This window comes from Microbacterium sp. TWP3-1-2b2, from assembly GCF_049896145.1.
GTDB lineage: Bacteria > Actinomycetota > Actinomycetes > Actinomycetales > Microbacteriaceae > Microbacterium.
The window spans coordinates 2,789,498-2,843,977 of sequence record NZ_JAFCTS010000001.1; the positions used below are offsets into that span (position 1 = coordinate 2,789,498).

The following is a 54,480-nucleotide window of genomic DNA, read 5'->3' on the forward strand; positions in this document are numbered from 1 at the left end:
CTCCTCTGGGTGATGAGCCCGCTCAAGCTCCAGCACGTCGCCGCGGTCGGGGCATGATCCGGCGGCAGTACCCGACGTGGGCACGCCGGAGGCGGCGTGGTGCACCTGACGAGGCCACGATGGAGGAGCTGGCGATCACCTTGGTCTCGGCCGACCAGGAGGTCGTGCGCGCCGTGCTCAGCCCGGACGTGGTTCTGACCATCGACAGCGGGGGCATGGTCCCTACCGCGTCCGCCCCGCTGGAAGGGCGTTCCGCCGCCGCATCCGCGTTGCTCGCCTTGATGACGTCAGAGACGTCGGTCACGATGGCATCGATCAACAGTGCGCCCGGGCTACTGCTCACGCGTGGCGCAACGGTCGTCGGAGCGGTCACGGCTGAGATGCGATCAGGGCTGCTGTCGAGCGTGTGGGTCGTCTGCAACCCGGAGAAGCTGCGCCACTGGAACCGGGAGTGAGCGCGGGTCGGGACGAGGTGCGAAGGTGGACGGATGACGGAAGCGAGCACGACGCGGTGGAACAACAACATCCACTATCACCGCCGCATCCTCGACGTGGTGCCGGCGGGAGCGCGCACGGCGCTTGATTTCGGCACCGGGAACGGACTGCTGGCCGCCGACCTTCATGCGCGTGTGCCTGACGTGACCGGAATCGACATCGATCTCGCGGTGCTGGAATCCGCACGTGCAGAAGATCCGGGCGTGCGCTGGATCCAGGGGGACGTGATGAGCCACCCGTTTCTGCCGGAGTCGTTCGACGTGGTGGCCTCAGTGGCCACTCTTCATCATCTGCCCGACCTGGACAGCACCCTCACCCGGTTGGCCGGGCTCACCTCGCCAGGCGGCGTGCTCGCCGTGGTGGGTCTGGCGAAGTCATCGGGAGCGATCGACTTCCTCTACGACGTCGCCGGGCTGGTGCAACAGGCCCGGTACGAACGCCGCCACGGCATCTGGGAGCACTCGGCCCCGATCGTGTGGCCGCCTCCTCACACGTACGGCGATGTCAAGCGCAGTGCCGCTCGGGTACTCCCCGGCAGCACCTGGTCCCGACTGCCGATGTGGCGCTACCTGGTGGTCTGGCACAAGCCGGCGCCGTGATCGCTGTCCGCGATCACGGCCGAACGCGAACCGTCCGTCCCTCGAACGTGACGAGGTCGCCGTCGTGCAGCTGTCGACCACGGCGACGCTCCGTCTCGTCGTTGACGCTCACATAGCCGTCGATGATGACCTCCTTGGCGTTGCCGCCGGAGTCGAGCAGGCCGGAGAATTTGAGGAACTGCCCGAGGCGGATGACCTCGCCCCCGATGGGCACGTCATCGATCTGATCAGCGTTCGTCATTCCTGAATGCTAACCGTCCTTGCGAGGGACCGGATGCTGACCATGCGCTCGAGATGTCGGCGTTCCTTGCTATCGTGGCGCCGTGCGATGGCTTGCGGACGAGGCGAGTGGTTCACGATGTGTTCCGCTCTCTCCGGGGTCACCCCGGGGTACGCAGTTTGATCTGGAAGAAGCGCCGCAGGCGCCTCCCTGCGCTTCGCGCAGTACAGCGCCCGCACTGATGGACGGGTCGTACGCGAGCCATCGCACGCTGCATATCGATCCTCCCTCCGCGCCCTCGTCGGCTGTCTCCTGATGGCGGACGCCGCGACGACGATCGCATCACGCGTTCTCGCACGGAAGCCGCGCGCGCTGCCGTCGGCCGTCGCCGCGGCACTGGCCGACGCGTTCCTCTCAGCAGACGTCTGGACGGCGAGCGAGTTGATCGACGCCGGCGCATTCGTCATGGGAGCGCGCCGACGATGGCTCGCACCGCTCGTCAGCGACATCATGAGCGCGTTCGTCCGTCCGCCCCTCGACGCCCCGCGGCTGCTCACCGCACTGATTCTTCAGTCGCCGGCTTTCGGCGAAGCGGTGCGCAAGGCCGATGAACGCCGGTCACCGCTGCGGATCCATCACCACGTCGTCGGCCCGTCGACATCACGCCCGACCCCAGGCGCTCTTGCCCGCATCGACAGCATCCCGGATCTCGCCGACCTCCTCGATCTGGACATCGGGCGACTCCAGTGGCTCGCCGACACGAAGCAGTGGAATCGCCGCGCACGGCCGGGGCCCCTGCATCACTACCGGTACGAGTGGCGCCCACGACCAGGGCGGATCCCGAGACTGCTGGAAATCCCGGAGGAACGGATGCGCCGCGCACAGCGGAAGCTCCTGAACAGTGTGCTCGGCATCGTCCCTGCGGGCCACGCCGCCCACGGTTTCGTCCCCGGTCGCAGCGCGCGCACCGGAGCCGCACGCCACGTCGGATCCGAGATCGTCATATCCCTCGACCTGACGACGTTCTTCGCTCGGGTGACGGCCGGTCGCATATACGGCACGCTCCGCCAGTCGGGTCATTCGGAATCCGTCGCTCACGTCATCACCGGTCTGTGCACGAACGCCGTCCCGCGGCGGACGCTCGCCGCGATGCCTCCCGGCGGCTCGCCGGAGGAGCGCTTCGCGCTGCGCCGCGCTCTGGCCACGAGCCATCTTCCGCAGGGCGCTCCCTCATCGCCGATGCTCGCGAACCTCGCCGTCCGGCGTCTTGATTCCCGACTTTCGGGATGGGCGGATGCCGCGGACGCGACGTACACGCGCTACGCGGACGACCTCGCGTTCAGCGGCGGACTCGCTCTCGCGAGGCGGCCGGATGCCTTCATCCGCGGCGTGCAGCGGATCATCGGAGACGAGGGGCACTCGGTCAACGCGAGGAAGACGAGAGTCAGGCGCCAGGGTGTGCGGCAGACCGTCACCGGAATCGTCGTCAACCAGCACATCAACGTCTCGCGGGCGGACTACGACCGGCTGAAGGCGACGATCCACAACTGCGTCGTGCACGGCCCGCACACGCAGAACCACCGCCGGCTCGACGACTTTCGCGCTCACCTCCTCGGGCGCGTCTCCTGGGTCGAGAGCCTGAATGCCGAACGGGGCGAGAAGCTTCGCCAGGAGTTCCTGCGCATCCGGTGGTGACGGACGACTAGCCGCGCTTCGGCCGGTACGTCCGTCCGAAGCTACGCTCCGCGCCCTCGTACATCTCGACCAGCTCCCAGTCGTAGCGACGTCCGCCGGGAACATCGAAGATGCGGGTGCCGTCGCCGAGGAACACCGGGGCGACGAAGACCTGAAGCTCGTCGATGAGGTCGTGTTCGAGCGCCTGACGGGCGATGTCCGCGCTGATGATCTGCACGTCCTTGCCGCCGGCGATCTCCTTCGCCCGGCGGATGGCCTCGACGATGTCGACGTTGAGCGGAACGATCGCCGGATCGTCCGCGACCTCCTCCGGTCGATGCGTGAGGATGAACTCGGTTCCCGACCACGCGCCACCGTACGCCTCGGAGGTCATCTCGTCGCGCTCGGCCTGCTGGGCCTTCGCGGCGTCGTAACCGGATCTGCCCGAGATGATCACTCCTACCTCGCCCGCCATACCCGCTGTCATCGCCTCAGGCATCGGCTCCGAGGCTGACAGCCAGCTCATGTCGTGACCGGGGCCCGCGATGAAGCCGTCGATCGAGCAGGTGAATCCCCACGCGACTTTGCTCATGATCTTCTCCATCCATTCTTCAGAACATCCACGTCAATCGTCACCGTCGAACAGGCCGCCGTCGAGTATCCAGTTGTAGCGCATGCGCAGAGCCCGCTCGGTGCTCGCCACGAGTCCCGCGACGACCAGTGAGATGTTCGTCCACGCCGGAAGATGGAACGGGCTGACGAACGTGCCGACAGCATCGGCGACGGGAGGAATCCGTGTGATGTCTTCGGCTATCTGCGGCACACCGAGCACGAGCGCGATCAGGAGCACCACGACAGACACGACACCGATGGCGCGACTCAAGGTCGGACGGGTCTGACCGAGGCGAGCGCGTCGCCCCTCGGCAGAGGCGGGGTCAGGTACGAGCATCCGGGTCGTCCCGTCCTCAGCGACATAGTGACAGCGCTTGAGGCCGTAGCTGCTCGTGGCCACTTCGATAGTGCCGCCCGGGATGCGGAACGCCGCGGGAAGCCTGGAGCGCGCCTGATTGCGTCCGTCGAGGTACAGCAGGGCCCAGACCTCTCCGTTCGAGTCACCACCATGGCGGACGTCGACCGACCAGACTTCCGGAACGTCGGCGAAGCCGTCGAGGCGCAGATGGAACAGCGAGCGTGAGAACAGCTGCCACCAGCGGTAGCGCTGCAGCGGGTGATCGTCTCCCGGCTTGGCTCTGTGCACCATTCGTCATCCCCGTTCTGCGTCCGTTCGATCGACGCTACAAGCGGCCTGGAGCGCGAAGAAGTGCAGAACAGTCCTGACTTGGCATGACATTGGTCACGGTTGTCCCCGATGCACTCATTCGGCAGCAGGGCACCGATGACCGCGCGTCGTGTGGACTTCAGTGCGTCGGGTGGTCTCCACCGGAGATCTGGTCGAGCAGATGATCGAGAACGTCGCCGAGCACGGCGAGACCGTCGCGCACGCCCCCGGTGGAACCTGGCAGATTCATCACGAGCGTGCGACCGGCGATGCCGGCGACCGCTCGGCTGAGGATCGCTGTCGGCGTGACCTCCGCCCCGCGCCGGCGCACTTCCTCGACGATTCCCGGCAGCTCCTTGTCCAGCAGCGCGCTGGTCGCCTCCGGCGTGCGATCATCGGGTGAGACGCCGGTGCCGCCGGTGGTGAGGAGCAGGTCCGGATGCTGGGCGAGCAGTTCTGCGAGTGACGCGGCGATCGCGGCATCCGGAACGATGACCGGCCCGACCACCTCGAAACCGCGAGCGCGCAGCCAATCCGCGATCACCGGGCCGGTGCGATCCTCATACGTCCCTGCAGCGGCGCGGGTCGACGCGACGAGGACCGCGGCGCGCCTGGTCATTCGCGAGACCAGTCGCCGCTCTTGCCGCCCGACTTCGCGAGCACCAGCACGTCGGTGATCACGGCACGGTTGTCGACGGCCTTGATCATGTCATAGAGCGTCAGGGCGGCGACGCTCGCCGCGGTCAGCGCCTCCATCTCGACGCCGGTGACCCCGTTCGTCACGGCGGTCGCGACGATGCGCACGCGATCGCCCTGCGGCTCGAGGTCGACCGACAACTTCGTGAGGGGCAGCGGATGGCACAGCGGAATCAGGTTCGACGTCTGCTTGGCGCCCATGATGCCCGCCAGCCGCGCCGTTCCGAGCGCTTCGCCCTTGGGCAGCGAACCATCGGCGATCATCGCCACGACGTCTTCGGTCGTGACGAGCACGGCCTGCGCCTGCGCCTCGCGGCGCGTGACCGCCTTGTCGGTGACGTCGACCATGTGGGCCGATCCGTCAGAACGCAGATGCGTCAGGTCACTCATCGATTCTCCATACCTCGACCTCGGCGCCGGCGGGGAGCGTATCGACGCCGACCGGAATGTGCACCAGGATCGTGGCCCGCGCGTAGTCGTGCAGCAGGTGCGATCCGGGAGCTCCCACCTCGACGCTACCGTCTGCGCGGAATCTCCCTCGACGGATCTGATGCTTGCCACGGGGCGAGTCGAGCGCCTCCGCCAACGGCGCACGCTGCACCTGACGAGTGGGCGAGAGTCCGGCGGCCCTGCGCAGAATCGGGCGGAGGAACATCTCGAAAGACAGCAGTGCGGAGACGGGATTGCCAGGGAACGCTATGACAGGCACCGAGCGATCGCCTGCGCCGACCGTTCGCAGCCGTGCGTCACCAAGGCCCTGCGGGCCGCCGGGCTGCATCGCGACTTTGCCGAAGCGCACACCGGCAGGCTCCAGAGCATGGCGCACCACCTCGAAAGCACCGGCGCTGACACCGCCGGTGGTGACGATCACGTCGATGTGCGGATGCTGCGCTATCGCGTCGAGCACGGCAGCAGCATCGTCGGGTGCGAACGCGAAGTGCACGATCGCGCCGGCATCCTGCATGGCGGCGGTCAGCGAAGCCGTGTTCGCATCGTAGATCTGTCCCGGGGCCAGTGCGTCGCCCGGCGCGCGCAGTTCGTGGCCGGTGGAGAGCAGCAGCACCACAGGACGCGCACGTACTCGCACCTCGGTGATCCCCGCCGAAGCAAGCGAGCCCAACTGCGCGGGTCCGAGCCGCGTACCGGCAGGCAGGATCGTCGAGCCCTCTGCAAGATCGGCGCCTGCCTCGCGCACGAACGCACCTGTCTCAACGCGCGCGTGGAAGCGGACCGTGGTGTCTGCAGGGCTCTCGTCGGCACCGCTGCCGATCCCGATGAAGCGGGGCGGGTCAGCGAGCTCGATCGGCACGACCGCATCGGCGCCTGCGGGGATGGGCGCCCCGGTCATCACGGGAGCCGCCGTACCGGGAACATGCTCGTGCACGGCGTCACCGGCGGCGCTGGTCGCACCGATGCGCAGCTGAGCCGGTGAATCGGCGCTCGCGGATGCCAGATCTGCAGCCCGAACGGCGTATCCGTCCATCTGCGAATTCGTGAACGGCGGCACGGTGATCGGACTCTTCACGTCCGTCGACAGCACGCGGCCGTACGCTGCGCCAGGAGTCAACGAGACCAGCTCTGCGCGTGAATCATCAGCGAGAGTGTCGAAGACGGGGGCGAGCAGCGCGGCGACGGCCTCGGCGTGCTCGGACGGTGTGGCTGCGGGCTCGGTCATCGAGCCGTCACCCTCCGGCGAACGGCGGAAGGATGTCGACCTGCGCACCGGTGGGATGGGCGGGATCCCTGCGCACCACGCCATCGAGGAGGAATGAGCCGGAACGGAGCACGCGCGCCATCGGCTCACCGTAGTTGCGCACCAGAACCTCGCGCAGCCCGCCGAGCGTCGAGTCTGAGCCGAGATCGAGCTCTTCCTGCTCGCGACCCGCTGCTTCGGAGGCGGCAGCGAAGTATCGCACCGTCACGATTGCCATGCTGTCCATTCTAATCCAAGGGGTGGAAGTCGAACTTCGTATCGTGGAATTGCTTTGTCGTGCTGCGGAGTTCGACGCGTACTATGGCACCATGATCCCGCTCGTCGAGCCGGGCCCCTCGCTGGAGCCCGAGCGAATCACCCGCTACAGCCGTCAGCTCATGTTGCCCGGCTTCGGCGAGAGTGCGCAACGGCGACTCGCCGCAGCTCGTGTTCTCGTCATCGGAGCCGGTGGCCTGGGCAGCACCATCGTCCCCGTGCTCGCCGGCTCCGGGGTCGGCACGATCGGTGTCGCCGACGACGATGTCGTCGAGCTGTCGAACCTTCACCGTCAGCTCAGCCACGGTGTCGAAGACATCGGCCGATCCAAGGTCGACTCGCTCGCCGACACTGTGCGGGCGATCGACCCGCAGCGCGAACTCATCATCCACCGCGAGCGCCTGACGTCCGAGAACCTGCCGGTGATCCTCGAGCAGTACGACCTCATCGTCGACGGAAGCGACAACTTCCCGACGCGCTATCTCGCGAACGACGCTGCAGAACTCGCGGGCACGCCCCTCGTCTGGGGCTCCATCCTGCGCTTCCACGGGCAAGTGGGAGTGGCGTGGCGCGATCACGGACCGACGTTCCGCGACCTGTTCCCCTCGCCGCCACCGGCTGACGAGACGCTGTCATGCGAGTTGGGCGGGGTGCTGCCGAGCCTCTGCACCGCGATCGGATCGCTCATGGCGACGGAGGTCGTGAAGCTCGTCACCGGGATAGGTGAACCACTGATGGGTCGGGTGCTGTTCTACGACGCCCTCACCGCCCGCACACGCGAGATCGCCTACGCGACGGATGACGCGCGAGCGCCCGTGTCCGAGCTCATCGACTATGAGGAGTTCTGCGGGATCCAGAGCGATCCAGCCTCCGTTGATGTCGACGCCACCTCGGCGGCGGAGCTGCTTCAGTGGATGAGAGAGCGCAGATCGGTGCGGCTGATCGACGTGCGTGAACCCCACGAGGCGCGCGCGCGTCGCATTCCAGGGGGACGGCTGCTGCCGATGGGCCGGCTGGATGCGGGGGAGAGCCCTGAGGGGCCGGCCGATGGTGCGGCGGGCGAGAAGATCGTCGTGTACTGCGAGCGCGATCCCCGCTCCCGCCGCGCCGCGCGAACGCTCACCGACCGCGGATTCCGCGTGACGTATCTGGCCGGCGGCATCCAGGCGTTCGTCGCCGTCGGCGGCAGTGTTGTGGAGGGGGACGCGGTGCAGGATGCTGCGAGCCCGGGCCCCGAGCAGATCGAGATGGTGACCTCATGACGACGACGTTCGCACTGATCTCGGAGGACCCCATCGATGAGGGGGCCGTTCGGGCCGCCGTCGGCTCGGATGAGCACGGCGCGATCGTCACTTTCTGCGGAGTGGTGCGCGATCATGACGGCGGACGGTCTGTGCGCTCGCTCGATTATCGTGCTCACCCGGATGCCGCGCGGTTCCTCGCCGAGATCGTCGAGCGCGTGCGGGTGGAGACCGGCCTGCTGGTCGCAGCCGCCCATCGTGTCGGAGATCTGCGCATCGGTGACATCGCGCTGTATGCCGCGGCATCGGGCGGCCATCGAGCAGAGTCATTCCGCGCGTGCGAGCTCGTGGTCGAGGAGATCAAACGCGGTGTGCCGATCTGGAAACGGCAGCACTATGAGGACGGCGTCTCGGAGTGGGTGGGGCTCTGAGCTCCCTGAGCCCCGCCGCGCGATGCACGTCGACCCTCAGCCGCCGATGTAACTCATCTCGACGCGCTGGCGCGATGCGCGCAGCTCGGGAGTGAGGCTCGATCGGATCTCGGAGTACCGATCGTCCCGAGCGCCCCAGATCGACGCCATCGCCGCGGCGAGCTGCTCGTCGTCAGCACCACCGCGCAGCAGTGCGCGAAGATCGTGCCCCTCTGACGCGAAGAGGCAGGTGAAGAGCTTGCCCTCCGTGGAGATGCGTGCCCGGTTGCAGGTGCCGCAGAAGGTGTTGGTCACCGACGAGATCACTCCGATCTCGCCGGATCCATCCGCGTAACGCCAGCGCTGGGCGGTCTCGCCCTGGGTCACGGCATCCATCGGCTCGAGCGGATGCTGGGCGCTTATGCGCTCGATGATCTCTGCCGACGGCACCACCTCGTCGAGCGACCACCCGTTCGACGTGCCGACATCCATGTACTCGATGAATCGCAACGTGTACGGGGTGCTCTTGAAATGAGCCGCCATCGCTTCGATCTCGCCGTCGTTGAGTCCGCGCTTGACGACCATGTTCAACTTGATCGGGCCGAGCCCGACCGCGTGCGCGGCGTCGAGCCCGTCCAGCACGCGGGAGACGGGGAAGCGCACGTCGTTCATCCGCTGGAAGAGGTCATCGTCCAGCGAGTCGATCGACACGGTGAGTCGGCCGAGCCCGGCATCCTTCAGCGACTGTGCCTTCAATGTCAGCGCGGAGCCGTTCGTGGTGAGAGCGATCTCGAGCTTCTCGCCCTCCGGCGTGCGAAGCGCCGCCAGGCGCGCGATGAGATCCTCGATGCCGCGGCGCAGCAGTGGCTCGCCCCCGGTCAAACGCAGTTTGCGCACGCCGTGAGCGGCCGCGACACGGGCGATCCGCTCGATCTCCTCGAAGCTGAGCAGTTCATCACGATCAAGGAATGCATAGTCGCGGCCGAATACCGTTCGCGGCATGCAGTAGACGCAGCGGAAGTTGCACCTGTCTGTGACCGAGATCCGCAGGTCGCGCATGGGGCGTGCGAATCGGTCGGTCAGGCCACCCGTGGCGGGCAGGCGCGACGCCCCTGTCGCCCGCCCTGGTGCGGGAATCGGAATGATCGACATCGCCCGTCCCTTTCGTGTGGCAACGGTAGCACCGCTCAGGGCGATCGGCGCACCGATACGTCGTGCTCGAGGATCGAGAACACCAGCACTGCATCCGGGCGTACGCCTGCTTCGACGGCCGTCATGGAAGAGCACTCGACGGCGATCTCCGGATGCTCGGCGGTGAACAGGCGCACTCCACCAGGGGTCGCCTCCAGGTGCGCCACCGTGCCGGTCCAGGTGTTGGGCACAGCGTCGCTGCCCGGCGCCTCGGAAGCAGCGTGGATCCGAACGGCACTGGGAGAGAACACCGCTGTGCCCGTCTGACCGGCTCCGAGCCGATCTCCACGACCGACCCAGCGGGTGAGCGGCCCGACCGTGGACGCGCCGTTGCCGGTCGCCTGCAGCGCGCCGTCGGGACCAGCGTGTCCGGACACGAGATTCACTCCGGCGATGGCCGCGACGAACGGCGAGTTCGGGTGGCCGAGCACCTCCCGTGTAGATCCCTGCTGCACGATGCGTCCCTCATGCAGCACCACGGTCCGCGACGCGAGCATGACTGCATCCATCGGATCATGGGTCACCAGCACCATCGGGACACTGATCCGGTCGCGCAGTTCGGACACCAGGCGCCGTGCCTGCGCCGAGGTCTGCACGTCGAGAGCGGCGAACGGCTCATCCAGCAGCAATGCATCCGGGGCCGCGGCCAATGCGCGAGCCAGCGCGACGCGCTGACGCTGCCCTCCGGACAACTGCGCAGGCCGTCTGTCGGCGAGATCGCTGAGGCCGACATCCGAGAGGTGTCTGCGGGCGATCTCGGCCGCCTGGTCGCGGTTCACGCGCTGCGCGCGTGGGCCGAACGCCACGTTGTCCAACGCGCTGAGATGCGGGAACAGCGTGGTGTGCTGGCCGAGCAGCCCGATCCGCCTGCGTTCGGGTGGCACTGACTGATCAAGCACACGCTCGCCGAGCGTGATCCGGCCCGTCACCTCGCTGTGGCGGCCGGCGTGATCGAGGTGACCGGCGATCGCGCCGAGCAGGGTGGACTTGCCTGAGCCGTTGGGGCCGAGGACGGCGAGCACCTCGCCCTGAGCGGCGGTGATCGCCGCCTCGAGAGTGAAGCTTCCGACGCGCGCGCGGATGTCGACGTCGAGCATCATCGGACCGCGTCCGCACGCCAGCCCCGCATCAGCAGGAGTACTCCGACTGCGACGATGATGAGCAGCAGCGACAGCGCGATCGCGGTGTCTTCCTGCACTCCTGCGCCGTTGAATGCCGTGTAGATCGCGAGCGGCATCGTCCGGGTGACACCGGGTGCGTTGCCGGCGAACAGAGCCGTCGCGCCGAACTCGCCCAGCGCACGGGCGAAGCACAGCACGGTACCGGCCACGAGTCCCGGCGCCACCAGAGGGAGGGTCACCCGTCGGAACACGGTGAATCTGCTCGCACCGAGAGACGCCGCCACGAGCTCGTGGCCGGTTCCCGCAGTGCGCAGAGCGCCCTCGGCGGAGATCACGAGGAACGGCAGCGCGACGAAGACCTGCGCGATGACGACGGCGGCCGTCGTGAACGGGATCTGGATCCCCGCGACGGCGAGTGCGTCGCCGAGGACACCGCTGCGTCCGAGCAGGGAGAGGAGCGCGATACCCCCGACGAGTGGGGGCAGCACGAGCGGAAGCGTCGTCAGGGTGCGCAGTATCGCGGCGAGCCACTGCGGGCTCCGCGCGATCACGAGTGCCAGCGGCACCCCGAGGATCACGCACAAGACTGTCGCGATCGACGCCGTCGAAAGCGACAGCGTGAGCGCCTGCATCGCGGCCGGAGACGTGATCGCGGCCGGTACTCCTGCCCAGTCGAGGCGCGCCAGCAGGGCGATGAACGGGAGGACGAGCACGAGGGCTCCGAGCCCCGCAGGCACCGCCAGCCAGGGCGGGATGCGCCTCAGAACCGATCCCGGCACCCTGACCAGGGGAGTCGTCGCCGATGTCACGCTCATGGGGCACCGAAGCCGAAGTCGCTCAGGACCGACTGCCCCTCATCCGAGAGCACGAAGTCGACGAACGCCTCCGCAGCCTCAGGATTGGCGGCATCGGCCAACGCCGAAAGTGGATACACGTTAGTCGCCTGATCAGCACCCTCGATGTCGACGGCCTCCACCGCCCCTCCGGCCGCGGCGATGTCGGTGCGGTAGACCAGGCCGGCGTCGGCCTCGCCGGACTTCACCTTCGCCAGCACCGCCGTCACGTTCTGCTCTTCGCTGGCCGCGGTCACCTCGGCGCCGGCGGCGTCGAGCAGTGCGTGCGCTGCTGCACCGCACGGCACCGCGGCTGCGCACATCACGACGATCAGGTCTTCGTCGACAAGAGACGCCAGTGAATCGACGTCTTCCGGGTTGTCCGGTGCGACGGCGATCTGCATGGTGTTCGTCGCGAATGCCTCAGCACCTGCGGCCAGACCGGCATCGGCCACCTTCGTCATGTTCCTCTCGTCCGCTGAGGCGAACACGTCGGCCGCGGCGCCTTCGAGCAGCTGGGTCGCCAGGACCGACGAGCCGTCGTAGCTGATCGGGAGGATGTCGACGTCGGGATGCTGCGCTTCGAACTGCGCCGAGAGTTCCTCGAATGCTCCGGACAGCGAAGCGGCGGCGAAGATCGTGAGCTCGCCGCTCGGGCCGTCTCCAGTCCGGCTCTCGTCTCCGCCATCGGGCGCGCCTGCGCACCCCACGAGGACGAGAACACCGACGAGTGCCGCGACCGCGGCCGGGCGTCGGTGCACGAGGCCGACCGTCATCGTGCGTCCCCGTCCGTTTCGAGAATGACCATGGTGGCCTTGACGACCGCGACGGCCTTGGAGCCGACGTCGAGCTTCAGCTCTCGTGCCGCCTCGGATGACATCAGTGACACGACACGGTTGGGGCCGCACTGCAGTTCGACCTGGGCCATCAGCCCGTCGATCTCGACCTTCGTCACCAGTCCCGTGAATCGGTTGCGTGCGCTGCGCTTGACGTCGCCGACGTCGGCGACCTCAGACGCCAGCACCTTGGCATGTGCGGCGAGCTGTGGGCCATCGACGACCTGTCGGCCCGAATCATCGAGAGAGACCGAGAGGATACCGTCGGCGCCCCATCTGCGGACAGTGTCGTCACTGACACCCAAGAGTGTGGCGGCTTCGCTGATCCGAAAATGAGTCATATTCACGAGGTTACTCCCGCATCTGCGGAGGCGCAATTCTCAATCTCGTATGGTGGAAAAGAGATTCCGAAAAAGATGGACGATCGCCCGTTTCGCTGTTAGTGTCATAACGCCCTGCGTGCCCGCAAAGACGGGCACGCAGGAAACCAGAAGCCAGCGGATCGACGAGGACCGCGCATCACACCCGTCGCACCCTCGTCGCATCAGCGTCCAACGCAAGGAAGCTCTCCCACATGGACACGATCGGTATCAACTCGTCCACTGCTCCGTCATCGGCAGGCAGCGTCCCCACTCCGGCCGAGTACCTGGCCCGCGCCGTGGACCTCGCGACAGAGAACGTCCGCAATGAGGGCGGGCCGTTCGGCGCCATCATCGTCTCGTCCGACGGGCGTGTGTTCGAAGGTGTCAACCGCGTCACCGCGAACCTCGACCCTTCGGCGCACGCCGAAGTCACCGCCATCCGCAACGCCTGTCAGGCTCTGGGCACCTTCGACCTGAGCGGCGCCGTGCTCTACACGAGCTGCGAGCCGTGCCCGATGTGTCTCGCCACCTCGCTGTGGGCACGGGTCGAGAAGGTCTACTTCGCAGCCGACCGCAACGACGCAGCCGACGCAGGCTTCGACGACGCCGTCTTCTACCGCTACTTCGAGGGAGGAGCGGAAGACAGAGCGATCATGCCGGTCGCACAGGAGCCTCTTCCGCCGGCACAGCGTGTCGCTGCCTTCACCGAATGGACCCAGACGGCCACTCGTACCGAATACTGACACCGTCTGCCGACCCGATCCACCGACTGGAGCCAACGATGTCTTCAACAACTTCCACACGCGACGACGAAGCGGAGTCGCTTCCCCCGGAACATCCGCCGCTCGCCACCGGCGCGACGACCACCGTCGACGCGAAGCCAAAGAACGCGCTCGATCGATTCTTCGAGATCACTCAACGCGGTTCGACGGTCGCTCGTGAGATCCGCGGCGGCGTCGTCACATTCGTGACGATGGCGTACATCGTCATCCTCAATCCGCTCATCCTCGGCGGTGTGGATGATGTCGCGGGCAACGCGCTGCAGAGCGCACAGATCGGCGCAGCGACCGGACTCACCGCCGGCGTCATGACGATCCTGTTCGGCGTCATCGCCCGTCTTCCGTTCGCGCTCGCCGCGGGGCTCGGCATCAACTCGTTCCTCGCGGTCGCCGTCGTCGGTCAGGTCACGTGGCCCGAGGCCATGGGGCTCGTCGTGATCAACGGCATCCTCATCGTGCTGTTCGGGGCCACCGGCATCCGCACCGCGATCTTCAACGCCGTTCCCCACGCGCTCAAGGCGGCGATCACGGTCGGAATCGGACTGTTCATCGCGTTCATCGGCTTCGTCGACTCGGGCTTCGTGAACCGCACTCCCGGCGGTCCTCCCGTGCAGCTCGGCGACGGCGGCTCGATCACCTCGGTACCGACGTTCATCTTCCTGATCGGGCTGATCCTCATCGGCGTGCTCGTCGCCCGCAAGGTGCCCGGCGGCATCCTGATCGGGATCGTGGCGTCGACGATCATCGCGATCGTGGCGCAGTCGTTCCTCAAGCTCGGCACGAGCGCAGAAGCTCCGGGCGGATGGCACATGACCATCCCCGAGCTGCCGACGTCGTTCGTGACGATCCCCGACTTCGGTCTGGTCGGGCAGTTCGACCTGTTCGGCTCGTTCGGGCGCATCGGCGCCCTCGCTGCGACGATGCTGGTCTTCACCCTCGTTTTCTCGAACTTCTTCGACGCCATGGGCACCATGACCGGCCTGGCCAAGAACTCGGGCCTGGCCTACAAAGACGGCACCTTCCCTCGTCTGCGCTCCGCCTTCGTCGTCGAGGGTCTGGGTGCTGTGGCCGGTGGTGCGACGTCGACATCGTCGAACACGGTGTTCGTCGACAGCGCGTCCGGCATCGGCGAGGGGGCGCGAACCGGTCTCTCGTCCGTCGTCGTGGGAGTGCTCTTCCTGCTGTCGATGTTCTTCACCCCGCTCACCCTCGTGGTGCCGATCGAGGTCGGCTCGGCGGCGTTGGTCGTCGTCGGCGCGATGATGATGGCCCAGGTCAAGGAGATCAAGTTCACGAAGTTCGCCGTCGCGCTGCCGGTGTTCTTGACGATCGTGACCATGCCGCTGACCTACTCGATCGCCAACGGGATCGGCGTCGGCTTCATCTCATGGACTCTCGTGAACGCGCTCTCCGGACGCGCCAGGAAGGTGCACTGGCTGATGTGGATCGTGGCAGCCGGGTTCACGCTCTACTTCGTACGCGGGCCGATCGAGACGCTTCTCGGCGGCTGAGACGCGTGGGCGATTCTCACGCTGGGAAGAAGAGTTTCGGGGCTCCGATGGCGCCGGAACCCCCGAAAGTCTTCTCCCGTCCCGCGAAGACGGTCGGACGAGGGGCGTTCCGGGGCAGCCTGGGCGGGGTGCCGGGTCAGCAGGCAGAGGCGGATGCCGGAGCAGCCGGCGGCGCGATGAACGCTTCAGCCGCGGCCGATGAACGGCATGCCCGCCGCAGTGACGGTGAGCTGCGGGACGCTGACTTCGAGCGGCGTGCGGGCGAGCTGAACCACGAGGTCGGCGACGTGTGCGGCATCCATCGTCGGCTCCGGTCGACGTGAACCGTCTGCCTGCAGCGCGCCGTCTGTGACGAGCCGGTCGATCAGCTCGGTGCGGGCGTTGCCGATGTCGAGCTGGGTCGCGGTGATCCGATGCGGACGCCCGTCGAGCTCGATGGATTTCGTCAGACCCGCGATCGCGTGCTTGGTGGTCGTGTATGCCACAGAGCGGGGGCGCGGGGTCTGCGCGGAGATCGACCCGTTGTTGATGATGCGTCCGCCCATCGGGGACTGAGCGCTCATCTGACGGAAGGCTGCACCGGCGCAGAGCACCGCACCGGTGAGGTTCACGGCGAGCGTCGACTCCCACTCGGCGGGGGCGAGGTCGCCGACGTCGGAGTTCGGACCGAAGACGCCGGCATTGTTCACCAGCACGTCCAGGCGACCGAAGCGCTCCACGTGACGGGTGAAGAGCCGCTCCACCTGCGCGCGGTCGGTGATGTCTGTCTCGACGACGAGGGCGGCGGTGTGCGGGACGCCGTCGATCACGGTCGTTTCCCGCAACGGCGCGCTGCGCCGCCCGGCATGGGTCACGCCGAAACCGGCAGCGAGCAGGGCGCGGGCGATGGCGCGACCGATACCGCTGCCGGCGCCGGTGACGATCGCAGAGGCGCCGGGGGAGTCGTTCATGAGGCGGCCTCGTTCACGGCATCCGGATCGTCCTGAACTGCGACCGGCGCAGCCTCATCGATGAGCTGCAGGATCCGAGCGGCGACGCTGACGGCGATGACCGCCGGATGCTTGCCGGTCACCTCCGGCACGCCGATCGGCGTGGTGACGCGGGCGAGATCCGCGTCGCTGTGCCCGAGCTCGGTGAGCTTCTTGCGGAAACGCGCCCACTTCGACGACGAGCCGATCAGGCCGATCGAGCGGATGCCGTCGGCACGAAGCGATTGGTCGACGACGGCGAGGTCCTCGACGTGGTCGTGCGTCATCACCAGCACGTGGGCGTCGGCCGGCAACGTCATGAGCGCGGCCTCTGGGACCGGTGAGTGGGTGATGTGGATTCTGGCGACGGCATCCGCGAAGACGCCATCGTGGCCAGGTGCACCGACGCGCTCGGGTGCGAGCATCTCGGGTCGCGAGTCGATCAGGTGCAGATCGACCTCGTGCCGCGAGAGGATGCGCGCGAGCTCCAACCCGACATGGCCCACACCGAAGATCGCGACGACGGGGACGACCCGCATCGGCTCGAGCATCATGGTGACCTCTCCTCCGCAGCATTGCACGCCGTACTCCGTCGTCGCCTTGTCGCTCAGCGTGAGCGTGAGCAGCTCGGGCTCAGCCGAACCGGACGCGAGCATCGCGCGGGCGCGATCGATCGCGGTCGCCTCGAGATTGCCGCCACCGATCGTGCCGAACACGTCGTCAGCGGAGACCACCATCTTCGCGCCGCCGTTGCGGGGCGCATGACCGCGCACGAGGGCCATGGTCACGACGACGGCAGGGACGCGCCGGGTGCGCAGATTCTGCAGAGCGTCGAGCCAGTCCACCGCGTGCCCCGATCAGCGGACGGCGGCGAGCTCGTGGGCTCCCGCGCGATTCGGCGTGGCGTGCGCGTCGGTGGCGGCCTGCTGCACCGCGCGCACCGCCCAGAACACGGCCTCCGGGGTCGCGGGCGACCCGAGCTGTACCATGTGGCCCTCGGGTCCGAACGCGCCGACGGCCTCGCGGATCGCCTCGCGCGCGCTGAACGCGAGCATGAACGGCGGCTCACCGACTGCCTTGGATCCGTAGACCGCACCGTCCTCGCGCGCATCCTCGAACAGCCGAACGTTGAACTCCGAGGGCATCTCAGAGAAGCTGGGCAGCTTGTACGTCGACGCCGACTGCGTCTGCAGGCGCCCGCGGTGCGGTCCGTCGCTGGTGTCCCAGCGCAGTTCCTCGAGCGTCAGCCAGCCGACGCCCTGCACATACGCGCCCTCGACCTGGCCGATGTCGAGCATCGGCGAGAGCGAGTCGCCCACGTCGTGCACGATGTCGACGCGGCGCACCGTGTACGCACCGGTGAACTCGTCCACCTCGACCTCGGTCGCCGCACACCCGTAGGCGAAGTACTTGAACGGCGAGCCCTGCATGATCTCGGGGTTCCAGTGCAGCCCTTCGGTGCGGTAGTACCCGGCGGCGAACAGCTGCACGCGCTGGAGGTAGGCGGCCTCGGCGACCTCGGCGAACGTGAGCCGCTGCTCGAGGTTGCCGAGTCCTGTCACGTAGCCGGCCTCGAAGCGCACATCGCGCTCGTCGACGTTCAGTATGCGCCCGGCGACCGCGGCCATCCGCTCCCTGATCTGCTCGCACGCGTTCTTCACCGCGCCACCGTTGAGGTCGGCGCCGGAGGACGCTGCAGTGGCCGAGGTATTGGGAACCTTGTCGGTGCGGGTCGGAGCCAGGCGCACCTGGTGCATCTCGAGGCCCAGCGCGGTCGCAGCGACCTGCAGCATCTTGGTGTGCAAGCCCTGGCCCATCTCGGTGCCGCCGTGATTGATCAGCACCGAGCCGTCCTTGTAGACGTGCACGAGCGCTCCGGCCTGGTTGAAGGCGGCGAAGTTGAACGAGATGCCGAACTTGATCGGCGTCATCGTGAGGGCGCGCTTGGCGTGGGCGCTGTCGGCATTGAACTTCAAGATCTCGTCGCGGCGTCCGTCGATGTCGGCCTCATCGCGCAGCTGATTCCAGATGGTGCCGAGGCGATCAGCATCCCTCACGAGCTGGCCGTACGGGGTCCTCTGACCAGTGCGGTAGAAGTTCTTCTCGCGCAGCGTGAGTGCGTCGATGCCGAGCGCGGGAGCGACCCGACCGAGGATGTCCTCGATGAGGAACACGCCCTGGGGCCCACCGAATCCGCGGAACGCCGTGTTCGACGTCTTGTTCGTCTTCACGATCCGCCCGAGGGCGTGCACGTTGGGGATCCAGTACCCGTTGTCGATGTGGCACAGCGCCCGGCCGAGCACGGGCTCGGAGAGGTCGAGGCTCCAGCCGCCGTCACAGGTGAGCACGGCATCCAGTCCCTGCAGAAGACCGTCGCTGTCGAAGCCGACTTTCCATGAGATGTGGAACGGATGCCGTTTGCCGGTCATCGTGATGTCCTGCGTGCGGTTCAGGCGCAACCGTACGGGCCTGCCGGTGAGCTTCGCGCCGAGAGCGGCGATCGCCGCGAACCCGTGCGACTGCATCTCCTTGCCGCCGAAGCCACCGCCCATGCGCAGCGACTGCACGGTGACCTGATTCGATGGCAGATCGAGTACGTGCGCGACGATCTCCTGCGTCTCGGACGGATGCTGCGTCGAGCACTGCACGAAGTACTGGCCCTCCGAGTCGATCGTCACGAACGACGCCTGCGTCTCGAGGTAGAAGTGCTCCTGGCCGCCGAACTCGCTCACTCCTTCGAAGACGTGCGCGGAGGATGCGAGGGCGGATGCCGCATCGCCGCGCTGCACCGTGCGAGCGATGCCCTGGAACGAGTCGGCGTCGACGGCATCCTGAATCGTGATCAGAGACGGAAGGGACTCGTACTCGACCTTGACGGCCGCGGCACCGAGACGGGCAGCCTCCTGCGTCTCGCCGAGCACCCACACAAGGGCGTGGCCGTAGAACATCGCCTCGTCGGGGAACAGGGGTTCGTCGTGCTTGATGCCCGCATCATTGACGCCGGGGACGTCGTCAGCGGTGAGCACACGGACGACGCCCGGTACCTCGTACGCACCGGAGACGTCGATGGTGACCTTGGCGTGCGCGTTCGTGGACTGCACCGGCCACGCCGTGAGCACGCCGGCGGTGTGCGCGGCGAGGTCGTCGGTATACATGGCGGCGCCCGTCACATGCAGGGCCGCGCTCTCATGCGGGGCGCGGATGCCGACGACGGGGTTCGCCGGACGGTCGGCGAGAGCACTCATGCCGACACCTCCTTCGACTCGAGGACGGTCGTGCTGTAGAGCTTGAGCAGCGCGGTGTTGAGCATGAGCGCGCGGTACTCCGAACTCGCTCGGTGATCGGACATCGGCGTGCCCTCACTGCCGAGGACTTCGGATGCTGCGCGGACAGTGGCGACATTCCACGGCTGCCCGATGAGGGCCTCCTCTGTCGCGCGAGCGCGCAACGGAGTGGCAGCGACGCCGCCGAGTCCGATTTTCGCCGCCGTGACGGAGCCGCCTTCGATGTCGAGGGCGAACGCGACGGCGACGCTGGAGATGTCGTCGAAACGCCGCTTCGCGATCTTCTGGAACGAGGTCACCTCCGCGAGTGGCCGGGGGATGCGCACGGCACGGATCAGCTCGTCCGCCCGCCTGACGGACTGGCGGTAGGCCGTGAAGTACTCGGCAAGATCGACCTCGCGCTCGCCGTCTGCGGATGCCAGCACCACGCGGGCGCCGAGGGCCAGCAGCGCGGGGGGAGTGTCGCCGATCGGCGAGCCCGTGCCGAGGTTGCCGCCGATGGTCCCGCGGTTGCGGATCAGACGGGAGGCGAACTGAGGGAACAGCTGTGCGAGCAGCGGCACTGTGCCGCCCAGGCGTGACTCGATCTCTGACAGCGGCAACGCGGCGCCGATCTCGATCTCGTCGTCGGTGACGACGAGCGCGCGCAGTTCCTCATGATGCTCGATCGCGACGACCAGCGGCGCGTGTGAGCCGCGGATGTTCACCTCGACGCCCCAGTCCGTTGACCCTGCGACGAGGAGAGCATCCGGTTCGTCGCGCAGCAGGCGAAGGGTCTCATCCAAGGATGCGGGGCGGACGAAGCGCGAGCCGTCGACCGTTGCGGCCGTGGCGACGGGGGCAGGTGCCGGGTCGGCGAGGCGCTGCTGCAGAGGGTCATCGCTCTCCGGTGAACCCAGCGCGTATGCGGCGTCGCGGATCGGGCGATAGCCCGTGCATCGGCAGAGATTCCCGCTGAGCGCGTGCAGGTCGAACCCGTTCGGGCCGTGCTCCGCGTCGTGCACAGGGCATTCCTCAGCGGCTGCGGTCTCGGTCACCGCTTCGCGACCATCGCGGTAGTACTCGCCGGCCATGCTGCAGACGAATCCGGGGGTGCAGTAGCCGCACTGCGAGCCGCCGGCTTCGGCGAGCTTCTCCTGCACCGGATGCAGCGCATCGGGGCGGCCGAGCCCTTCAGACGTGACGATCTCCTGGCCGTTGAGCGCATAGACCGGCACGAGGCAGGAGTTCACCGGCGTCCATGCCGTGCTGCCTTCGGGCGTCGGGGTGGCGAGCATGACGGCACAGGCGCCGCACTCTCCTTCGGCGCAGCCTTCTTTCGCGCCGGAGAGGCCGGCACCGCGCAGCCAATCCAGGGCGGTGGTGTGTGCAGGAGCTCCTGCGAGGGGGCGCCTGTTCCCGTTGACGTTGACGGCGATGTCATCCATAGGTAGATCTCCTCAGATCCGGCGGTGCTGCGGGAGCGGGCGCCGATCCGGATCCGATGATGCGAGTCTAAGCGCCCGACGATGCCGGGTGGGGGCCAAACAGATTGTCCTGTTTCCAGTATTCGGAAACACTATTCTGTTCCATGGAAAGAGTACGTCGAGCGGTGGGCGCGGTCAAGTGCGGTCCGAGCGTGTCCTGGAGAAGGCCCGGCTGCAAGGCAGAGGGGCTGTCGCGTTGATTCGGACAATGCTTGACTGTTCACCACCCCATAGAGGAGATGTCGTGAACGTCGAAGTTGTGGTCGATTCCAACCTGGTCGCGTTCTACGAGGACCTTCACGAGCACCCGGAGTTGGGCTTCCAGGAGAAGCGGACCTCCTCGGCTGTCGCCGAGAGATTGACGGCGCTCGGCTTCGAGGTCACGACGGGGGTCGGAAAGACCGGGGTGGTCGCGATACTCCGCAACGGAGACGGGTCAACGGCTCTTCTGCGCGCAGACATGGACGCACTGCCCGTCACGGAGGACACGGGCCTCCCTTATGCGAGCACTGCGACTGCGACGGATGAGAGCGGCAAGACCGTCGGCGTCGGCCACATGTGCGGTCACGATATGCACACCACGTGCCTGATCGGGGCTGCGAGTGCACTCGCCGGAGACCGCTCCAGCTGGTCCGGGACGCTGATGCTCGTGTTCCAACCGGCAGAGGAGCTCGGTGCCGGTGCACAGGCGATGGTCGACGACGGACTGTTCACGCGATTCCCCACCCCCGATGTCATCCTCGGACAGCACGTCGCCCCGCTTCCGGCAGGGAAGATCGCCGCCCACGCGGGCGCTGCCTACGCGGGTTCTGATTCACTACGGGTCCAGTTGGTCGGTAAGGGAGCTCATGGCTCCATGCCTCAGAATTCCGTCGACCCGATCGTCATGGCCTCGGCGACCGTTCTGCGGCTGCAGACCATCATCTCGCGGGAGCTGGCCAGCACAGATCTCGCCGTGCTCACCGTGGGTTCTTTCCACTCCGGAGATGCGGCCAACGTGATCCCCAACAGCGCGGAACTGCAGCTGAACATCCGCAGCTACGATCCCGCCGTTCGTCAGCACATCCTTGATTCGGTCGCGCGGATCGCTCGTGGCGAAGCGGAGACGGCAGGATCGCACGAAGTCCCGACGATCACGCAGATCGAGCGCTTCCCCGTGGTGATGAATGATGCGGCCGCTCTCGGGAAGACACTCGACGCATTCCGCGATTGGCTCGGCTCCGACAACATCATCGACCCGGGTGCCGGAGCCGGGAGCGAAGACGTCGGGGTCTTGGCCTCCAGCTCGGGTGCGCCACTGTCGTTCTGGCTGCTCGGCGGGGCGGATCCCTCGTTGTTCACGACGGGCACCATGGACGATCCGGCGATGCGCACGATCCCCAGCAATCATTCGCCGCACTATGCGCCCGCAATCGAGCCGACACTCACCCTCGGGGTGACCGCGCTCGTGGTCGCAGCGCGAAGGTGGCTCCCGGCGGCGCAGGAAAAGACAGGCGCCGACGGCAGCGAATAGGCAGGTCTCTCGTTGACGCTGACGCGACGCTGTGTCAGGTGGCGCTGGAGAGCGCGGAGATCTCGGCGACGACCTCGCGCAGCACAGGGATGGCGCGCTCGGCGAATCCCTCGTCGACACGGGCGATCGGTCCGGAGACGGAGACCGCAGTGAGGGTCGGCATGTTCGGCACTGCCATCGCGTAGCAGCGCACGCCGATCTCCTGTTCGCCGTCGTCGATCGCGTAGCCGCGCTCGCGGGTCACCGCGAGATCGGCCAGCAGTGCATCGATCGTCCCGAGCGAGCGTTCCGTGTCGCGCGGCATCCCGGTGCGGGAGATGATGTCGCGGACGCCGTCGTCGCTCAGCTGCGCGAGGATCGCCTTGCCGACGCCGGTGGAGTGCAGATAGGAGCGGCGACCCACCTCGGTGAACATGCGCATCGCGTGCGGAGACGGCGCCTGCGACACGTAGATCACGCGGTCGCCGTCGATCGTGGCGAGATTCGACGTCTCACCGAGTCGTTCGACGAGGTCCTTGAGCTGCGGCATCGCGATCCTGCCGAACTTGCGGTTCGCGGCCTCGCCGAGGCGCACCAGCCGCGGGCCGAGCGCGTAGCGCCTGTTCGCGAGCTGGCGGGCGTACCCGAGGGAGACGAGCGTGCGCAACAGTCGATGGATGGTGGGCAGCGGCAGTTCGGCGGACGCGGACAACTCGCTGAGGGTGACATCTCCGCCGGCATCGGCGATGAGTTCGAGCAGGTCGAAGACTCGGGTGACGGACTTCACTCCGTCTGACGCTGCTGCGGGCATTGCTCAACCTCTCGACTTCGCTCTCGTGTCCACTCAGTGGACCAGAGCACTTATCCACATGGTGGAAAGGACTTCCCGATCAGGCTATCTCATCGACGAATCCGGGTGAGTCTTGAGAATTCCGTATTGTGGAGGTTATTATCCACATGACAGAAGGGGTCACATGACCATTCAGATCACACGTGAGCCCCGCATCGCCGCGGCGGGCGACATCCTCACCGCAGAGGCACTTGGTTTCATCGAAGACTTGCATCGTGAGTTCAACACCAGGAGGCGTGAACTGCTCCTTGCACGCCAACTGCGCCGTGAGCAGGTGGCCCGCACCGGACGGCTGGATTTCCTTGCGGAGACCGCCGAAATCCGCGAGGCGGACTGGCAGGTCGCGCCGGCACCCCCAGCCCTCCACGACCGTCGGGTCGAGATCACCGGACCCGCCGCCCCCGCGAAGATGGCGATCAACGCCCTGAACTCGGAGGCGCGCGTCTGGCTCGCCGACCTCGAGGATGCCTCGAGCCCGACGTGGGAGAACGTGGTCGAGGGGATCAGGAACCTTCGCGACGGCGCTCGTGGCACGCTCGCGTACACATCGCCCGCAGGCAAGCCGTATGCCCTGCGCACCGACGTGCACCGACCCACCGTCGTCGCGCGACCCAGGGGGTGGCACCTCCCCGAGAGCCACGTGCTGATCGACGGGGCACGCGCGAGTGCGTCGCTCGTCGACTTCGGCCTGCACTTCTTCCACACGGCCCGCCAGCTCATCGCCAACGGGCACGGCCCGTACTACTACCTGCCGAAACTCGAGAGCCACCGCGAAGCGCGACTGTGGAACGATGTGTTCGTGCACGCTCAGGATGCTCTCGGCATCCCTCAGGGGACGATCCGCGCCACGGTGCTGATCGAGACGATCCCTGCCGCCTTCGAGATGGACGAGATCCTCTACGAGCTTCGCGATCACGCCTCGGGCCTCAACGCCGGTCGTTGGGACTACCTGTTCAGTCTCATCAAGGTGTTCCGCGACCAGGGGGAGGCATTCACGCTCCCAGACCGTGCAGACGTCGCCATGACCGCCCCGTTCATGCGTGCCTACACGGAGCTGCTCGTGAAGACCTGCCACCGGCGCGGAGCCGTGGCGATGGGCGGCATGGCCGCGTTCGTGCCCAACCGCAACGATGTCGAGGCGACCAAGGCCGCGTTCGACAAGGTGCGCGCCGACAAGACGCGTGAGGCCGGCGACGGCTTCGACGGATCATGGGTCGCTCATCCCGACCTCGTCCCGATCTGCCGTGAGGTCTTCGACGCCGTGCTCGGCGAGCGCCCGAATCAGCTCGATCGTCAGCGCCCGGAGGTGTCGGTCACGGCAGACCGACTGCTGGATGTGGCGTCAGCATCCGGAAGCGCGACCGAGACCGGCCTGCGCACGAACCTCGCCGTGGCCGTCACCTACACCGCCGTGTGGCTGTCCGGAAACGGCGCCGTCGCGATCAACAATCTGATGGAGGATGCCGCGACCGCCGAGATCTCGCGCTCGCAGATCTGGCAGCAGCTGCGCAATGGCACGAGGCTCGCCGACACCGACGAACAGGTCACTGCCGATCTCGTGCAACGGCTGCTCTCCGACGAGTTGGCGAGGCTGGCCACCGGTGTCAGCGACGAGGATTTCGAGCAGTTCTACCAGCCTGCAGCGCGGCTGATCTCGCAGATCTGCCTCGACGACGAGTACGTCGACTTCCTGACTCTTCCCGCATATGAGTTGCTCACTGCCGCCGGTTCTTCGAAGGTGGACGCATGAGCACCGGCCTCAGCGACGCAGATCTGACGAACATCGATCGGCACCTCGCCGAGACCGACGAGCTTCTCGACACGGTCTACCCGGGCGACAGTGGTTCACGTCAGCCTGTTCACACCGTCTACGTCCCGGCCGATCGGTTCACGCCGGATCTGGCCTCGCGGTGGGGAGCGCAGGCGCTCGCCGCGGTGGAGGCCGGCGGCGGGATGGAGAGCCTCGCAGAGCAGGTGGGAATCGAGCCAGCGCTCAGCGGAGCGGTGGCAGAACGTGTGGCGCACAAGCTCGCCACCGAGCCCATAGAGGATCTTCGACTGGACTTCGAAGACGGCTACGGCGATCGCGGCGACGTCGAAGACACTGATGTCACGGATGCGGCTTCGAAGGTGTCGGAGGCCGTGGCATCCGGGTCTGCTCCGCCCCTCATCGGCATCCGCTTCAAATGCTTCGAGAAGCCGACGCGTGCCCGCGGCCTCCGTACCCTCGATCTGTTCATCGGCGGACTGCTCGACGGCGGCGCTCTGCCGGACGGCCTGGTGCTGACGCTGCCGAAAGTGACGACGACTGCGCAGGTCGAGGCGATGGTCATCGCGGTGGAGGCGCTCGAGCGCGCACATGGACTTGATGCCGGCCGCATCCGCTTCGAAGTGCAGGTCGAGACGCCGCAGCTCGTACTCGGCGCCGACGGCCGCTCGCCGCTGGCGCAGCTGCCTGTGGTGGCGCCGGGGCGCATCTCGGGGCTGCACTACGGCACTTACGACTACAGTGCCTCGCTGGGCATCGCGGCCGGATATCAGTCGATGGAGCATCCGGCCGCCGATCTCGCGAAGCAGGTCATGCAGCTCGCTGTCGCCGGCACGGGCATCCGTCTCTCGGACGGCTCCACCAACATTCTGCCGGTGGGCGAGCGCGCGGGCGAGGCGTGGTCACTGCACGCGCGACTTGTGCGGCGTTCACTCGAGCGCGGCTTCTATCAGGGCTGGGACCTGCACCCGAATCAGCTGGCCACGCGGTATCTGGCGACCTACGCCTTCTACCGGGACGGTCACCCCACGGCGGCATCGCGACTGCGGGCGTACCTCGCGCAGAAGGAGGGTGCAGTCATGGATGAGCCGGCGACGGCACGAGCGCTCGCCTGGTTCGTGCTTCGCGGGGTGCAGTGCGGGGCGATCGACGCGGCCGAGGTGCTCACAGACATCGGCATCAGCGTCGACACGCTCGCCGCGCTCGCCCACCCGAGGCCCGCCAGCGCCTGACGCAGACACACCACATCAGAGGAGAATCATGGGCTATTACACGCCGGCCGGCGGGCTGCCGGATCAGAGCACGCTGCTCACGGATCGCGCCATCGTGAAAGAGGCGTACACCGTCATTCCCAAGGGGGTGTTCCGCGACATCGTCACGAGCAACCTCCCGGGGTTCACGAACACGCGCTCCTGGATCATCGCCCGCCCCATCGCCGGCTTCGCGACGACGTTCTCGCAGCTCATCGTCGAGATCCAGCCTGGCGGGGGAGCGGAGAAGCCGGAGCCGGAGGCGGGCGTCGAGGGCGTCGTCTTCGTCACTGCCGGCGAGCTGACGCTGACCATCGCCGGAGAAGCACAGGTTCTCGCCGAGGGCGGCTATGCCTTCCTGGCGCCGGGCGAAACGTGGTCGCTGTGGAACGAGGGAGCAGGCACGACGTCGTGCCACTGGATCCGCAAGGCGTACGAACGCGCGGAAGGCATCGCGCTGCCGAAGTCCTTCGTCACGCGCGACCAGGATGTCGAGCCGCGAGAGATGCCGGACACGGATGGTGCCTGGGCGACCACGCGCTTCGCCGACCCCGACGACCTCTCGCACGACATGCACGTGAACATCGTGACCTTCCAGCCGGGCGGGTCGATCCCGTTCGCCGAGACGCACGTCATGGAGCACGGGCTCTTCGTGCTCGAGGGCAAGGCCGTCTACCGGCTCAACGATGACTGGGTCGAGGTCGAGGCCGGTGACTTCATGTGGCTGCGCGCCTTCTGCCCGCAGGCCTGTTACGCGGGCGGACCCGGGCCGTTCCGCTACCTGCTCTACAAGGACGTCAACCGTCAGGTGATGCTGACCCGCGGCGCTGATCCGCGTCCTTGGGGCTGAGGCGCGCTCGCGCCGGGCCGCGCGCCCCGCACGCCCCGTCGCCCCGCGCGCCGCGCGCGCCCCGCGCGTCACGCCCCGCCCGTCGCGTCACGTCACGGTCAAAGAACAGTTTCGGGGGTTTGCATGGCCGGAAACCCCCGAAACTGTTCTTCCGTGCGGCAGACGGGCGACAAGGTCACCGGCGGCGCGCGGATATCGTGCGTCGGATGGCGGCGACCAGGAGCTCCGGCTCATCGAGGTCGGCCTGGGTCAGGCGGATGACGATCCACCCCTCGCCTTCGAGGTGTCGCTGGCGCTGGATGTCCCTGCGCCACTGCTCCTTGTCCGTGCGATGGCCGTCGCCCTCGTATTCGAACGCGACCTTCTGCTCGGGATAGGCGAGGTCGGTGCGTCCGAGCATTCGCCCCTCAGCCCATACCTCGTACTGCACGACGGGCTCGGGCAGACCACCATCGACGAGCAGCAGACGAGTTTCGGTCTCCTTCGGTGACTCCACTCGCTCGCGGGCGCGCGACAGAGCGGCGCGGATCGTTCGGCATCCGGGGAACTTCCCCCATTCACTGAGCCGGCGGGTGATCTCATCTCGCGTGCTCAACGGTCTTCCTGGCCCGAGGGCGGGGTAGTTGGATGCTGTCGTCAGCAGGGCATCGAGTATGACGACCGCCTGGGCGACGGTGAGTTCTGCGGCGCACATGAACAGTGCTGCGACCGGATCGACAACGGGGTGGCCCTTCAGAGTGAACGTCGAGGCGCGGTCCTCACGAAGACGGCGTCCACGTATTCCCCGAATCTTCGGCGCGGCTGCCGATGACGAAACGACCACCTCGAGCGGCTCTTCGGGAGTCCACTCCGAGGGGAGGGGGAGCCCCCAGTCCCGCGCCGCCGTCACTCCGCCGAACCGTTGGCCCGGTTTCAGGCGAGGGACGTAGCAGTCCATGAACTCGCGGAACGTCTTCGGCTGATCGATCGAACGCACGCCGCGGAACGGGCGGTGCAGCCCGGGGGTGCGAAGCCGGTCACGGCTGATGCCTGCGGCCTCTGCGCTCGCCACGGAGAACGCATCGCCCAAACGTCGGCGTAGGCGGGCCCTGTGTCGCATCCCCTGATGTTCGCGTACGGGAAGGCGGCGGCATCCTGCGATCGCCGCAACCGGTGCAGATCTCCCTCCGTTCCCGCCCTGTGCAGACCAAGTCGCCCCGCCCCGCGCCCCCGCCCCCACCGCGGAGCGAAGAAGACTTTCGGGGCTCCTGGGCCGCGAAAACCCCGCAAACTCTTCTTCCGACCGCGGAAACCCGGCTCCCGACGGCGCGACCACCGGCGCGACGACGACGCCGACCGTTGACAGCCCATCGCTCGCGTCCTAGACTTTCATCTAGCAGAAGTTACCTTCCATAATGCGGAATAAGCAAAAACGACGAAGGAGTCGAAATGACGTACACGGTGAACTGCTCGATCCTTCTCACCGAGCTCCCGCTGCTCGAGCGCCCTGCCGCGGCGAAGAATGCCGGATTCGACGCGGTCGAGTTCTGGTGGCCGTTCTCGACCTCTGTGCCGCTCGACCACGAGGTCGATGCGTTCACCGCCGCGATCCGCGACGCCGGCGTGCAGCTGACCGGTCTGAACTTCAACGCCGGTGACATGCCTGACGGCGACCGCGGTCTGGTCTCCTGGCCCGCACGCGGCAAGGAGTTCCGCGACAACCTGGACGTCGTGGTGGGCATCGGCCGGGAGCTGGGCACGAAGGGCTTCAACGCCCTGTACGGCAACCGCATCGACGGCGTCGATCCCGCCGTTCAGGACGCCGTGGCGATCGAGAACCTCGCCGCTGCTGCGGAGGCGGTCGCAGCCATCGGGGGCACAGTGCTCGTCGAACCGGTCAGCGGCGCAGAGCAATACCCCTTGCGCACCGCGGCGGACGCGCTGGATGTGATCGAACATGTCCGCACCTCGACCGGAGCGCGCAACCTCGCGCTGCTCGCCGACTTCTACCACCTCGCCGTGAACGGCGACGATGTGCCGAACGTCATCGAAGAGCACGCCGCATCGTTCGGCCACATCCAGATCGCGGATGCACCCGGTCGCGGAGCACCCGGAACAGGATCGCTCCCCATCGACTTCTGGATCGCACGCAGCCGAGAGCTCGGCTACGCGGGCTACGTCGGACTCGAATACAAAGCCCCGATCGAGACCGCGTTCGCCTGGGCATCCGAAGTCGTCGCCGCAGCGCGCTGACCCCCACTTCTGCGGCACAGCCGCCGCACCCATCCCGAAGGAACACTCATGAGCAACATCGCAGTCATCGGCCTCGGCATCATGGGTCTCCCCATGGCCAGGAACCTCATCGCCGCCGGGCACTCCGTCACCGGATACAACCTCAGCAAGGACCGTATCGACGAGCTCTTCGCTGCCGGAGGGCGAGGGGCGAGTGACATCGCTGACGCCGTCAAGGACGCCGACGTCATCATCACGATGGTGCCCGACTCCCCGGATGTCGCGGCCGCCGTCCGAGGCGAAGACGGCGTCTTCGCGCACGCCAAGAAGGGTGCGCTGTGGATCGATGCATCCAGCATCCGTCCCGACGTCGCCAAGGAGCTCGCCGAGGAGGCGATCGACGCCGGCCTTCGCGCCGTCGACGCGCCAGTCTCGGGTGGCGAGCAGGGCGCGATCGACGCCGTGCTGTCGATCATGGTCGGCGGAACTGCCGACGACTTCGCCGATGCACTCGAGGTCCTCGAGTCGGTCGGCAAGACGATCGTCCACGTGGGCCCCGCCGGCGCCGGCCAGACGGTGAAGGCCGCGAATCAGCTGATCGTCGCCGTGAACATCCAGGCCCTGGCCGAGGCGATCATCTTCCTCGAGGCCTTCGGCGTCGACACGGATGCCGCTCTAAAGGTGCTCGGGGGCGGCCTGGCCGGCTCCAAGGTCCTCGATCAGAAGGGTCAGAAGATGCTCGATCGCGACTTCGCCCCCGGCTTCCGCCTCGCCCTCCACAACAAGGACATGGGCATCATCACCGCCGCCGCACGACAGGCCGGCATCACCATTCCGCTTGGTGCCCATGTGGCCCAGCTCGTCGGGTCCGCCGTGCAGCAGGGCGACTCCGGCCTCGACCACTCAGGGCTGTTCAAGCTGACCGCGGCCTTCGCCGGCCGCGCCTGACCCCGATTCAGACTCAGGAGACTCTCATGACTCGCATGCGCGCGGCGGATGCCGCCGTGGCCATCCTGGTGAAGGAGGGCGCCATCGAGGCGTTCGGCCTACCAGGTGCCGCCATCAACCCGTTCTACTCCGCGATGCGCGCCAACGGCGGCATCCGGCACACGCTCGCCCGCCACGTCGAGGGTGCAGCGCACATGGCAGACGGCTACACCCGCGCCGCCGACGGCAACATCGGCGTCTGCATCGGTACGTCCGGCCCTGCCGGCACCGACATGATCACCGGGCTGTACGCGGCCTGGGCCGATTCGCTGCCGATCCTGTGCATCACCGGCCAGGCGCCGGTCGCCAAGCTGCACAAGGAGGACTTCCAGGCGGTCGACATCGAGACCATCGCGAAGCCCCTCACGAAGATGGCGATGACCGTGATGGAGGGAGCGCAGGTTCCTGGTGCCTTCCAGAAGGCGTTCCAGCTGATGCGCGAGGGCCGGCCGGGCCCCGTGCTCATCGATCTGCCGATCGACGTACAGCAGACCGAGATCGAATTCGACATCGACGCCTACGAGCCGCTCCCGATCGCCAGGCCCGCGGCATCTCGTCGCCAGGCTGAGAAGGCGATCGACATGCTGACCGCGAGCACGCATCCGGTCATCGTCGCCGGCGGCGGAATCATCAACGCCGGTGCATCCGCTCAGCTCATCGAGTTCGCGGAGGTTCTCGGCATCCCGGTCATCCCGACTCTGATGGGGTGGGGCACCATCCCCGACGATCACGAGCTCAATGCCGGGATGGCCGGTCTGCAGACCTCGCACCGCTACGGCAACGCGACGCTCCTGGCGTCGGACTTCGTGATCGGCATCGGCAACCGCTGGGCGAATCGCCACACCGGAAGCGTCGACAAGTACACCGAGGGCCGCACCTTCGTGCACGTCGACATCGAGCCGACGCAGATCGGTCGCGTCTTCGCGCCCGACTTCGGGATCGTGTCGGATGCCGGCGCCGCCCTCGAGGCGTTCCTCGAGGTCGCACGGGAGCGCAGCATGTCGGGCACCCTGCCGGACTACTCCGGCTGGGCGGCGGAAAGCCGTGAGCGCAAGGCCACGCTGCAGCGCAAGACCCACTACGACGACGTGCCGATGAAGCCGCAGCGCGTGTACGAGGAGATGAACCGCGCCTTCGGCAAAGACACCACGTACGTCACCACGATCGGGCTCTCGCAGATCGCCGGCGCGCAGTTGCTGCATGTCTTCGGTCCGCGCAAGTGGATCAACGCGGCACAGGCCGGGCCCCTGGGCTGGACCGGGCCTGCGGCTCTCGGCGTCGTCCGTGGCAAGCCCGGCGAGACCGTCGTCGCGCTGTCAGGCGACTACGACTTCCAGTTCATGATCGAGGAGCTCGCGGTGGGGGCGCAGCACAAGCTGCCCTACATCCACGTGGTCGTGAACAACAGCTATCTCGGTCTGATCCGTCAGGCTCAGCGAGGGTTCGAGATGGACTTCGAGGTGTCGCTGGCGTTCGAGAACATCAACTCTCCGCACGTGGAGGGCAGCACCGCGAACGGCTATGGTGTGGACCATGTCAAGGTGGCAGAGGGGCTGGGATGCCGGGCTATCCGCGTGGAGCGCCCCGAAGACCTCGCCGCGGCGTTCGCCGAGGCGCAGTCCCTCATCGATCAGCACCAGGTTCCTGTCGTGGTCGAAGCGATCCTCGAGCGTGTGACGAACATCCCGATGGGCACCGAACTCGACAACGTGAACGAGTTCGGCGAGCTCGCCGTCATGCCCGAGGATGCTCCGACGGCGATCCTCTCGCTCGCGAAGGTCTGAGATGCGTCTGGTCATCGCCCCCGACAAGTTCAAAGGGTCGCTGACTGCGCCCGAAGCTGCCGAGAGGATCGCTTCGGGGGCACGCCGCGCCGACCCGGGAATCGAGGTCGTGACGGTTCCCGTTGCCGATGGGGGAGAGGGAACGCTGGATGCGGTGCTCGCGGCAGGGTTCGCCTCGCGCACCGCGCTCGTCGCCGGGCCCACCGGAGCGCAGATCGAGGCGGAGTTCGCGGTGCGCGGTGACGAGGCGGTCGTCGAGATGGCGCGCGCCTCCGGACTCGACCTGCTGCCGGGTGGCCGCAAGGACGCACTCGGAGCGACGAGTCTCGGCACCGGTCAGCTCATCCGCGCGGCGCTGGATGCCGGGTGCCGGCGCATCGTGCTCGGAATCGGTGGCAGCGCGTGCACCGACGGCGGCGCCGGCCTGTTGCAGGGACTCGGCGCGCGCTTGCTCGACGACCACGGCGATCAGCTGCCGCCGGGTGGCGCTGCTCTCGTGCGTCTCGCTGCTGTGGATCTCAGCGCATTGGATCCGCGGCTGTGCGACACGGAGATCATCCTGGCGAGCGACGTCGACAATCCGCTCACCGGGCCGAGTGGCGCCGCAGAGGTGTTCGGGCCGCAGAAAGGCGCCACCGCAGACGACGTCGCGGCACTCGAGGCCGGTCTCATCCGCCTCGTCGAGGTGCTGGACGCCGCCGGCGGATTCGTCGTACCGGCCGCTGAGGCCGCGTCCCGTGCGGGCGCCGGCGCTGCCGGTGGTGTCGGGTTCGCCGCCATCGCGCTCGGCGCGACCAGGCGCGCCGGTGTCGATGTCGTCCTCGAGACGACCGGCCTCGCCGGCCTTCTGCAGGGCGCGGATGCCGTGATCACCGGCGAGGGCAGCCTCGACGAGCAGAGCCTGATGGGCAAGACCCCTGTGGGCGTCGCTCGCGCGGCGGCTGCGGCAGGACTGCCGGTGTATGCGGTGTGCGGGCGGACCACGCTGTCTGCCGAGGCGATCGCGGATGCGGGTTTCGCCGGGGCCAGAGCACTGTCCGAGCTCGAACCTGATCCGCAGCGCAGCATGGCGGAGGCCGGGCCGTTGCTCGAAGCGCTGGCCGAGAGCCTGGTCCGTTCGATCCCGGCACCGCGCTACGACCTCGTCCTTCGCGGGCGCGCCCTGATCGACGGCTCTTTCGCTGCCACCGAGGTCGGTGTGCGCGACGGCCGCATCGCACGCGTCGCTGCTGCCGGAACCGGCCTCGATGCCGCTCGGATCGTCGAGCTCGCCGCCGACGAGGTGCTGCTGCCTGGTCTGGTCGACACGCACGTGCACGTCAACGAGCCGGGTCGCACTGAGTGGGAGGGCTTCGAATCCGCCACGAGGGCTGCAGCCGCCGGCGGCGTGACGACGATCGTGGACATGCCGCTCAACAGCATCCCTCCCACCGTCTCGGTCGCAGCTCTCGATGAGAAGCGGGCCGTCGCGGAGGGGCGGGTCTTCGTCGACGTCGGATTCTGGGGTGGTGTGATCCCCGGCAACATCGCCGAGCTCGTCCCGCTGCACGACGAGGGCGTGTACGGCTTCAAGTGCTTCCTGCTCCCTTCCGGCGTGGAGGAGTTCCCCGACGTTTCCGCCCTGGAGATGCGGGAGGCGATGGCGGTGCTGGCTGGGCTCGACTCGCTGCTCGTGGTGCATGCTGAAGACGCGCACATCATCGAGGAATCCGTGCAGCCGGGCAGCCGCGACTATGCGCCGTTCCTGGCGTCGCGTCCGCGCTCCGCTGAGGATGCGGCGATCGCCGAGGTGATCCAGGGCGCAGCCGACACCGGTGTCCGCGCCCACATCCTGCACCTGTCCAACGGCGACTCCCTGAGCCGTATCGCCGCAGCTCGCGCCGACGGTGTCGATCTGACGGTGGAGACCTGCCCGCACTATCTGACGCTCGCCGCCGAGGACATCCCAGAGGGGAGCACGGCCTTCAAGTGCTGTCCCCCTATCCGTGAGGAAGACAACCGCGAGGAGCTGTGGCGCGGGCTTTCGGAGGGGACGATCGACTACATCGTCTCGGATCATTCGCCGTCGACACCGGAGATGAAGTTCGCCGGTGACGGTGACTTCTCGCTGGCCTGGGGTGGCATCGCCTCGCTGCAGTTGGGGCTCTCACTGGTGTGGACGCATGCGCGCAGGCGCGGGCTCTCCCTCGCGCACGTGGTCGCCCTCATGTCCGAGAAGCCGGCCGCAAGAGTGGGACTCGCGGACAAAGGCCGCATCGTCGAAGGCGCGGCGGCCGATTTCGCCGTGTTCGCCCCCGAGGACACGTTCGTCGTGGATGCGAAGCGGCTCTCGCACCGGCATCCGATCACGCCCTACGACGGGCAGGAGCTCACCGGGGTCGTGCGGAAGACATACCTCGCCGGGGCGCCGGTGGAGAGCGATGCTCCCCGTGGTCGGCTGCTGCGTCGTGGAACTGCGCGTGGAACTGCCCAAGACATCGAGAACGGAGAACCCGCATGATCAACTCATCTGAAGAGCTCGAGGTCGGCCAGACCGCGCCGGACTTCACGCTCACCGACGCGTCCGGTCAACAGCGCACACTGTCCGAACTGCGCGGCACGCCAGTGATCGTGTACTTCTACCCGGCGGCGTTCACGCCGGGCTGCACCACCGAGGCGTGCGATTTCCGCGACAATCTCGGATCGTTCCAAGGTGCTGGTTACACCGTGCTCGGGATCTCACCGGACCCTGTGTCGAGACTCGCGGAGTTCGCGAATGCCGAGCAACTGAGTTTTCCCCTGCTCTCCGACGAGGATTCCGCCGTCGCCAGGGAGTGGGGCGCGTGGGGGCAGAAGACGGTGAACGGACGCACGTTCGACGGTCTGATCCGCACCACGGTGGTGGTCGACGCGGACGGTGTCGTCTCGTCCGTGGAGTACAACGTCAACGCGGAAGGCCATGTCGCCCGTCTCCGGGATGCACTACTCACATGACCACCGAATCAATAGGAAGAGATCGAGCGATGATGCTTGAGGAGTTCAATGCGGCGGAGCGAGGCGATGCCGTCGCCGCGCTCAGGCCGTGTGTCGATGTGACGCGATGGTGCGAGGACATCGTCGATCGCCGTCCCTTCGAGTCGGTCGACTCTCTCATGGCGGAAGCGGCTCGCGCAGCTGATCCGTTCACGACTGAGGAGATCGATTCGGCCCTCGCTCACCATCCGCGGATCGGCGAACGAGCAGGAGGCGACAGTAGAGAAGCGACGCTCTCGCGCTCGGAGCAGGCCGGGGTCGACCCTTCGGATGCCGAGGTTCAGCAGGCTCTGCGCGAGGGCAACCTCGCGTATGAGGAGCGCTTCGGCCGGGTCTTCCTGATCCGCGCTCTCGGACGCTCCGCGGCCGAGATCCTGTCGAGCCTGCGAGAACGCCTGCAGCACGATCCCGACTCGGAGGAGCGGATCATCGCCGGGCAGCTGCGAGAGATCGCGCTGCTCCGACTGAGAGGAACGATAACCGCATGACAACTGTGTCGCACATCACCACTCACGTGCTCGATGCCGTCCAGGGGCTGCCTGCTCCTGGTATCGCTGTCGTGCTGTCCGCCCTCAGGGACGGCGAGTGGATGCCGCTCGCCGAAGGGGTCACGGATGCCGATGGCCGGGCCAGACAGCTCGGACCGGAGGCGGTTCCCGCGGGCACCTACCGACTCCATTTCGACACCGGCGGATACTACGCCCGCACCGATACGCCCACCTTCTATCCCGAAGTCGTGCTCACTTTCGTCGTCGATGACGAGCAGCGTCACTACCACGTGCCGCTTCTGCTGAGCCCCTTCGCATATTCGACCTACCGAGGAAGTTAGAACGATGACCGACATCATGACCCACACCGAGACAGACACCGTGACGCCGAACGACGGCATCATCCTCGGCCCGAACCAGTACGGCAAAGCCGAGGTCCGTGTCGTCAAGGTCACCAGAGACGGCGACCGGCATTCGATCGAGGATCTCAACGTCACCTCTCAGTTGCGCGGCGACTTCAGGGCTGCGCACCTCGACGGCGACAACGGTCACGTCGTCGCGACCGACACTCAGAAGAACACCGTCTTCTGCTTCGCCCGAGAAGGGATCGGCTCACCTGAAGCCTTCCTGCTGCGTCTGTCGGATCACTTCACCGGAGAGTTCGACTGGGTCGAAGGCGGACGCTGGCTCGCCGAGAGCTACGCCTGGGATCGGATCCTGGTAGACGGTGAGGAGCATGACCACTCGTTCGTCCGATCGGGGCAGGAGACGCGTACGGCAGTCGTCGTCGCCGAGGGAGCAGAGCGCCACATCATCGCGGGGCTCAAGGGACTGACGGTGCTCAAGACGACGCAGTCCGGATTCGTCGGTTTCCCGAGGGATCGTTACACGTCGCTCAAGGAGACCACCGACCGTATCCTCGCGACCGATGTCTCGGCGCGCTGGCGATACGCACCGGATGCTGGGTCCAGAGACCTGGACTTCAACGCGATCTATGCGGATGTGAAACGCATCCTGCTCGAGGAATTCACCCGGCGTTACTCGGCGGCGCTGCAGGCGACGCTGTTCGACATGGGACGCGCCGTGCTCACCGCGCATCCCGAGATCGCGGAGATCCGCTTCTCGATGCCCAACAAGCATCATTTCGTCGTCGATCTCGAGTCGTACGGTCTCGACAACCCCAATGAGGTGTTCTTCGCCTCCGATCGCTCATACGGTCTGATCGAAGCCGCCGTGACGCGCGAGGGTCAGGCCGAGGTGGCGTCCGCATGGGAGGCGGTCAGCTCGTTCTGCTGAGCGCCTCTGCTCGATCCGGATCAGCCCTCAGACGAATCGCACCGCATGCTGCAGGCGCGTGCGCACATCGAACAGCTCATTGCCGCCGATGTCGCGCGCGCCTGGCACGCCCTGGCGCAGCACGGTGCGCAGGGCGCTACGGCGCACGACGACCACCGGGACTCCGCGAACCTTCCCGAGCGGGGTGATTGCCTGGTCGAGATCGTCGTCCGGGAGCACGACGATGGCGCCGCCGAAGCGGACGCGGGCCGAGCGGGCCACGACGCGCATGCGTGCGAGGAGCGCGGCGATGGGTGCGGCACCGTCGACGGCCGGGCCGATGATCTCGCCGCGCCGGAAGCGGACGATCTCACCGAAGTCCTCCGACAGCACGCCATAGAGTCCTGATGGGCTGAGGATGACGTGGTCGAGTTTGTCGTCGGGGTGTGCGCCGGTGGCGACGTCGTGCCAGACGGTGAAGCCCATGCCGAGCTCGGAGACGGTGCGCGCCGTCTCCTCTTCGGCGAGGGCATCGGCGAGCATGCGGCGCAGTTCATGCGGGGCTGATCGCACGAGCGCCGGGTCGTAAGGGTCGCGGACTTCGACGCCGTGGCCCGCCCATTCGCGGATCAGCGACAGGTAGCGCTCGCGACGCCATCCGCCAGGGTGACCGTAGGAGCGCGCCTTCGGACGGGTGTCCGTGCGAGCGGGGGGTGCCTGCCAGCCGTTCCACGTCACCTCTTCATCGGTGAAGCCGTGGCCCCTGTCGTATGTCGCGCGTGCTTCGGCCGTGCCGACGAGTTCCCATGCCCGTTGCACCTGGATGAAGGCGGCGGCATCTCCACCGGCATCCGGATGCGTCTGACGCAGGCGCAGGCGAAACGCGCGCTTGATCTCGTCATCTGTCGCAGCGGGGTCGACGCCGAGCACCTCGTAGGCCGAGGCGGAGAGCGGGCTGTCGAACATCACTGTCCATTCTCGTCGGTCTTCACCAACCTCGGGTCCGGCATGATCGTTTCGATCTTCGGTTTGGCGTTCGCGTGCGCGCGCCACCAGACCACGAAGCCGACGGCGGTGAAGATGCCGTAGAAGACGTACATGAAGCCAGTGGCGTAGTAGCCGGAGCTGAACAGAAGGGGGACGCCGACGACGTCGACAGCGATCCAGATGAGCCAGAACTCGGTCCACCCCTTCGCCATGCCGTATGTCGCGAGCAAGGAGCCGACGAAGGTCCAGGCATCCGCCCAGACCGGCTCCCATGAGCCGAGCAGACGGAACAGGGGAGTGAGGGCGATCGTGCCGATGATCATCACGAGGACGAGACCGACGCGAGCGCCGTTCGGTGCCCAGCGGGGCGTCACCTGCCCGCCGTCTGCCTTCGCTTGGCGCCAGCGGACCCAGCCGTAGATCGCGACGGCGATGAACATGATCTGGCGACCTGCCTGGCCGAGCAGGTTCGGCAGCGAATGGGCGGGGTTGAGGATGGAGCCGAGGAACACCGTCAGCAGCAGCAGGTTGCCGATGATTCCGACCGGCCACGCCCAGATCTTGCGGCGCATGCCGCCGAGGGCGCTGGCGAGACCGAAGACGTTGCCGACGACTTCGCGGATGAGCAGGCTCTGCCCGCCGGGCAGCACCCATTGCGAGTTGAAGGCGTCGACCAGCCAGCGCAGGATTTCCATCGTTCTCCATTCGGCATCGATGCTGCCGAGGAGGATGCTGCGAGCCGCCGTGCGCGTCGCCGCACACAGCTCACGCTGTGCTTCTCCCATCCAGACTTTGACTGTCGGTACCGGAGTTCCACCGGTTCAACCGAAGCTCCGAAGAGCTGCGGGTCGCGGACTATGACCGCCGGTTCGGAATTTCACCGACCCCGGAGCACGTGTGTGTTCATCCGGAACTTTACCCGAGGCTGGGGATGAGCTCGTCAAGTCCGGCGACGGTCAGGTCGAAATGATCGGATGCCGTCGGCGGATCGCCGACCGGCCGACCGACGTAGCAGGTGCGCATGCCGGCCTTCTGCGCCGCGCGGAGATCCCAGGCATGGGCAGCGACCATGAGGATTCTTTCCGGCGCTCGATCGGCGACCTGCACGGCGCGTTCGTAGAGCGCGGGTGCGGGCTTGTACGCGCTGACTTCGTGAGCTGTCACGGCGTGGTGCCACCGCATGCCGCTGTGCGCGGCGAGGTGAAGGAGCGTCGTCGGACCCGCGTTGGAGAGTGCGAGCACGGGCAGACGCGCGGTGAGGCGCTCGAGTTCGGCGACGGAATCCGGCCACGGTGGAAGGCGCCTGCTCGCGGTCGCGAGGTGAGTGAGGGCGTCCGGCTGTGCAACAACTCCCAAGGCTGCTGCGTCGTCGAGGACATGGCGGGCAGCTTCTGCGTCGAGCACCTCCGAGTCGACGTACGTGCGGCGCCCTTCGGCGATCTCGGTCTGCTCACGGGCGACGAATCGCTGCCAACTCTCGGCCAGGGACCGCACTTGCCGGACGTCAGCGTGGGGGACTGCCGCGCGAATCGCGGTTCGCAGCCCCGTCGGCTCGTCGACAAGGGTCCCCAGCACGTCGAATACGACGACATCGACGTCAGCCAACTGCATCATTTCAGGGCCAACAGCCCTGCATCACCGCGTGTTCCATGTGGGTTCTCGTTCTTGTGCGGGTTCTCGTGCACGTGCGGTGTTGCGGGTGTGGTCGAGGGCGTCGTCGACGGCTTGGTAGTCGAGGTGTGGGGATCGCCATCGGGCGTAGGGGTCCCACCATCCGGGGCCTCGGATTTCGGGGAGCCCGTTTCGGATGCGGATTCGCCAGTTGCCTTCGTCGAGGGTGCGGTGGTGGTGCCAGCACAGGGGGGCCCCGTTGCTCGTATGCGTCGGTCCGCCGCGAGCATGCTCTTGCACGTGGTGGATCTCGCACCATTCGGCGGGGATGTGGCAGCCGGGGATGAGGCATTCGCGGTCTCTGAGCACGATCGCCCGGCGTTGGGTTGCGTTGAACAGGCGCGCGCTGGTGCTGATTGCGACGATCGCACCGTTCTCATCGAACAGGACCCGTTGGATCCCTCCGGCGCATCCGGCATTATCGGCCGCCCCGAGGGGGACGTCGTACCCGGCGCCTTCGACGGTTGCCCGGCCGGTGCGGTGGGCGAAGTCTTCTGCGGTGACGGAGACGACCAGCGTCGGTGCGGCACCGCCGAGGGTGGGCATGCCTCCGGAAGCGGCGGCGACCATCAGCGCGGTCGCGAACGCGTCGTGACGTTTCTGAGCGTGCGTGCGCAGGTCCGCTGACTCCACCGGCGGCGACGTTGCCTTGTGGGGTTCGAGCCCGTCCGCACGATCCGACACCTCCTCCGCCCCGTACTCAGCGCTGCCGGTGGAGTACTTCGCCGCGGACCCGTCACGGTCCCCGTCGCCACCATGCTCGTGGTCGTCTTCGCCACGCTCCCCGTCGCCCGTGTCGTCGGACGGACGAAACCGCACCGCAGAACCGCTGCCCTCGTCTCCCGTTTTCGGGTTCAGGAGACTGTCGATGAGTTTCTGCAACTGTGCCGCGACTTCCGGGAGCAGCTCGCCCCGCACGGGCACGGATCCGTCCCGGAGTTTCCCGATCGTGAAGTGCCGCCGCCGCTTCCCCGCACGATCCGACGGCTCCGCACCATCCGGATCAAGACGCGCCACAATATGCGCAGCCAACGCGGCGAGCTCATCCGTCGTCGGCAACGGCGCCCGCTCGACCGCCGCTGTGGTGTCGTCGGTGTCGTCCCCGGAACCATCCAACGGCAGCCCGCATGCGAACCTGGCCAGCACCGTATCCGCCGCCAAACGATCCGCAACCCCGATCCGCACCGCTTTCTGCAACGGTCCCGTGCACGCGAGAAACCCACCCAACGACAAGAAGCCCTCAGCCAACGCCGCAGCCAGTCCGGGGAACTTCCCCGGCAACAACCCGCCCGAGGTGATGTCCACCTCCCGGTGCACGGCCCCCGCCGCGGTCACAAACCGCCGTGCGGTCGCACCGTCCACAAGAAGGGTGCGCCGCAGCACCTCCGCCGCATCACGGCACCCTGCCCGCGTCGAGAACCGCCCGTCCCGCTCGCACTGATCCCGCGCCACGATCCGCTCCGTCACCGCAACGACCGCACCCTCCACCCGCCGCAGCACACGACCCAACGCCTGCACGACATCGAGGAGCTCACCATCACCCGCGAACCGCACAGCACCGGAAGACCCCATCGCATCGGCCAACAACCGATCGATGCCCGCCAACTCCTCCGCCAGTGATGCCATACCCCCATTCAACCCAAGACCACCGACATTCAAACCCCAGATCAGAGCACATTCACGACCTGTGGATAACCACCCGAAACCAACCTCGGTGCAGGAAGGGTGGGCACGATCGCCGGCGCGCGATGACTGAACAGGCGCGGCGGCGAACGCGAGCACTCAAGGGTTCGACCCCACCGACACACATGCGATCTGGTGTCCCAGCATCCCCCGGCGTACGTTCGAGTCATGTCCGCACTCACGGTGGATCCCGCAACAGAAGCACGCGTGCGAGCCGCGATGTCATCGACACCTCGGGCAGACTTCCTGCCTCCTGAAGTGCGCCATCTTGCGGACGCCGACCACCCGGTGCTGATCGGTTGGAATGCGACGAACTCGCAGCCGTCGACCGTCGCCAGAATGCTGGGACTGCTCGATGTGCAGCACGGCGACCGCGTGCTCGACGTGGGCAGCGGCTCGGGGTGGACCACAGCGGTGCTCGCGGCTCTGACCGGCGAGATGGGCATGGTCATCGGCGTAGAACTCGTTCCGCAACTGGTGAGGTACGGACGAGAGCGACTTGTGGAGACGGGGGTGCGTGCCGAGATCCGGCAAGCGATCGCCGACACGCTGGGTCTCCCCGATGAGGCGCCGTTCGACCGCATCCTCGTCTCTGCACAGGCGACAGCGGTTCCGGTGCAGCTGGAGGCGCAGCTCGCCGAGGGCGGGCGCCTTGTCGTGCCGGTCGCAGGGGTGATGACGGTCGTCGACATCGCCGGTGGGCGACCCCAACGGCGAGAGGATGCCGGGCGCTACAGCTTCGTTCCTCTCAAGGAACGCGAGAACCATTGAGCTCTTCCGTGGTCAAGGCGGAGCAAGACAGCCTCACGCCTCCAGGTCCGCCCACCCCGCGATGTCGACGCCGTGATTATCCGGCGATGCGATCGTCCACGACTCGGGCGCCGTGTCCTCGTCAGCGATACGCCCGCCGGCGGCGACCGCCGCTCGAACCCGTCCCTCCGCCTGATCCGCCGGCACTGAGACATCGATGTGCGTCCGTCCACGACCCGGTCGCGCGGGGCTGAGCTCGTGAAACCAGAGATGCGGGCCGCGCCGCAGCGGATCGATCAGATCCTCATCTCCGACTCGGCGGTAGCCGAAGGCTGCTTCCCAGAACGGGCGGGTGTCGACACCGGCATCCTGCGCCACCGCGATGCCGACCACCATCAGCATGCTGGCGTCAGCGACCAATCCCATCGATCGCGCCGCTGCGCTGACGGTGGCCGCGAGGTCGGCGTCCTTGCGCGTCAGCGCGCCGTCGGGGCGTGAGCACGACCTGATCACCACGCCCTCCGGACGCACGTCCACATCCGGCTCATGGCCGACGGTCGTCGCTGCGACGGAGATCGCGCCGACGAACTCCGCGGCCTCGGCGAATGACGACGTGCGATAGAACGCGTGCGCTCCCCAGAAGAGCACGCGCCAGTCTTCGACGCCGGCGGTCGCATGGAATTCTTTCGGGAGGAGCTGCTCGAAGACGTCCATGCCGTCGAGGCTACGCCCGCTTCCGACCACCGAGAAGGCCTTCTCCGGGTGCGATCCAAGCGGCAACTCCGCTGTGCGACGCCCACCTATACTGACCAGCAATGGCCAGATACGTGAGTGACACAGCCAGGGCCAACTGGAGCTCGCTGGTCTCGACTTCCCTTGGCGCCGGACTCGTCGCAATCGCCTCGCTGAGCGGCGAGATCTCCATCGCCGAACCGGACGGCCATTTCGAAGCAGGGGTGTTGTTCTATCTGACGTCCTGGCCGCTGTTCGCCGCCGTCTACCTGATCTGGACGCACGCGGCGTATACGCGCCGTGGGCCGAGAGCGCTGGGAACCACATCTCGTCGCGAACGGGCGTTGAAGCGACGATGGTGGTCGTTGCTGTTCGGCTACGGCGGCGCGTCCAGTTGGACGCTGACGGGTGCGTCGATCACGATCCTCATCAGTCTGCTCATCGCGCAGAACCCGGATTATCGGCAGAGCCTGGTGCACGTCGCGCTCGGCTTGCTCTGCGTCGCGTCATCGTGGGCTCTTATGGTCTACGCATTCGCGTTGGAGTTCCTGCGCGTGAACACTGCGGACGACCGTGCGCACATCCACCTCGAGACCGGCGACGACATGTTGTTCGGCGACTACCTGACTCTGACGGTGTTGTTGTCCACCATGGCGGCGACCGTGTCAGCCAGCATCCGCTCACGCGAAGCCTGGCTGCTCGTGCGCACCAACGTGCTGTTCGCTTTCGTCTTCAATTCGGTGATCGTCGCGATGGTGGTGTCGCTGCTGCTCGGCGGCCTGCTCGGCTGAGACTGCGACTCAGGCTCAGGCTCAGGCGGCCACCGTCGCCGGCGATTCTTCGCCCTCGTGGAAGCTCGGGTTCTTGCCCAGCATCCGCCCGATCAGCAGCACCACCCCGACGACGATGAGGCCGATGACAAGGCCTGCCACGGCCGAGACGAACGTCTCGCCGATCCATGCGATGACTCCACCGGCGGGAGCAAGGAAGTCATGGATGCCGTGCAGCATGTCGCTGAAGAAGACCAGCCCGACCTCGCCGAGATTCGCGAGCAGCAGGTGCCCGCCGACCCACAGCATGGCGACTGTTCCGACGACGCTGATGACGCGGAACACCGCGGGCATCGACCGAACGATCCGGGTCCCGGTGTGCCGCACCCTGCGCGATTCGTTCTTCGCCATCTTCAGACCGATGTCATCGATCTTGACGAGGAGCGCGACCGCCCCGTACACGATGATCGTCATCATCAGCGCGATGACAGCGAGGATCGCGAGCGTCATCCAGATGCTGAGTCCGGCGTCGAGGTTCGCCAACGAGATGAGCATGATCTCGGTCGACAGGATGAGGTCGGTGCGGATCGCACCCCACACGAGCTTGTTCTCGTTGCGGGCGCCCTCATCGGCATGACCGTGATGGAATCCGAACCACTCCAGAACCTTCTCCGCGCCCTCGAAGCAGAGATACGTGCCGCCGAGGATGAGGAGGTACGGCAGCACCCACGGCGCGAACGCGGTCAGCAGCAGTGCGATCGGAATGATGATCACGAACTTGTTGACGAGCGAACCGAGCGTGATCTTGAAGACCACCGGCAGTTCGCGTGCCGGTGAGATGCCCTGCACGTACTGCGGAGTCACGGCCGCATCGTCGATCACGACTCCCGCCGCTTTCGCAGACGCCTTCATTGCGGCGCTCAGAATGTCGTCGACGACGGCGAGCAGACCAACCGACATGCATCCCCCTGTGTGAGTGGCAGGAAAGCAACATTACTGGCATCGAGTGAAATCGGATGCCGCGAAGCCACCTGCCCGCGACGTCGATGTCGTGTGGAATGCCGTGGGGAGCGAGACTGTTCTTATCCCTGACAGAGGAGAAGCACTATGACTGACACTGGAACCATCACCCGCACCCCCGGCACTGAGACAGCCGTCCTCGCCGGCGGATGTTTCTGGGGCATGGAAGACCTCGTCCGTCGCCAGCCTGGCGTGCTCGACACCAGGGTCGGCTACACCGGCGGCGAGAACGCCAACGCGACCTACCGCAACCACCCCGGTCACGCTGAAGCGCTGGAGGTCGTGTTCGACCCCACGAAGACGACCTACCGCGACATCCTCGCGTTCTTCTTCCAGATCCACGACCCCTCGACCCTCAACCGCCAGGGCAACGACATCGGCACGAGCTACCGCTCGGCGATCTTCCCGCTGAGCCCCGAGCAGGAGCACATCGCCCGCGACACGATCGCCGACGTCGATGCGTCAGGCCTCTGGCCCGCCAAGGCGGTCACCACGATCGAGCCGGAGGGCCCGTTCTGGGAGGCCGAGCCCGAGCACCAGGACTACCTGATCACCTACCCGAACGGGTACACCTGCCACTTCCCGCGCGCGGGATGGGTGCTGCCGAAGCGCGAAGAGACCGCCAACGCCTGACCGGCCTCAGCCGACCCGCAAGGAGCGCCCCCAGGGTTGAGCCGGGTCATGGATGGCGACGGCCAGGGTGGTGTCCGACTGGCCGTAGTACGCGAACCATCGATCCTTGAACTTCACGAGCCCCTCCACGAAGGTCACGTTCGAGACGAGCCCGTTGGTGTCTTCGAAAGTCTGCGGGCGGAGCCACGGTTCCTGAAGTCGGGCGATCACCTTCGTCGGCTCATCGGGATCGATCGCGATCTGGCCGCATCGGTAGTCGACATCGACCGAGCCGTCATCGTGGACGGTGCGCGTCGCGCCGTTGGTGAGGAAGACGAGCAGGCCGTTGTCGGCCAGCACCGGCGACGTGCCGATCTCGACCAGCGCCTCGTCCCACGTGCCAGGCGTGGGGGAGTACATCGGGTCAGTGTCGGCGGTACCCGGGGTCCAGTGGATCAGGTCGTCGCTCGTGGCCCAGTAGATCGCGCCCTCGCCGAAGTACATCCACCATTTGCCCTGCATCTTCACCGGCACGATCACACCGGCCTTGGACCAGTTGAAGCCGCGCGGGTCCATCGTCTTGAACGTGTCGAAGTCCTCGAACAGCGGACCGTGCTTGGTCCAGGTGCGCAGATCGGTCGACGTCGCGAGGCACAGCTGGGCGCTGTGGCGGTCCCAGCCCGTATAGGTGAGGTAGTAGGTGCCATCGATCAGCACGATCCGCGGGTCCTCGCATCCGAATCGCTCGTAGTCCTCGGACGGGGAGAGGATCGGCGCATCCTCGCGAGTGAAGTTCACGCCGTCGCTGGATCGGGCCATGCCGATGTGCGACACGATGTCGTCGGCGTGCGCGCGGTAGAGCAGCACGACCTCATCGCCGTCGACGAGCGCCGCCGGGTTGTACAGGTTGGCGGATTCCCAGCTGTCGCCACGCGGACGCAGGATGGGGTTGCCCTCGAACGGCGTGAACGGGCCGAGGGGGAAGGAGGCTCCGGTGAACATGGATGCCCTTTCTGGCTAGCCTTTGACAGCGGCGCCGAGGTCGGTGGCTCTGAAGAAGCGCTGGAAGACGATGAACAGGATCACGACGGGGAACGCGAGCGCCGTGGCGCCGGCGAGGATCGCGCCGTTCGGGTTGGCGGTGGACTGCGCGACGTTGGAGATGTAGTTCGCCAGCGACACCGCGAGCGGTTGGAGAGAGGCATCCTTCGTGATGAGGAAGGGCCAGAGGAATTCGTTCCATGGGCCGATGAAGGTCACGAGGACAACGGTCACCAGCACGGGGCGGATGAGGGGGATCGCGACCGATGTCAGCAGACGGATCTCTCCTGCACCGTCGATCCGCGCGGCTTCGAAGATCTCCACCGGCAGCGCCTTGAAGAACTGCACGAAGATGAACACTGCTGTCGTGTTGATGAGGAACGGCAGGATCATCCCGAGGTACGAGTCGCCGAGACCGTAGCTGCGGGTGATCTGCACGTAGAGCGGGATCATCAGCAGCTGGAACGGCACCATCTGCACGAGTAGCATCAGCACCCAGATCACACCGCGGCCGCGGAAGTCGAGACGCGCGATCGCGTATCCGGCCAGCAGCCCGAACACCACGGTGCCGAGCAGCACGCCCGCCGTGAAGATCAGCGAGTTCAGCAACGATCCAGCCAGGTCGATCCGCGAGTCGATCGCGATGAAGTTGTCGACCGTCCACCCGCTGGTCGGAAAGAGCTCGTCAGGGGCGTTCGTCGGGCTCTCCTGGAATGCGCCGACGATCATGAAGTAGAACGGGAAGGCGAACCCGATCGCTGCGACCGTGAGCAGGATGATGCTCAGGATGCGAGGGATCTTGCTTCTGCGTTTCATCATCTCTCCCTCGTCGCGCGGTTGGCAGCCAGCGACAGCATCCCGACCAGGATCACGAGGATCATGCCGATCGCGGCCGCCGTGTCGGGGTTCTGCTGCTGGATGCCCAGCTGGTAGATGAGCAGTACGGGTGTGGACGATGCGCCGTCCGGGCCGCCGCCGTTGGTCAGAAGGTACGGCTCGGTGAACAGGTTGGCGCCGGTGATGATCGAGAGGATGAGCACGAGCGTGGTGGCGTTGCGGACACCCGGTACCGTCACGTGCAGGAAGCGTTTGAACGCTCCGGCGCCGTCGGTCTCGGCCGATTCGTAGAGCTCCTTGGGCACGTTCTGGAGCGCGGCGAGGTAGAGCAGGATGTAGAAGCCCAGCTGCTTCCACGTCACGTAGAGCGCGATCATCGGCATCGCCAGCCCACTGTTCACGAGCCAGGAGGGGTCGGGGGCCAGCGGACCGAGGATCGTGTTGATCAGGCCGTTGCCCGAGAACAGCAGCATCCACACTCCGACGAGCGAGACGCTCGCCGTCAGGTAGGGCACGTAGAACGCGACACGGTAGGCGGCCACCCAGCGGATGCCGGTGTTCAGTGCCGCCGCGAGCACGAGTGAGAGCACGGCCGTCAGCGGCACATTGATGACCAGGAAGATCAGGGTGTTGCGGAAGGATCCGAGCACCCGAGGATCGGTGAGCACGGTGACGAAGTTGTCGAAGCCCACGAACGGACGCTCGACCTCCACGCCAGGGGCGGTGAAGAAGTAGTCGTGGAACGCGATGTACACCGCGAACGCGAGGGGGTACGCGAAGATCGCGATCACGAACACGAAGTACGGCAGCGCGAAGAGGCCGCCGATCGGTTGCGCACCCAGCCATCGGGTGCGCAACCGCCGTTTGTCGGTCATGAGATCACTCGGCGACGAGGTCGTCGATCTTCGACGCAGCGTTCTTCAGGAAGTCGTCGATCGAGTTCTTTCCGAAGATCACGGCCGCCGAGTACTCGTCGCGGAACGCCTGCCACGCCTCCACCGAATTCGGGATGCTGGGCACATCCGCCGTCGACTCGGCTTGCTCCGCGAACGCCACGTAGTTCGGGTTCGCTTCGAAGTAGTCGGCGTAGGTGCCGGTGAGATCGGTGCGCATCGGCATCTGCCCGGTGAGTTCGAGGAGCTGCCCATCACTGTCGACGCTCGTGGAGAACTTGAGGAACTCCCACGCCGTGGCCTGGTTCTCGCAGGCGGTGAACATCGAGACGCTCTTGGAATCGGCGAACGTGACAGGGTTCTCGCGGCCGTCGCTCGTCGGCACCGGCATGAAGCCCACGTCGACGGTCTCGGCGTATGACGGGATCGCCCATGGGCCGGCGAGCTGCATCGCGGTGGTTCCCGCCGACATCGCGTCGTCGGTCGACGCTTCGTTCGGTGAGAGCTTCTCCTCGTAGAACGTCGCCCAGAAGTCGGCGACGGCCTGCCCAGCATCCGAATCGAACGTGGACGTGCCGTCTTCGACGAGCATCGTGCCGTCGGTCTCGGCGAGGTACAGCGGGTAGAAGTCGAACCACGGCTGGTAGAACTCGCTCGTCGGCGACGGCCAGATGGCGCTCTGCACACCCGAGTCGACGATCGCACGCGACTTCTCGAGGAAGGCCTCGTAGGTGTTCATCTGAGGGTCCTCAGGGTCGATTCCCGCCGCTTCGAAGAGCGCCTTGTTGTACATGACCATGACCGGGTTCGACTTCCACGGCAGCTGGTAGAAGCTGCCGTCGCTCGCGTAGGAGTCGACCTCGCCGCCCCGCTCGCTGATGTAGTCGCTGCCACCATCGATCGAGCTGAGGTCGACGAGCCCACCCTGCTTGACCCAGCCGGAGACGGCCGCCGGGGCGACGTTGTAGACGAGACAGGGTGCGGTGCCTGCGGTGATCGCCGCTGTGATGGCCTCTTCGGAGGACGATCCTGCCGGGATCTCCTGCGCAGTGACCTTCTCGTCGGGATGCTCGGCGTTCCAGGCCTCCACGACGGCGGTACCCCAGGCGACCTCCTGCTCGTTGTTCGAGAGCCAGACGTCGATGGGGCCGGTGCCCTCAGCTGTGCCATCGCCGCCCCCACCGCCGCCGCCGCCGGACGAGCATCCGGTGGCGACGAGTGCGATGGCTGCGATGAGTGCTGTTGCACGGATCTTCTTCATGGTGTCCTCCTTGACACTTCGGGTGTTGCGGATGCTGTCGACCCGGTGCTCTCACGGAAGTGCACGACGTTGCAGTCGACGATCTCGGTGCGGGGTTCCGCGCCGAGGATGTCCGCCCGGAGGAGGCGGGCTGCCGCACGACCTCGCGCGGCGGGATCGGAGGAGACGCTGGTCAGCGCCGGGGAGAGATGAGCCGACAGGTGATCATCGTCGAAGCCGGAGATCGCGAGATCGCGCGGAATCGAGAGACCCTGTGAGCGTGCGTAAGACAGTCCGGCGATCGCCATCGTGTCGTTCGAGTAGAGGATGGCGGACGGGCGCTCCGAGAGCGCCAGCAGCTCAGCGGTGAGCGTGCGGCCGCTCGCGGCGGTGAAGTCGCCTTCGCGAAGCAGCTCTTCACCGCCGACGGCTCCGACATAAGCCTCAGCCCGCGCCTTCGAGTGCACGTAGTCGAGCGGCCCGGAGACGTGAGCGATGCGCTCGTGTCCGTCGGCACGGAGTCTGGCGACGATCTCACGGACCGGGGCGGCATCGTCGGTGCGGACGCAGGAGAACCCGGTGGGCTGGTCGTAGGCACCGACCAGCACCGTCGGGAGCTTGAGGTCTCTGAGGAGCGGTACTCGCCAATCGTCCTGGCGGAGATCGAGCAGGAGTGCACCGTCAGCCCGACCATGACTGAGCGCACGATAGGCGCGCTCCTCGGCGTCGCGGTCGGGGACGACCTGCAGGAGGAGAGCGGTCTCGGTGGGCGCGAGCACGGATTCGACGCCGGCGATGAACACCGGGAAGAACGAGTCGTTGGCGATGACCTCCGGGTCGCGGGCCAGAACCACCGCGACGGCATTGGCGCGACGCGTCGCCAGGGCGCGCGCGCTCTGGCTCGGCACCCAGTTCAGACGCTCCGCCGCCGCGAGCACCTTGCTGCGGGTCTCGTCCGAGATGGGGCGGTTGCCGCTGAGGGCGTGTGAGACCGTCGCTTTCGTGACGCCGGCCTCGCGAGCGACGTCGGCGATCGTCGTGCGGGTCATGCCACCTCCTCGTAGCGGGGCCGGCACGCACGCGGGAGCGTCGTTAAACCGGTTTGATTGGAGTGTAAACCGGTTTGACGAGTTAAGTCAACGAATCGCGATGGACGCGAACGGGTTGAGCCGCGACACTTACAGGATCGAACGATGGGGAGAAGATGGCGAGAATCGCGCGCATCTGGGGCGGGCTGGTGATGGCGACCCTGCTCGTCGGCTGCGCTCCGCAGGCACCCGCTTCGCCGGGCGAAGTAGCGACACCGGCAGCGACACCCACACCGACCGCGGCGTGCCCGCAGGTCGAAGGGGTCGAGCTTCCGCCGGAATGCGCGCCGTACGATCCGGATCAGGCGATGGCGCAGAACGAACGCTACCGCGACCGGATGGAGATCTCAGCGGAAGCCGCGGCAGCGGCAGAGGCGCTCGCCGGTCCTCTTCGCCGGGTGATCGACGCCCTTCGGACGTCGAGCACCATCAGCATCGATGCCGTCGAGCAGGCGATCATGGATGCCGGGCTCGAGCGCCCCCAGATCCGCGAAGACTACGGCGACGTCCTCTTCGGCGTCGCCGGGCCGGAAGGCGGTTGCGTGTTCGGCGCCGTCACCGCAGACGCTGTATCCGTCGAAGTCGGCGGAAACATCATGGACGGCGGTTGCCTGCCGGCGCAGTGAGGGTATGAACAAGACGCGCGCGTGACGGATCGGACCCGCGCGCGCCCGCGTCAGGCCGTGAGTGTCTCGATGTCGATCACGAACCGGTAGCGCACGTCGGATGCCAGCACCCGGGCCCAGGCCTCGTTGACCTGATCGGCCGAGGTGATCTCGATCTCAGGCGCGATCGCGTGCTCCGCGCAGAAGTCGAGCATCTCCTGCGTCTCGGCGATGCCGCCGATGTTCGATCCGGCGAACGAGCGACGCCCGCCGATGAGCGTGCCGGCACTCACCGGCATGGGCTCGGCCGGTGCGCCGACGTTGACGAGCGTGCCGTCCAGCGCCAGCAGCTTCAGATACGCGTCGATGTCGATCGCAGCGGAGACCGAGTTGATGATCAGGTCGAAGTTCGAGCGCAGCGACCGGAACGTCTCGGGGTCCTCGGTGGCGAAGTAGTGGTCGGCGCCGAGCTCGAGCGCGTTGTCCTTCTTGCTCAGCGAACGCGACAGCACCGTGACCTCTGCGCCCATCGCATGCGCGATCTTCACGGCCATGTGGCCGAGTCCGCCGAGGCCGACGACGGCGACCTTCTTGCCGGGGCCGGCGTTCCAATGCCGCAGGGGCGAGTACGTGGTGATGCCGGCGCAGAGCAGCGGGGCGGCCTTCTCGTACGGGATCGCCTCCGGAACCCGCAGCACGAAGTCCTCGGTCACGACGATGCCGGTGGAATAGCCGCCCTGCGTGATCGTGCCGTCGACGTCGGTGGCGCCGTACGTGCCGATCGCACCCTTCAGGCAGTACTGCTCGCTTCCCGCCACACAGTTCTCGCACTCGCCGCAGGAATTGACGAGGCATCCGACGCCCACGCGGTCGCCGACCGTGAACTTCGTCACCTCTGAGCCGACCTCGGCCACCGTGCCGACGATCTCGTGACCGACGGCCAGCGGATAGTGCTGCGGGCCCCAGTCGCCCTGCACCGTGTGGATGTCGGAGTGGCAGATGCCTGCCCACCGGATGTCGATGCGCACATCCTTCTCGCCTACGTCGCGTCGTTCGATCGTGCCGAGGGCGAGAGGGTCGGTGGCTGAGGGCGCGACGATGGCGGGGATCACGGTGGTCATGATCTGAGCGTAGACCGGATGCCGCGGCAGAGGCGAAACAGATCTAATCGGCGGCTTCGAGGAACTGCAACGCGGCATCCTTGAATGCACGAGAGCCCGGCGCGTTGAAATGATTCCGGTCAGGAATCTCGAAGAAGCGGCCGGCGGGCGCCGCGTCCGCCAGGGCGCGTGAGCCCTCGATGATGGCATCCTTCGACCCCGTCGCGAACAGGATCGGCGCCGTCGGTGCGTTCGACGGATCGGGATCGACCGTGCGCGTGAGCCGCATGCCCTCGGCGAGTGCCAGCAGAGAACGCAGGTCGTTACCGGAGACCCGCTCGGTCAGAGCGATGTAGTTCTTCGTCGTCTGATCCTGCACCGGCTCACCGCCGTCGACGTACGCGCGCACCTGGCCGACGTCGAGACGCTCGAGCGGGATGCCGTCCGGAACGCCGCCGAGCACGGCGCGGGTGATGCGCTGCGGCAGATCGCGCACGACCTCCCACCCGACCCTGGCGCCGAGCGAGTATCCGACGTAGAACGCCTCCTCGACGAGGTAGACGTCCATGACCGTCTCGACATCCGTCACGAGGGTGCGGATGGCGTATGCCGCGGCGTCGTGCGGCTTGTCGCTGAGGCCGTGACCGCGCTGATCGAGGGCCAGCACGCGGTACCCGGCGCCTGTCAGTTCGCGCACCCATCCGGTGAGGACCCAGTTGTCACGGGCGTTGGACGCGAAGCCGTGGACGATGACGACGACCGGGGCTTCGATGTCGCCCCACGTGTAGGTCGCCAGTCGCGTGCCGTCAGCCGCGTACACGAGCTGCGCATTCGGCATCCGGGTCAGTTCAGCAAGGGGAGCAGCCACTGTTCCATCATGGCACCGGAGATCCTGCCGACGCTCAGGCGAGCTCGCCCTGGGGCTCGTCGGCATCGCTGAGCGCCTTCAGGAAGCGGATGACGACCTCGCGGTCTCCGGGGGCCATGGCCGCTGCGGCGGCGAACCGACGTGCATGCTGGCGCCCGATGGTCTCATGAGCGGACAGCCGGGTCGATTCGGTGACTTCGATGCACACCGTTCGGCGGTCGCTCGGATGCTCCGCGCGAACGAGGTGGCCTCCGGCGACGAGCCGGTCGACCAGCTTCGTCGTCGAGGCGCTGGAGATGCCCACCTCGTTGGCGATGTCCTTCGGCGTGACGACGCGTCCCTGCTGCTGGGACTGGATGATCATCCTGATCGCCCGCATGTCGCTCTCGTTGAGCTTCATGTAGCGCTTCGAGGCTTCAGAGAGAGCTCGAGCAGCCTCCTGCCAACCGCGCAATGCCTCCATGACCCTGACGCACTGGTCGATGTCGGCCTCCGACAGATCGGAGCGGTCGACGAGGTCGGACTCCCGGGAGAAATAGCGCATGCCCGGGTGTCGAGGCACGTCGTTCTCCGGATCTGGCACTGTCACAGCATACATTTCTTATGATAAGTTGAACTCTCGCTTAGCTAACGAAATGGGGGTGAGCATGGTGGAGATGGTCGTTCTCGTCGACGATGCGGGCACCCCGGTGGGTACTCAGAGCAAAGCCGCAGCGCACGGAACCTCGACACCACGGCACCTGGCCTTCTCCTGTCACGTCATCGATGACGACGGCCGCCTTCTCATGACGAGGCGTGCGCTGACGAAGCAGACCTGGCCGGGCGTGTGGACGAACGCGTTCTGCGGCCATCCGGCCCCCGGCGAGACCCTGGAGGATGCCGTCCGTCGCCGCGCCGCGTTCGAACTGGGCCTCACGGTGGACACGATCGTGTGCGTGGCGCCCGAGTTCGGTTACGTCGCCCGCGACGCCTCCGGAATCCAGGAGAACGAGCACTGCCCCGTGTTCGTGGCTCGAGCAGTCTCGGCGTTGTCGCCGAATCCGGATGAGGTCGCCCAGGTGCAGTGGACGACGGCATCCGCGCTCGCGGCCGCGACCGTGGCCACCCCATGGGCGTTCAGCCCGTGGCTCGTGGAGCATCTTCCCGAGGTCGCTCCGCATCTTCCGCGCGACATCGAGGACGGCCGACATGAGTGACGCTGCCCTCGGAGTCGACGACATCACAGCCCAGTTCGACGCAAGGCTCTCCGGGATACTCGCGCGTCGGAAAGCGCGATCGTACGAATTCTCCCCGCAGTACGCGCACCTTTGGGACTCGCTCGAGCGGATGGCGCTCGGTGGCAAGAAGGTGCGGCCGCGCCTGCTGCTGGACGCATACGCGGCGCTGGGCGGCACCGACGAGCAGTCAGCCGTCGACGCCGCCTGCGCCATGGAACTGCTGCACGTCGCTCTCGTGATCCACGACGACGTGATCGACAGGGACCTGGTCCGCCGGGGTGAGATGAACATCACAGGCACATTCGCATCCGAGGCGTTGTCTCGCGGCAAGAGCAGGCGAGAGGCGAACACCTGGGGCGAGGCGTCATCGCTTCTCGCGGGCGATCTCATGCTCACCCTCGCGCATTCGCTCCTCGCTCGGCTCGATGTGGATGAGAGTCGACGGCGGACCGCGCTCGACATCTT

General features: G+C 66.9%; 58 protein-coding genes and 1 riboswitch (2 of these 59 only partly in view). Of the genes, 26 read left to right on the plus strand and 32 right to left on the minus strand.

Annotated elements, in window-relative coordinates:
* The 3 genes in view from ACP7AR_RS13745 to ACP7AR_RS13755 are tightly spaced (at most 33 nt apart) and all read left to right on the plus strand, a layout consistent with a single transcriptional unit that may run on beyond the window.
* Positions 1-57, plus strand: partial view of an RNA polymerase sigma-70 factor gene (locus tag ACP7AR_RS13745; protein ID WP_426186822.1) — the end only. The gene continues 852 nt to the left of window position 1, outside the view; 57 of the gene's 909 nt are visible here — the last part of the coding sequence; the start codon falls outside the window, past its left edge; the stop codon is at positions 55-57.
* Positions 54-455: a hypothetical protein gene (locus ACP7AR_RS13750; RefSeq protein WP_426186825.1), complete on the plus strand. Its 402-nt coding sequence runs from the start codon at positions 54-56 to the stop codon at positions 453-455. The genes ACP7AR_RS13745 and ACP7AR_RS13750 overlap by 4 nt, the downstream gene beginning before the upstream one ends.
* Before the next feature lie 33 nt (positions 456-488).
* A complete protein-coding gene (locus tag ACP7AR_RS13755) occupies positions 489-1,094 on the plus strand; it encodes a class I SAM-dependent methyltransferase (protein ID WP_426186828.1) in 606 nt (201 codons plus the stop codon).
* 13 nt (positions 1,095-1,107) lie between these two features.
* Here ACP7AR_RS13755 and ACP7AR_RS13760 read toward each other — a convergent pair whose 3' ends face one another.
* Entirely contained in the window at positions 1,108-1,335 is a 228-nt protein-coding gene (locus ACP7AR_RS13760) for an RNA-binding S4 domain-containing protein (RefSeq protein WP_426186831.1), read from the minus strand.
* Positions 1,336-1,629: 294 nt separating this feature from the next.
* Here ACP7AR_RS13760 and ACP7AR_RS13765 point away from each other — a divergent pair, with 294 nt between their 5' ends.
* Entirely contained in the window at positions 1,630-3,009 is a 1,380-nt protein-coding gene (locus tag ACP7AR_RS13765) for a reverse transcriptase family protein (protein WP_426186834.1), read from the plus strand.
* Positions 3,010-3,016: 7 nt separating this feature from the next.
* Here the strand turns inward: ACP7AR_RS13765 and ACP7AR_RS13770 are convergent, their stop codons facing one another.
* From ACP7AR_RS13770 to ACP7AR_RS13795, 6 genes are all read right to left on the minus strand, one after another.
* Positions 3,017-3,580, minus strand: a complete 564-nt coding sequence (locus tag ACP7AR_RS13770) for a dihydrofolate reductase family protein (protein ID WP_426186837.1) — start codon at positions 3,578-3,580, stop codon at positions 3,017-3,019.
* 33 nt (positions 3,581-3,613) lie between these two features.
* Positions 3,614-4,249, minus strand: coding sequence for a hypothetical protein (locus tag ACP7AR_RS13775; protein ID WP_426186840.1), 636 nt, complete (start codon positions 4,247-4,249; stop codon positions 3,614-3,616).
* Positions 4,250-4,406: 157 nt separating this feature from the next.
* On the minus strand, positions 4,407-4,886 hold the full coding sequence (locus ACP7AR_RS13780) for a MogA/MoaB family molybdenum cofactor biosynthesis protein (protein ID WP_426186843.1): 480 nt from the start codon (positions 4,884-4,886) through the stop codon (positions 4,407-4,409).
* Positions 4,883-5,353: a cyclic pyranopterin monophosphate synthase MoaC gene (moaC, locus tag ACP7AR_RS13785; protein WP_426186846.1), complete on the minus strand. Its 471-nt coding sequence runs from the start codon at positions 5,351-5,353 to the stop codon at positions 4,883-4,885. Before moaC ends, ACP7AR_RS13780 begins: the two co-directional genes overlap by 4 nt.
* Positions 5,346-6,638, minus strand: a complete 1,293-nt coding sequence (glp, locus tag ACP7AR_RS13790; RefSeq protein WP_426186849.1) for a gephyrin-like molybdotransferase Glp — start codon at positions 6,636-6,638, stop codon at positions 5,346-5,348. Before glp ends, moaC begins: the two co-directional genes overlap by 8 nt.
* 7 nt (positions 6,639-6,645) lie before the next feature.
* Positions 6,646-6,894, minus strand: a complete 249-nt coding sequence (locus tag ACP7AR_RS13795; protein ID WP_426186852.1) for a MoaD/ThiS family protein — start codon at positions 6,892-6,894, stop codon at positions 6,646-6,648.
* 91 nt (positions 6,895-6,985) lie between these two features.
* Between ACP7AR_RS13795 and ACP7AR_RS13800 the strand changes: the two genes are divergently transcribed.
* Together ACP7AR_RS13800 and ACP7AR_RS13805 are read left to right on the plus strand one after the other, a co-directional pair.
* Positions 6,986-8,194: a ThiF family adenylyltransferase gene (locus ACP7AR_RS13800; protein WP_426186855.1), complete on the plus strand. Its 1,209-nt coding sequence runs from the start codon at positions 6,986-6,988 to the stop codon at positions 8,192-8,194.
* The gene (locus tag ACP7AR_RS13805; RefSeq protein WP_426186858.1) at positions 8,191-8,604 is read left to right on the plus strand and encodes a molybdenum cofactor biosynthesis protein MoaE; all 414 of its coding nucleotides are present in this window, start codon (positions 8,191-8,193) and stop codon (positions 8,602-8,604) included. The genes ACP7AR_RS13800 and ACP7AR_RS13805 overlap by 4 nt, the downstream gene beginning before the upstream one ends.
* A gap of 36 nt (positions 8,605-8,640) precedes the next feature.
* Here ACP7AR_RS13805 and moaA read toward each other — a convergent pair whose 3' ends face one another.
* Genes moaA through ACP7AR_RS13830 form a run of 5 tightly spaced genes read right to left on the minus strand, consistent with a single transcriptional unit; the run spans position 8,641 to position 12,905 of the window.
* The gene (gene moaA, locus ACP7AR_RS13810; RefSeq protein ID WP_426186861.1) at positions 8,641-9,735 is read right to left on the minus strand and encodes a GTP 3',8-cyclase MoaA; all 1,095 of its coding nucleotides are present in this window, start codon (positions 9,733-9,735) and stop codon (positions 8,641-8,643) included.
* Between the two features lie 35 nt (positions 9,736-9,770).
* Positions 9,771-10,874 (minus strand): sulfate/molybdate ABC transporter ATP-binding protein, encoded by a 1,104-nt coding sequence (locus ACP7AR_RS13815; RefSeq protein ID WP_426186864.1) that lies wholly within the window; start codon positions 10,872-10,874, stop codon positions 9,771-9,773.
* Positions 10,871-11,710: an ABC transporter permease gene (locus tag ACP7AR_RS13820; RefSeq protein WP_426186867.1), complete on the minus strand. Its 840-nt coding sequence runs from the start codon at positions 11,708-11,710 to the stop codon at positions 10,871-10,873. The genes ACP7AR_RS13815 and ACP7AR_RS13820 overlap by 4 nt, the downstream gene beginning before the upstream one ends.
* Positions 11,707-12,504 carry a molybdate ABC transporter substrate-binding protein gene (modA, locus tag ACP7AR_RS13825; RefSeq protein WP_426186870.1) on the minus strand — a complete coding sequence of 266 codons (798 nt, stop codon included), beginning with the start codon at positions 12,502-12,504 and terminating at the stop codon, positions 11,707-11,709. The genes ACP7AR_RS13820 and modA overlap by 4 nt, the downstream gene beginning before the upstream one ends.
* Positions 12,501-12,905 carry a TOBE domain-containing protein gene (locus ACP7AR_RS13830; protein WP_426186873.1) on the minus strand — a complete coding sequence of 135 codons (405 nt, stop codon included), beginning with the start codon at positions 12,903-12,905 and terminating at the stop codon, positions 12,501-12,503. The genes modA and ACP7AR_RS13830 overlap by 4 nt, the downstream gene beginning before the upstream one ends.
* Before the next feature lie 233 nt (positions 12,906-13,138).
* Here ACP7AR_RS13830 and ACP7AR_RS13835 point away from each other — a divergent pair, with 233 nt between their 5' ends.
* Positions 13,139-13,669, plus strand: coding sequence for a nucleoside deaminase (locus ACP7AR_RS13835; RefSeq protein ID WP_426186876.1), 531 nt, complete (start codon positions 13,139-13,141; stop codon positions 13,667-13,669).
* Between the two features lie 38 nt (positions 13,670-13,707).
* Complete coding sequence (locus ACP7AR_RS13840; protein ID WP_426186879.1) at positions 13,708-15,216, plus strand: NCS2 family permease; 1,509 nt, start codon at positions 13,708-13,710, stop codon at positions 15,214-15,216.
* A 185-nt stretch (positions 15,217-15,401) separates the two neighbouring features.
* Here the strand turns inward: ACP7AR_RS13840 and ACP7AR_RS13845 are convergent, their stop codons facing one another.
* The 4 genes from ACP7AR_RS13845 to ACP7AR_RS13860 are packed head-to-tail and all read right to left on the minus strand — an operon-like array spanning position 15,402 to position 20,895.
* Entirely contained in the window at positions 15,402-16,166 is a 765-nt protein-coding gene (locus ACP7AR_RS13845; protein WP_426186882.1) for an SDR family oxidoreductase, read from the minus strand.
* Positions 16,163-17,029: a xanthine dehydrogenase accessory protein XdhC gene (xdhC, locus tag ACP7AR_RS13850; protein WP_426186885.1), complete on the minus strand. Its 867-nt coding sequence runs from the start codon at positions 17,027-17,029 to the stop codon at positions 16,163-16,165. The genes ACP7AR_RS13845 and xdhC overlap by 4 nt, the downstream gene beginning before the upstream one ends.
* Positions 17,030-17,041: 12 nt before the next feature.
* Positions 17,042-19,429, minus strand: coding sequence for a xanthine dehydrogenase molybdopterin binding subunit (xdhB, locus tag ACP7AR_RS13855; protein WP_426186888.1), 2,388 nt, complete (start codon positions 19,427-19,429; stop codon positions 17,042-17,044).
* Positions 19,426-20,895 (minus strand): xanthine dehydrogenase small subunit, encoded by a 1,470-nt coding sequence (locus tag ACP7AR_RS13860; RefSeq protein ID WP_426186891.1) that lies wholly within the window; start codon positions 20,893-20,895, stop codon positions 19,426-19,428. The genes xdhB and ACP7AR_RS13860 overlap by 4 nt, the downstream gene beginning before the upstream one ends.
* 283 nt (positions 20,896-21,178) lie before the next feature.
* On the opposite strand from ACP7AR_RS13860, the gene ACP7AR_RS13865 reads away from it, so the two are divergent.
* Positions 21,179-22,447 carry an amidohydrolase gene (locus ACP7AR_RS13865; protein ID WP_426186894.1) on the plus strand — a complete coding sequence of 423 codons (1,269 nt, stop codon included), beginning with the start codon at positions 21,179-21,181 and terminating at the stop codon, positions 22,445-22,447.
* 34 nt (positions 22,448-22,481) lie between these two features.
* Here ACP7AR_RS13865 and ACP7AR_RS13870 read toward each other — a convergent pair whose 3' ends face one another.
* A complete protein-coding gene (locus ACP7AR_RS13870) occupies positions 22,482-23,237 on the minus strand; it encodes an IclR family transcriptional regulator (protein WP_426186897.1) in 756 nt (251 codons plus the stop codon).
* A 163-nt stretch (positions 23,238-23,400) separates the two neighbouring features.
* Here ACP7AR_RS13870 and aceB point away from each other — a divergent pair, with 163 nt between their 5' ends.
* Genes aceB through ACP7AR_RS13885 form a run of 3 tightly spaced genes read left to right on the plus strand, consistent with a single transcriptional unit; the run spans position 23,401 to position 27,144 of the window.
* Positions 23,401-25,026 carry a malate synthase A gene (aceB, locus tag ACP7AR_RS13875; RefSeq protein WP_426186900.1) on the plus strand — a complete coding sequence of 542 codons (1,626 nt, stop codon included), beginning with the start codon at positions 23,401-23,403 and terminating at the stop codon, positions 25,024-25,026.
* Positions 25,023-26,276, plus strand: coding sequence for a DUF6986 family protein (locus tag ACP7AR_RS13880; RefSeq protein ID WP_426186903.1), 1,254 nt, complete (start codon positions 25,023-25,025; stop codon positions 26,274-26,276). Before aceB ends, ACP7AR_RS13880 begins: the two co-directional genes overlap by 4 nt.
* A gap of 28 nt (positions 26,277-26,304) precedes the next feature.
* Positions 26,305-27,144 carry a bifunctional allantoicase/(S)-ureidoglycine aminohydrolase gene (locus ACP7AR_RS13885; RefSeq protein WP_426186906.1) on the plus strand — a complete coding sequence of 280 codons (840 nt, stop codon included), beginning with the start codon at positions 26,305-26,307 and terminating at the stop codon, positions 27,142-27,144.
* Between the two features lie 175 nt (positions 27,145-27,319).
* Here the strand turns inward: ACP7AR_RS13885 and ACP7AR_RS13890 are convergent, their stop codons facing one another.
* Positions 27,320-28,195: an endonuclease domain-containing protein gene (locus tag ACP7AR_RS13890; RefSeq protein WP_426186909.1), complete on the minus strand. Its 876-nt coding sequence runs from the start codon at positions 28,193-28,195 to the stop codon at positions 27,320-27,322.
* A 377-nt stretch (positions 28,196-28,572) separates the two neighbouring features.
* Between ACP7AR_RS13890 and ACP7AR_RS13895 the strand changes: the two genes are divergently transcribed.
* Genes ACP7AR_RS13895 through pucL form a run of 8 tightly spaced genes read left to right on the plus strand, consistent with a single transcriptional unit; the run spans position 28,573 to position 36,922 of the window.
* Positions 28,573-29,376 carry a hydroxypyruvate isomerase family protein gene (locus tag ACP7AR_RS13895; RefSeq protein ID WP_426186912.1) on the plus strand — a complete coding sequence of 268 codons (804 nt, stop codon included), beginning with the start codon at positions 28,573-28,575 and terminating at the stop codon, positions 29,374-29,376.
* Positions 29,377-29,424: 48 nt separating this feature from the next.
* Positions 29,425-30,303 carry a 2-hydroxy-3-oxopropionate reductase gene (locus ACP7AR_RS13900; RefSeq protein ID WP_426186915.1) on the plus strand — a complete coding sequence of 293 codons (879 nt, stop codon included), beginning with the start codon at positions 29,425-29,427 and terminating at the stop codon, positions 30,301-30,303.
* A 26-nt stretch (positions 30,304-30,329) separates the two neighbouring features.
* Complete coding sequence (gcl, locus tag ACP7AR_RS13905; RefSeq protein WP_426186918.1) at positions 30,330-32,126, plus strand: glyoxylate carboligase; 1,797 nt, start codon at positions 30,330-30,332, stop codon at positions 32,124-32,126.
* Position 32,127: 1 nt separating this feature from the next.
* Positions 32,128-34,626: an allantoinase AllB gene (gene allB, locus ACP7AR_RS13910; RefSeq protein ID WP_426186921.1), complete on the plus strand. Its 2,499-nt coding sequence runs from the start codon at positions 32,128-32,130 to the stop codon at positions 34,624-34,626.
* Entirely contained in the window at positions 34,623-35,099 is a 477-nt protein-coding gene (gene bcp, locus ACP7AR_RS13915) for a thioredoxin-dependent thiol peroxidase (RefSeq protein ID WP_426186924.1), read from the plus strand. The genes allB and bcp overlap by 4 nt, the downstream gene beginning before the upstream one ends.
* Positions 35,100-35,128: 29 nt before the next feature.
* Positions 35,129-35,626 carry a 2-oxo-4-hydroxy-4-carboxy-5-ureidoimidazoline decarboxylase gene (gene uraD, locus ACP7AR_RS13920; protein WP_426187757.1) on the plus strand — a complete coding sequence of 166 codons (498 nt, stop codon included), beginning with the start codon at positions 35,129-35,131 and terminating at the stop codon, positions 35,624-35,626.
* Positions 35,623-35,967 (plus strand): hydroxyisourate hydrolase, encoded by a 345-nt coding sequence (uraH, locus tag ACP7AR_RS13925; RefSeq protein ID WP_426186928.1) that lies wholly within the window; start codon positions 35,623-35,625, stop codon positions 35,965-35,967. The genes uraD and uraH overlap by 4 nt, the downstream gene beginning before the upstream one ends.
* A 4-nt stretch (positions 35,968-35,971) precedes the next feature.
* Positions 35,972-36,922, plus strand: coding sequence for a factor-independent urate hydroxylase (gene pucL, locus ACP7AR_RS13930; protein ID WP_426186931.1), 951 nt, complete (start codon positions 35,972-35,974; stop codon positions 36,920-36,922).
* A 27-nt stretch (positions 36,923-36,949) separates the two neighbouring features.
* Here pucL and ACP7AR_RS13935 read toward each other — a convergent pair whose 3' ends face one another.
* From ACP7AR_RS13935 to ACP7AR_RS13950, 4 genes are all read right to left on the minus strand, one after another.
* On the minus strand, positions 36,950-37,867 hold the full coding sequence (locus ACP7AR_RS13935; RefSeq protein WP_426187759.1) for a J domain-containing protein: 918 nt from the start codon (positions 37,865-37,867) through the stop codon (positions 36,950-36,952).
* A complete protein-coding gene (gene pnuC / locus ACP7AR_RS13940; protein WP_426187761.1) occupies positions 37,867-38,583 on the minus strand; it encodes a nicotinamide riboside transporter PnuC in 717 nt (238 codons plus the stop codon). The genes ACP7AR_RS13935 and pnuC overlap by 1 nt, the downstream gene beginning before the upstream one ends.
* Before the next feature lie 74 nt (positions 38,584-38,657).
* A riboswitch (FMN riboswitch) is annotated at positions 38,658-38,786 on the minus strand.
* Between the two features lie 17 nt (positions 38,787-38,803).
* Positions 38,804-39,493, minus strand: coding sequence for a haloacid dehalogenase type II (locus ACP7AR_RS13945; RefSeq protein WP_426186934.1), 690 nt, complete (start codon positions 39,491-39,493; stop codon positions 38,804-38,806).
* A gap of 30 nt (positions 39,494-39,523) precedes the next feature.
* A complete protein-coding gene (locus ACP7AR_RS13950; protein WP_426186937.1) occupies positions 39,524-41,185 on the minus strand; it encodes a DUF222 domain-containing protein in 1,662 nt (553 codons plus the stop codon).
* Between the two features lie 225 nt (positions 41,186-41,410).
* Here ACP7AR_RS13950 and ACP7AR_RS13955 point away from each other — a divergent pair, with 225 nt between their 5' ends.
* A complete protein-coding gene (locus ACP7AR_RS13955; protein WP_426186940.1) occupies positions 41,411-42,013 on the plus strand; it encodes a protein-L-isoaspartate O-methyltransferase family protein in 603 nt (200 codons plus the stop codon).
* A 33-nt stretch (positions 42,014-42,046) separates the two neighbouring features.
* Here the strand turns inward: ACP7AR_RS13955 and ACP7AR_RS13960 are convergent, their stop codons facing one another.
* Positions 42,047-42,706 carry a VOC family protein gene (locus ACP7AR_RS13960; protein ID WP_426186943.1) on the minus strand — a complete coding sequence of 220 codons (660 nt, stop codon included), beginning with the start codon at positions 42,704-42,706 and terminating at the stop codon, positions 42,047-42,049.
* Positions 42,707-42,807: 101 nt separating this feature from the next.
* Between ACP7AR_RS13960 and ACP7AR_RS13965 the strand changes: the two genes are divergently transcribed.
* Positions 42,808-43,515, plus strand: coding sequence for a DUF1345 domain-containing protein (locus ACP7AR_RS13965; RefSeq protein ID WP_426186946.1), 708 nt, complete (start codon positions 42,808-42,810; stop codon positions 43,513-43,515).
* A gap of 21 nt (positions 43,516-43,536) precedes the next feature.
* Here the strand turns inward: ACP7AR_RS13965 and ACP7AR_RS13970 are convergent, their stop codons facing one another.
* Positions 43,537-44,454 carry a DUF808 domain-containing protein gene (locus ACP7AR_RS13970; RefSeq protein WP_426186949.1) on the minus strand — a complete coding sequence of 306 codons (918 nt, stop codon included), beginning with the start codon at positions 44,452-44,454 and terminating at the stop codon, positions 43,537-43,539.
* 147 nt (positions 44,455-44,601) lie between these two features.
* Here ACP7AR_RS13970 and msrA point away from each other — a divergent pair, with 147 nt between their 5' ends.
* Complete coding sequence (gene msrA, locus ACP7AR_RS13975; protein WP_426186952.1) at positions 44,602-45,147, plus strand: peptide-methionine (S)-S-oxide reductase MsrA; 546 nt, start codon at positions 44,602-44,604, stop codon at positions 45,145-45,147.
* A gap of 6 nt (positions 45,148-45,153) precedes the next feature.
* Here msrA and ACP7AR_RS13980 read toward each other — a convergent pair whose 3' ends face one another.
* Genes ACP7AR_RS13980 through ACP7AR_RS14000 form a run of 5 tightly spaced genes read right to left on the minus strand, consistent with a single transcriptional unit; the run spans position 45,154 to position 50,186 of the window.
* A complete protein-coding gene (locus ACP7AR_RS13980; RefSeq protein WP_426186955.1) occupies positions 45,154-46,128 on the minus strand; it encodes a glycoside hydrolase family 130 protein in 975 nt (324 codons plus the stop codon).
* Positions 46,129-46,143: 15 nt separating this feature from the next.
* Entirely contained in the window at positions 46,144-46,986 is an 843-nt protein-coding gene (locus ACP7AR_RS13985; RefSeq protein ID WP_426186958.1) for a carbohydrate ABC transporter permease, read from the minus strand.
* Positions 46,983-47,879, minus strand: coding sequence for a carbohydrate ABC transporter permease (locus ACP7AR_RS13990; RefSeq protein WP_426186961.1), 897 nt, complete (start codon positions 47,877-47,879; stop codon positions 46,983-46,985). The genes ACP7AR_RS13985 and ACP7AR_RS13990 overlap by 4 nt, the downstream gene beginning before the upstream one ends.
* Positions 47,880-47,883: 4 nt before the next feature.
* On the minus strand, positions 47,884-49,158 hold the full coding sequence (locus tag ACP7AR_RS13995; RefSeq protein WP_426186964.1) for an extracellular solute-binding protein: 1,275 nt from the start codon (positions 49,156-49,158) through the stop codon (positions 47,884-47,886).
* Positions 49,155-50,186 (minus strand): LacI family DNA-binding transcriptional regulator, encoded by a 1,032-nt coding sequence (locus tag ACP7AR_RS14000; protein WP_426186967.1) that lies wholly within the window; start codon positions 50,184-50,186, stop codon positions 49,155-49,157. The genes ACP7AR_RS13995 and ACP7AR_RS14000 overlap by 4 nt, the downstream gene beginning before the upstream one ends.
* Positions 50,187-50,341: 155 nt before the next feature.
* On the opposite strand from ACP7AR_RS14000, the gene ACP7AR_RS14005 reads away from it, so the two are divergent.
* A complete protein-coding gene (locus tag ACP7AR_RS14005) occupies positions 50,342-50,851 on the plus strand; it encodes a hypothetical protein (protein WP_426186970.1) in 510 nt (169 codons plus the stop codon).
* Between the two features lie 50 nt (positions 50,852-50,901).
* Here the strand turns inward: ACP7AR_RS14005 and ACP7AR_RS14010 are convergent, their stop codons facing one another.
* The 3 genes from ACP7AR_RS14010 to ACP7AR_RS14020 are packed head-to-tail and all read right to left on the minus strand — an operon-like array spanning position 50,902 to position 53,381.
* A complete protein-coding gene (locus ACP7AR_RS14010; RefSeq protein WP_426186973.1) occupies positions 50,902-51,951 on the minus strand; it encodes an NAD(P)-dependent alcohol dehydrogenase in 1,050 nt (349 codons plus the stop codon).
* 43 nt (positions 51,952-51,994) lie between these two features.
* A complete protein-coding gene (locus ACP7AR_RS14015; protein WP_426186976.1) occupies positions 51,995-52,798 on the minus strand; it encodes an alpha/beta fold hydrolase in 804 nt (267 codons plus the stop codon).
* A gap of 34 nt (positions 52,799-52,832) precedes the next feature.
* Positions 52,833-53,381, minus strand: a complete 549-nt coding sequence (locus ACP7AR_RS14020) for a MarR family winged helix-turn-helix transcriptional regulator (RefSeq protein ID WP_426186979.1) — start codon at positions 53,379-53,381, stop codon at positions 52,833-52,835.
* Between the two features lie 64 nt (positions 53,382-53,445).
* Between ACP7AR_RS14020 and idi the strand changes: the two genes are divergently transcribed.
* The gene (gene idi, locus ACP7AR_RS14025) at positions 53,446-53,994 is read left to right on the plus strand and encodes an isopentenyl-diphosphate Delta-isomerase (RefSeq protein ID WP_426187763.1); all 549 of its coding nucleotides are present in this window, start codon (positions 53,446-53,448) and stop codon (positions 53,992-53,994) included.
* A protein-coding gene (locus ACP7AR_RS14030; protein ID WP_426186982.1) for a polyprenyl synthetase family protein crosses the window boundary here: on the plus strand, positions 53,987-54,480 show its 5' end (the start). 571 nt of this gene lie beyond the right edge of the window; 494 of the gene's 1,065 nt are visible here — the first part of the coding sequence; the start codon lies at positions 53,987-53,989; its stop codon lies off the right edge, out of view. Before idi ends, ACP7AR_RS14030 begins: the two co-directional genes overlap by 8 nt.

Coding starts and splice junctions, on each gene's coding strand:
- idi (WP_426187763.1), top strand. CDS start 53,446: ATGGTGGAGATGGTCGTTCTCGTCGACGATGCGGGCACCCCGGTGGGT.
- ACP7AR_RS13775 (WP_426186840.1), bottom strand. CDS start 4,249: ATGGTGCACAGAGCCAAGCCGGGAGACGATCACCCGCTGCAGCGCTAC.
- bcp (WP_426186924.1), top strand. CDS start 34,623: ATGATCAACTCATCTGAAGAGCTCGAGGTCGGCCAGACCGCGCCGGAC.
- ACP7AR_RS13870 (WP_426186897.1), bottom strand. CDS start 23,237: ATGCCCGCAGCAGCGTCAGACGGAGTGAAGTCCGTCACCCGAGTCTTC.
- ACP7AR_RS14000 (WP_426186967.1), bottom strand. CDS start 50,186: ATGACCCGCACGACGATCGCCGACGTCGCTCGCGAGGCCGGCGTCACG.
- moaA (WP_426186861.1), bottom strand. CDS start 9,735: ATGTCGATCATTCCGATTCCCGCACCAGGGCGGGCGACAGGGGCGTCG.
- ACP7AR_RS14010 (WP_426186973.1), bottom strand. CDS start 51,951: ATGACCACCGTGATCCCCGCCATCGTCGCGCCCTCAGCCACCGACCCT.
- ACP7AR_RS13995 (WP_426186964.1), bottom strand. CDS start 49,158: ATGAAGAAGATCCGTGCAACAGCACTCATCGCAGCCATCGCACTCGTC.
- ACP7AR_RS13760 (WP_426186831.1), bottom strand. CDS start 1,335: ATGACGAACGCTGATCAGATCGATGACGTGCCCATCGGGGGCGAGGTC.
- ACP7AR_RS13980 (WP_426186955.1), bottom strand. CDS start 46,128: ATGTTCACCGGAGCCTCCTTCCCCCTCGGCCCGTTCACGCCGTTCGAG.
- glp (WP_426186849.1), bottom strand. CDS start 6,638: ATGACCGAGCCCGCAGCCACACCGTCCGAGCACGCCGAGGCCGTCGCC.
- ACP7AR_RS13885 (WP_426186906.1), top strand. CDS start 26,305: ATGGGCTATTACACGCCGGCCGGCGGGCTGCCGGATCAGAGCACGCTG.
- modA (WP_426186870.1), bottom strand. CDS start 12,504: ATGACGGTCGGCCTCGTGCACCGACGCCCGGCCGCGGTCGCGGCACTC.
- gcl (WP_426186918.1), top strand. CDS start 30,330: ATGACTCGCATGCGCGCGGCGGATGCCGCCGTGGCCATCCTGGTGAAG.
- ACP7AR_RS14005 (WP_426186970.1), top strand. CDS start 50,342: ATGGCGAGAATCGCGCGCATCTGGGGCGGGCTGGTGATGGCGACCCTG.
- ACP7AR_RS13830 (WP_426186873.1), bottom strand. CDS start 12,905: ATGACTCATTTTCGGATCAGCGAAGCCGCCACACTCTTGGGTGTCAGT.
- ACP7AR_RS13880 (WP_426186903.1), top strand. CDS start 25,023: ATGAGCACCGGCCTCAGCGACGCAGATCTGACGAACATCGATCGGCAC.
- ACP7AR_RS13780 (WP_426186843.1), bottom strand. CDS start 4,886: ATGACCAGGCGCGCCGCGGTCCTCGTCGCGTCGACCCGCGCCGCTGCA.
- allB (WP_426186921.1), top strand. CDS start 32,128: ATGCGTCTGGTCATCGCCCCCGACAAGTTCAAAGGGTCGCTGACTGCG.
- xdhB (WP_426186888.1), bottom strand. CDS start 19,429: ATGAGTGCTCTCGCCGACCGTCCGGCGAACCCCGTCGTCGGCATCCGC.
- ACP7AR_RS13820 (WP_426186867.1), bottom strand. CDS start 11,710: ATGAGCGTGACATCGGCGACGACTCCCCTGGTCAGGGTGCCGGGATCG.
- ACP7AR_RS13960 (WP_426186943.1), bottom strand. CDS start 42,706: ATGGACGTCTTCGAGCAGCTCCTCCCGAAAGAATTCCATGCGACCGCC.
- ACP7AR_RS13750 (WP_426186825.1), top strand. CDS start 54: ATGATCCGGCGGCAGTACCCGACGTGGGCACGCCGGAGGCGGCGTGGT.
- pnuC (WP_426187761.1), bottom strand. CDS start 38,583: ATGGAAATCCTGCGCTGGCTGGTCGACGCCTTCAACTCGCAATGGGTG.
- ACP7AR_RS13965 (WP_426186946.1), top strand. CDS start 42,808: ATGGCCAGATACGTGAGTGACACAGCCAGGGCCAACTGGAGCTCGCTG.
- ACP7AR_RS13970 (WP_426186949.1), bottom strand. CDS start 44,454: ATGTCGGTTGGTCTGCTCGCCGTCGTCGACGACATTCTGAGCGCCGCA.
- msrA (WP_426186952.1), top strand. CDS start 44,602: ATGACTGACACTGGAACCATCACCCGCACCCCCGGCACTGAGACAGCC.
- ACP7AR_RS13985 (WP_426186958.1), bottom strand. CDS start 46,986: ATGATGAAACGCAGAAGCAAGATCCCTCGCATCCTGAGCATCATCCTG.
- ACP7AR_RS13860 (WP_426186891.1), bottom strand. CDS start 20,895: ATGGATGACATCGCCGTCAACGTCAACGGGAACAGGCGCCCCCTCGCA.
- uraH (WP_426186928.1), top strand. CDS start 35,623: ATGACAACTGTGTCGCACATCACCACTCACGTGCTCGATGCCGTCCAG.
- ACP7AR_RS13800 (WP_426186855.1), top strand. CDS start 6,986: ATGATCCCGCTCGTCGAGCCGGGCCCCTCGCTGGAGCCCGAGCGAATC.
- ACP7AR_RS13815 (WP_426186864.1), bottom strand. CDS start 10,874: ATGATGCTCGACGTCGACATCCGCGCGCGCGTCGGAAGCTTCACTCTC.
- ACP7AR_RS13935 (WP_426187759.1), bottom strand. CDS start 37,867: ATGTTCGACAGCCCGCTCTCCGCCTCGGCCTACGAGGTGCTCGGCGTC.
- ACP7AR_RS13805 (WP_426186858.1), top strand. CDS start 8,191: ATGACGACGACGTTCGCACTGATCTCGGAGGACCCCATCGATGAGGGG.
- ACP7AR_RS13755 (WP_426186828.1), top strand. CDS start 489: ATGACGGAAGCGAGCACGACGCGGTGGAACAACAACATCCACTATCAC.
- ACP7AR_RS13900 (WP_426186915.1), top strand. CDS start 29,425: ATGAGCAACATCGCAGTCATCGGCCTCGGCATCATGGGTCTCCCCATG.
- ACP7AR_RS13795 (WP_426186852.1), bottom strand. CDS start 6,894: ATGGCAATCGTGACGGTGCGATACTTCGCTGCCGCCTCCGAAGCAGCG.
- moaC (WP_426186846.1), bottom strand. CDS start 5,353: ATGAGTGACCTGACGCATCTGCGTTCTGACGGATCGGCCCACATGGTC.
- ACP7AR_RS13770 (WP_426186837.1), bottom strand. CDS start 3,580: ATGAGCAAAGTCGCGTGGGGATTCACCTGCTCGATCGACGGCTTCATC.
- ACP7AR_RS13950 (WP_426186937.1), bottom strand. CDS start 41,185: ATGGCATCACTGGCGGAGGAGTTGGCGGGCATCGATCGGTTGTTGGCC.
- ACP7AR_RS13845 (WP_426186882.1), bottom strand. CDS start 16,166: ATGAACGACTCCCCCGGCGCCTCTGCGATCGTCACCGGCGCCGGCAGC.
- ACP7AR_RS13895 (WP_426186912.1), top strand. CDS start 28,573: ATGACGTACACGGTGAACTGCTCGATCCTTCTCACCGAGCTCCCGCTG.
- ACP7AR_RS13835 (WP_426186876.1), top strand. CDS start 13,139: ATGGACACGATCGGTATCAACTCGTCCACTGCTCCGTCATCGGCAGGC.
- aceB (WP_426186900.1), top strand. CDS start 23,401: ATGACCATTCAGATCACACGTGAGCCCCGCATCGCCGCGGCGGGCGAC.
- ACP7AR_RS13955 (WP_426186940.1), top strand. CDS start 41,411: ATGTCCGCACTCACGGTGGATCCCGCAACAGAAGCACGCGTGCGAGCC.
- ACP7AR_RS13765 (WP_426186834.1), top strand. CDS start 1,630: ATGGCGGACGCCGCGACGACGATCGCATCACGCGTTCTCGCACGGAAG.
- uraD (WP_426187757.1), top strand. CDS start 35,129: ATGATGCTTGAGGAGTTCAATGCGGCGGAGCGAGGCGATGCCGTCGCC.
- pucL (WP_426186931.1), top strand. CDS start 35,972: ATGACCGACATCATGACCCACACCGAGACAGACACCGTGACGCCGAAC.
- ACP7AR_RS13840 (WP_426186879.1), top strand. CDS start 13,708: ATGTCTTCAACAACTTCCACACGCGACGACGAAGCGGAGTCGCTTCCC.
- ACP7AR_RS13990 (WP_426186961.1), bottom strand. CDS start 47,879: ATGACCGACAAACGGCGGTTGCGCACCCGATGGCTGGGTGCGCAACCG.